The organism is Actinocorallia aurea (assembly GCF_054783995.1).
In genome coordinates this window covers 52,732-110,402 of sequence record NZ_BAAGPQ010000008.1, presented here as the reverse complement: position 1 = coordinate 110,402, position 57,671 = coordinate 52,732, and the positions used below count along the sequence as shown (strand labels likewise).

The window sequence follows — 57,671 nt, the reverse complement described above, 5'->3', positions numbered from 1 at the left end:
TGGAGGCCGTCAAGACGGTCGCCGACGCCCTCGACATGGACTTCGAACTGTCGACGGGCGGATCCAAGTCCGCCAAGCGCAAGCGCTCCCACCTGCACGTCACCGTGCTGGGCAGCCCGCTGACCCCTGCGGCGGTCTCCGGCATCTCCGGGCGGATCGCCGCGCACGGCGCCAACATCGACCGGATCGAGAAGCTCGGCAGCTACCCGGTCACCGCGATCGAGATGCTGATCTCCGGAGCCGACCCCAAGTCGCTGCGCGCCGCCCTCGCCTCGGAGGCCGCCGGCCTCGGCGTCGACGTGGCCGTCCAGCGGGCCGGGCTGCACCGCAAGGCCAAGCGCCTGATCGTCATGGACGTCGACTCCACCCTGATCCAGGGCGAGGTCATCGAACTGCTGGCCGAGCACGCCGGACAGCTCGACAAGGTCGCCGCGATCACCGAGGCCGCGATGCGCGGCGAACTCGACTTCGCGGGCTCCCTGCGCGAGCGGGTCGCCCTGCTCGCCGGCCTGGACGCCGCCGCCATCGACGAGGTCGGCGCGAAGATCCAGCTCGCCGCCGGCGCCCGCACCCTCGTGCGGACCCTCAAGCGGCTCGACTACAAGTTCGCGATCGTCAGCGGCGGCTTCACCCAGATCACCGACGGCCTCGCCGCCGACCTCGGGATCGACTACGCCTCGGCGAACACCCTGGAGATCGTCGACGGCAGGCTCACCGGCAAGGTGATCGGCCCGATCATCGACCGGGCGGGCAAGGCCGCCGCCCTGCGCGAGTTCGCCGCCAAGGCCGGGGTGCCCGTCTCCCAGACCGTCGCGATCGGCGACGGCGCCAACGACCTCGACATGCTCCAGGCCGCCGGGCTCGGCATCGCCTACAACGCCAAGCCCGTCGTGCGACGCGCCGCGCACACCGCGGTCAACGTGCCCTACCTGGACTCCATCCTGTTCCTGCTCGGGCTCTCCCGCGACGAGGTCGAGGCGGCCGACGCCGAAGACGGGGCCTGAGAAGCCCGTCCCAGGCACCGGCCTCAGGGCCGTGCGGATTCTGGGCCGTCCGGGTCTTCTGGGCTGTTCGGGTCTTCTGGGCTGTTCGGGTCTTGTGGGCCGACCGGGTCTTCTGTGCCGTCCGGACCTGTCATCGGGAGGTCTCGGCGTCGACCTCGTCCTCGTCGCGGTCGCCGAAGGACTCCGAAGCGAGCCGGCGCAGGGCCGAGCGCACCGCGGCCGCGTGCCGCAGGTCGCGGCGCAGCGGGGTGTCGCCCGGCTCGCCCGAGCGCACCTCGGCGCGGCGGGCCTTGGCCAGCTCCGACAGGTGGGCGTCGAGGCGCGCGAGCTGCGCTCCTGCGTCGCAGGGGCCGCCCTCCTCCAACGTGTCGGCCACGAGGTCGAGCAGCTCGGGGACCGGGCCCGGATCGACGCTCTCCTCCAGCAGTCCCCGCAGGGCCACCATGTCGTCCCGGACCCGCTGGGCGGTGTCCAGCACCCGTTTGAGCGCGGCGATCCGCTCGGTGTCGGGATTCGGCTCGGCCGCCAGGCGGTTGCGGGCCCTGGACAGCTCGGCCGAGGCGTCGCGGGCCTTGCGGTAGGCGGCGTCGTAGTCGGTCTCCTCCCCGTCCAGCACCGCCGCCATCTCCCGGACGAGCGCGGCGTGCGCCCGCCGGACCTCCCTGACCCGCTCGTCGATCCGCAGCCCGCCGCGCGGCCACAGCAGACGGCCCGCCGCGAGCCCGATCACGACCCCCGCGACGGTCAGCGCCACCCGCAGCGCGGCGATCTCCCAGCCCAGCGGCGCGGCGAAGTCGACGAGCGTCATCATCGTCGGCGTCACGAACAGCACCCAGGCGGTCTGGCCGAGCCCGCGGAAGCCGAAGGCCAGCAGGGCGAACCCGCACACCACCATCGCGAGGTGGAACTTGCTGTGCACGAGCTGGAGCACCAGCGCCGCCAGCACCCCGCCGATCAGCACGCCGATGATCCTGGCGCGCGCCCGCTCCAGGGTCTCCCCGTAGGTGGCCCTCGTGGTGACCATCGCCGAGATCGCCAGCCAGTTGCCGTAGGGCGGGCGCAGCGCCGCCACCACCGCGAGAGCCACGGCCGTGGTGAAGAACAGGCGCGTGGTGTACCGGAAGGTCGGCGACCTGTCTCCGATGTGCCGCAGGGCCGCCCGCCCGCCGCGCAGCGGGTGCGGGGCCTCGGGCAGCGCTGGGCGCGCCCGCTCGAAGGTCAGCTTCCCCGCGAGCCGGGCGGCCGACTCCACCGCCGCGCCGACCCTGCGCAGCAGCCTGAGGATCTGCTCCAGCACCAGCAGCCTGAGGTAGACCTCCTCCTCCCGCACCCCGGCGTCGTGCCTGGCCCGCCACTGCGTCCGCAGCTCGTCGATCCGCTCGGCGAGCCTGTCCAGCGTGTGCGTCTCGGCGGGTGGCAGGCTGAGGGAGTTCTCGATCGCATCGGCGAGCACCCGCAGCCGCGCGGCCTGGAAGACGACAGCCTCGTGGATCTCCGGCGGAGGGTCCTTCATCCCGTGCAGCAGCCCGTGCAGGGTCACCGCCGCGTGCAGCACTCGGACGAGGGCGTCGATCAGCCGCTCGCGGCGCAGGCCCCGCTCGGTCGGGCGGGTCAGCTCCAGCGCCTCGCGCGCCTCGGCGAACGACTCGGACGCCTTCAGGCGCAGGGCCTCGTCGGTACGGGGAGACTCCAGCAGCTCGGCGACCGCCCGCGCCGCCTCGGAGACCGCGTTGCGCAACTGCTTCTGCACCCTCCAGCGGAAGGGCAGCAGCATGAGCAGCAGCATCCACAGCGCGCCCCCGGCCACCGCGGGCACGAGATGGCGCAGATCGGCGGTGCTCGGCTGGGTCGCGGCCACCAGCACCGTCAGCGGACCGGTCATCCCGATCCAGGGGAGCACCGCGCCCGCGGCGGCGACCGCAGGGACCACCGGAACCGTCCACCACAGACCGCCCGCGGACACCAGCACGCCCAGCGCCGCGCAGACGACGATCACCCCGAAACTCGCCCACAGGCGGTGCGCCGGCAGCGAGTAGGGACCCTTCGGCGCGACGAGCGCGAGCAGATAGGCCCCCAGGCCCACCCAGGCGCCCTCGGCGTACGCGCCGAGCAGCGAGCCGACGATGAGCGGAAGCCCGACGCCGATCGCGCCGGTCAGCCCGTAGTCGAGCGACGCCCTGCGCCTGAGCCAGCCCCACACATGATCATTGTGTGCGAACGCGGCTCAACGGCAGGTCATCCCAGGGTCTTGGGCGTCCGGTATGCGAGCAAGGCACCGCCGTGCGACTCCCAGCCCTCCAGCTCCACCACCCCGAGCGCGCACGTCGGGAACTCCTCGACGGGCTCGTTCCCGGTGACGACGACGAGTTCGTGCACCGCGGGGTTGTGGCCGACGAGCAGCAGCGTGCCGACCTCCGCGGGGGTGATCTGCACGAGCGTGAGCAGATCGTAGCCGTCGCCGGTGTAGATGCCCCGCTCGTACGAGACCGGGGCGTCCAGGGCGAGGCCTTCGAGGGTCTGCCTGGTGCGCAGCGCGGTGGAGCACAGCACCAGGTCCGGGATGAGGCCCTCCTCCTTCAGGTGGGCGCCCATCGCGGCGGAGTCCCGCAGGCCGCGCTCGGCCAACGGCCGCTCATGATCGGCCAGGCCGAATCCGACCTCCGCCTTGGCGTGGCGAAGGACCAGCAGCCTCTTCTTCAAGGTGCGACCTGCCAGGCCAGGAACCACAGAACGGCCATGACGAGCAGCATCCCGCCGAGAATCATCGCAAACCCTTTTGCACCACTCATGGGCCCCAGATTAGACGCCCTGGCGAAACACTGGACACCGCCTGTGGAAAACCCCGATGACCTTGGTCCGATGCGGTGCGGATCCGGTTCAGACCGAGGTCCGGGCCTGGTCGGCGGGCGCGCCGCCGACCGTCCGGCGTTTGGCCACGACCACCGCCGTGACGAGCACGGCCACCGCCGCGACCGTCACGCCGAACCGCAGCAGCGGCTCTCCCGCCGCGGCGACGACGGCCGGGGCGACGAGCAGCGCGACGAGGTTCATCACCTTGATCAGCGGGTTGATCGCCGGGCCCGCCGTGTCCTTGAACGGATCGCCCACGGTGTCGCCGATGACCGTCGCGGCGTGCGCCGGAGAACCCTTCCCGCCCAGGCCGCCCGCCTCCACGACCTTCTTCGCGTTGTCCCAGGCGCCTCCGGCGTTGGCCAGGAAGACCGCCATGAGAGAACCGCAGGCGATCGCGCCCGCAAGGAAGGCCCCCAAAGGTGCATATCCAAGGGCGAACCCGACGGCGATCGGGGCGAGGATCGCCAGCAGCCCCGGGGTGGCCAGTTCCCGCTGGGCGTCGCGGGTGCACAGGTCGACGACCCTGCCGTAGTCGGGCCGCTCGGTGAAGTCCATGATCCCCGGCCGGGTCCGGAACTGCTCGCGCACCTCAAGGACGACCCTGGCGGCGGCCCTGCCCACTGCCATGATCGCCAGCCCCGCGAAGAGAAACACCACGCAGGCGCCGATGAGGAGCCCCACGAGCACGTTCGGCTGGTCCACCGACAGGGAGAAATCCGCGAAGACGGGACCTATCGCCCGGCGGGCCTCGGCCGGAGCCGTCCGCAGCGCCTCCTCGACCGTCGTGCGGAACGACCCGAACAGCGCGGTCGCGGCCAGGACCGCCGTCGCGATCGCGATCCCCTTCGTGATCGCCTTCGTGGTGTTGCCCATCGCGTCGAGGCGTTCCAGCGCCCCGGCCGCCTCCCCCCGCACGTCTCCCGACATCTCCGCGATGCCCTGGGCGTTGTCGGAGACCGGGCCGAACGCGTCCATCGAGACGATCACGCCGACCGTCGTCAGCAGGCCCGTCCCGGCGAGGGCCACCGCGAACAGCGCGAGCGTGGTGTTCCCCGCGCCGAGCAGGAAGGCCCCGTAGATCGCGCCGGCGATGAGCAGGGTCGCGTAGACGGCGGACTCAAGGCCGAGCGCCACCCCCGACAGGACGACCGTCGCCGGGCCCGTGCGCGCGCTCTCGGTGACCTCCTTGACGGGTTTGCGGCCGGTCTCGGTGAAGTACCCGGTGAGGATCTGGATCGCCGCCGCCAGCACGATCCCGATGAGGACCGCGCCGATCGCCACGAGCCGCGGATCCCCCGCCGCCCGCACCCCGCCGTCCAGCGCGCCGAAGGACGAGGGCAGGTAGAGCCAGGCGGCGATCGCGACCCCCACCGCGGAGAAGACCGCGGACACCAGAAAGCCCCGGTTGATCGCGGTCATGCCTGATCTGTCGCCCTCCCGCGGCGCCACCGCGAAGATCCCGACGACCGCCGTCAGCACCCCAACCATCGGGACGATCAGCGGGAAGACCAGGCCCTGCGCGCCGAACGCCGCGGTGCCGAGGATGAGCGCGGCGACCAGCGTCACCGCGTACGACTCGAAGATGTCGGCGGCCATGCCCGCGCAGTCGCCCACGTTGTCCCCGACGTTGTCGGCGATCACCGCAGCGTTGCGCGGGTCGTCCTCCGGGATGCCCTGCTCGACCTTGCCGACGAGGTCCGCGCCCACGTCGGCGGCCTTGGTGAAGATCCCGCCGCCGACCCGCATGAACATCGCCAGCAGCGCCGCCCCGAACCCGAACCCCTCCAGGACGCTCGGGGCCCGCCCCCGGTAGGCCAGCACCACGACTGCCGCGCCGAACAGGCCGAGCGCGACCGTCACCATCCCGGCGACGCCGCCGGCGCGGAACGCGATCCGCGTCGCGGCCCGCTCCCCGCGGTCGCGCGCGGCCGCCGCCACCCTGACGTTCCCGCGCACCGCGAGCCACATGCCGGCGAAGCCCGTGGCCGCCGAGAAGACCGCGCCGAGGACGAAGAAGACCGATCTGCCGATCCGCACCCCGGCGGTTTCGGCGGGCAGGAGCAGGAGGACGAAGGGGATGACCACGACGAACACCGCGATCGTGCGGAACTGCCGCCGCAGGTAGGCCGCCGCTCCCTCCTGGACCGCGCCCGCGATCTCCCGCATCCGGGGCGTCCCCTGCCCCTCGGCCAGCACCTGGCGGACCAGCACCGCGGCGACGGCCAGCGCCAGGAGCGCGACCACCGCCACGACGACGACCAGGAGAAGATCTCCGTCTGAGATTTCCGTCTCATCCATCGGCGCTGTCCCCGCCCGCCGTTTAGGTGATTCGCCCCGTTTTCTTGGAGTCTGATCGGAAAATTCCAAGGACAAACGCGGAAATAAGAAAAGGCCCCACGATCACGACATGGGACCTTTTCCAGGGATAAGTCAGCGGGTGGGCCAACTCATACTGATCGTCGTGCCCTCCGCGGTGGAGAGGATCTCCAGCTCGTCGGCAAGGCCCTTGATCACGGCCATGCTCAGCCCGTCGTCCTCCTGACGGGACTGCGCCCGGTCACTGACCGAGACCGAGAACCGCTCGCCCGCATCGGTCAGCGCGAGCCGCACCGGCTCCTCAGGGCAGTGCTTCTGATGCGCCTCCACCGCCCGCGAGCACGCCTCGCCGACGGCAAGCCGCACCTCGTCCAGCAGCGGCTCGGCGACGCCGGAGCGCACCGCCACGGCCTTGGTGACCATACGGGCGGTCCGCACATGGATCGGGAGCGCGCTGAACGCGACTTCGACGGTGCCCATGGCGGCTACTTCGCCCGCTTTTCCCGGGCCTCGTCGAGCGAGTTGTGGATGCCGAAGACCTTGGTCAGGCCCGTGATCCGGAAGATCTTGAGGATCCGCTCCTGCGTGCAGACCAGCTCCAGCGAACCGTCGTGGGCGCGCACCCTCTTCAACCCGCCGACCAGGACGCCGAGACCTGTGGAGTCCAGGAACTCGACCTTCTCCATGTCGACGAGGAGGTGGAACTTGCCCTTGTTGACGAGATCGATGAGCTTCTCCCGGAGCTTCGGCGCCGTGTAGACGTCGATCTCTCCCTCCACGTTGATGACGGTGATGCCGTCGTCACTCGTGTAGTCGGTCACCTTCAGGTCCACGGAACCTCCAGCGCATTTGCCGCAAAGTAAGCAATGTAATCGGACGTTGCAGCGTTCGCCCGTCGAAATTCAACCACGCTCCAGCGCCGTGTTCACACGAAATCCTCTGTTCGTGCCGTCTGACCTGCCGATCACGGGGCTTGGGGGGTGTCGGAGCGTTCTCCCCTCCCTTCCCCCGATGCCACACTGGAAACCTGTGGCAGCGCATCTTCTTCTCGACATCCTGCGGAGCGACCCCCGGCGCCGCGGGAGGCTGACGCACGTCGAGACGGTGCCCGCCCGCGCGGCCCGCACGGCGCCCTGGCCGTCCTGGGTGCCCGCCTCGGTCATCTCCGCGCTCGACCTCCCCCACCTGTGGGAACACCAGGCCAGAGCCGCCTCCCTCGCCCACGAGGGCCGCTCGGTGACCATCGCGACGGGCACCGCGTCAGGCAAGTCCCTGGCCTATCTCCTGCCCGCTCTGACCGCGGCCTTCGACGGCGACACCACCCTGTACCTCGCCCCCACCAAGGCCCTCGCGCACGACCAGCTCCGCTCGATCGACGCCCTCGGCCTCGCCTCCGTCCAGGCCGCGACCTACGACGGGGACACGCCCAGCGAGGCCCGCGACTGGATTCGGCGTTACGCGAACATCGTCCTCACCAACCCGGACATGCTTCACTACTCGGTGCTCCCCCGGCACTCACGGTGGTCGTCGTTCCTGCGCAGGCTGCGCTACGTCGTGATCGACGAGGCGCACGGCTACCGCGGCGTGTTCGGCTCCCACGTCGCCCAGATCATCCGCAGGCTCCGGCGTGTCTGCGCCCGATACGGGGCCTCGCCCACCTTCGTCCTCGCCTCCGCCACCGTCTCCGAGCCGGCCCGCTCCGGCGCCGTCCTCACCGGCGTCCCCGTCACCGCCATAGACGACGACTGCTCTCCGCGCGGCGCGATGACCTTCGCCTTGTGGGAGCCGCCCTTGGTGGACGGAGACGTGCGCCGCCCTGCGCCGTCCGAGGCCGCCGACCTCCTTGCCGACCTCGTCGCGGCGGGAGCCCAGACGCTCGCCTTCGTCCGGTCGAGACGGGGCGTCGAAACCGTCTCATTGGCCGCCAGGGCCGCCCTGTCCGAGGTCGCCCCCGAACTGGAAGACAGGGTCGCCGCCTACCGGGGCGGGTACCTGCCCTCGGAACGCCGCGCGCTGGAAGCCTCCCTGCGCTCCCGCGAACTCCTCGGCCTCGCCACCACCAACGCCCTCGAACTCGGCATCGACGTCTCCGGGCTCGACGCCGTCCTCGTCTGCGGCTGGCCCGGCACCCGCGCGTCCCTCTGGCAGCAGGCCGGACGCGCCGGGCGCGGCGGCCAGGACGCCCTGGCCGTCCTCATCGCCCGCGACGACCCCTTGGACACCTACCTCGTCCACCACCCTTCGGCGATCTTCGGGATGCCCGTCGAGGCGACCGTCCTGGACCCGGCCAACCCCTATGTCCTGGAACCTCACCTCTGCTCGGCGGCGGCCGAGCTGCCCCTCGCCGAGGACGACCTTGAGCTGTTCGGGCCTTCGGCGGCCGGGCTCGTCGACGGGCTGACCACGCGGGGCGTCCTGCGGCGGCGGCCCGCCGGATGGTTCTGGACGCACCGCGACCGTCCCGCGGTGGACCTGCGCGGCAGCGGGCCCTCGGTGATCCAGGTCGTGGAAGGCGACACCGGGCGGCTGCTCGGGACCGTCGACGAGTCCTCGGCGCACGGGACCGTGCACGAGGGGGCCGTCTACGTCCACCAGGGCGAGTCGTACGTCGTGGACGTCCTCGACCTCGACGACGCGGCCGCGCTCGTCACGCCCGCTTCGCCCGACTACTCCACCAACGCCCGGTCGGTCACCGACATCCGGGTACTGGAGGAGGAGCGCAAGACCGAGTGGTCGCCGCACGCGAGCCTCCACTTCGGGACCGTCGAGGTGCGCCGCCAGGTCGTCGCCTACCAGATGCGCCGCCGCGCCTCCGGCGAGATCATCGGCGAGAAGCCCCTCGACCTGCCCGAACGCGTCCTGCGGACCAAGGCCGTGTGGTGGACCCTGGCCCCCGAGGTCCTCGCCGCCCACGAGGACTTCGACGCCCCCGGCGCCGCCCACGCGGCCGAGCACGCCTCCATCGGCCTGCTCCCCCTGTTCGCGACCTGCGACCGGTGGGACATCGGCGGCGTCTCCACCGAACTCCACCCGGACACGTCCCGCCTGACCGTCTTCGTCTACGACGGCCACCCGGGCGGCGCCGGCTTCGCCGAACGCGCCCACGCCCAGGCCCGTCCCTGGCTCAAGGCCACCCTCGACGCCATCCGCGCCTGCCCCTGCGACCACGGCTGCCCCTCCTGCATCCAGTCCCCCAAATGCGGCAACAACAACGACCCCCTCTCCAAACCCGACGCCCAGACCCTCCTGACGCACCTCCTCGCCCCCTGACACCCCCCACCAGCACACCCCGCACACGATCCCGCTACTCCGCCCCCGCCCCAGCTCCGCGCCACCCCTACAGTCGGCACCCCCCGCCCTCAGCCCCAAGACCCGACCCCGCACCGCCCCCGCGAACCGGCCCGCTTGACCCCGACCCAGAGCCCCAGCGGCCACAAGCCCCTCCACGACCTCCCCGGCCACTGCCCGCGCAGAGCCCCGGAGGACCTCCACCGCGCCCGCCCCGTCGCCGGCAGGTACCGCACATCCCAAAAGTCCCGGCCAACGCCGAACCGCCCCCGACAGCGCGAACTCCAACATGAGAAACCCGCTGACCAAGCAGATGAAACCCCGGCGAACTCAAGAACGGCGGCACTTGGCGGCACTCAATTCCAGGGTCCCGGGAGAGCCGGTGACCGAGTCGGCGGAGCGGGCGCGGAAAGCGGAGCGAGTCGTCGGCGGGGGCGTGACGGGTCAGCGGCGGCGGAGGCGGAGGCCTTTGCGGCGGGGGCGCGGGTGCTGGAGGACCTCGGTGAGGTCGGCGGAGGAGACGACGGGGGCGGATTCTGGCTCCCGTGCGGAGGCCAGGCCGATGAAGGCGTTCAGGGCCTCGTCGTACTGGCGGGGATCACGGGTTCCGGCATCGTCCGGGTCCTCGCGGGAGGCGTCCGGGGCGTCGTCGGCGGTCTCCTCGGCGGTGTCCCAGGCGTCGGGGTCGGACGGGAACACGACGGGGGTGTACTCGAGGTTCAGTTCCTCGACGATCTCGCCGGCGGACTCCAGCACCTCGGTATCCCGTCCCGGGTCTGGATCCTCGGACCCGTCGCGCGGGGAACGGCCCGCCTCCTCGGTCTCCGCGCTCCCGCCCTTCGCGGCGGCGAGGGCCGCGGCGATGCTCTGCCGGTGCGCCTCGACCCGGGCGTGCGCCGATCCCGGCGCGACGACCGGACCCGCGTCGGGACCTCCCGCGCGGGCGGTCCGCAGCCGGCGGGTCCACGTGCCCAGGTGCGCCGCGCACAGCAGCAGCACGAGAGCGATGGCGAGGCTCTTGCCCCACTGGAGGCTCTCGGACGCCATCGTGCCCGCGGCCGTGCCGCCGCCGTCCAGGATGATCATGTCGTCGGGGGCCGCGGTGTCCGGCGTCGGGTAGACCTCGCCGACCTGCGGGGTCTCCTCGCTGAACGCCGGATCGTCCGGCACGACCTGCGGGTACTGCGGGGCGGCGGCCGGAGGCTGGTAGGTGAAACCGGGTGCGGCAGGCGCGGGCCCGCCGCCTGTCCCGCCGCCGCCCGTCTCGGGCTTGGCGGTCACCTTGACGGTCCGCGAGGCGGCACCGGACGGGTCCGCGCCCGAACGCCTGGCCACCACGCTCACGGTCGCCCGACCGCTCGCGGTGGACGGCGACGCGAACGTCACGCTGCACTTGGCCCCGCACGCCCCGATCGAGACGTTCTTGGTGCCGAGGTCGCCGGAGACGGTGTACCCGGTGAGGTCGGGCTCGCGGCCCTTGCTCCACTGGGCGGTGACCTTGTTGCCCGACGTCGAGACAGAGAGCCCGCTCGGCCGCAGCGCCGGCACCGCCATCCGGAACGTGCTGTTGGCGGTGTCCCACGGGATCACCGCGTCGACCCGCACCGTGTGGGTGCCGTTGGGCTCGTTCCGGCCGTCGATCCGGTACGTCAGCGTCTTGCTCTTGCCGGTGCCGATCCGCTTGCCGTCGACGTAGAGCGTGCCTCCGCCCGGCGCCGTCTTCACACTGATCGTCACGGTCGACGACGTGATCACGGCGCCGTTCCCCGGGGTGATCTTGGGCGCGGCGGCTTCCGAGGCCTGCACCGGAGCGGCCCCCAGGACCGCCACCAGAGGAGCCATCACCAGCAGCGCCCTAGCCCACACGCGCCGACTCCCTCCGTCACCGGTCCTGCGCGGCAGCGTATATCACCAATCAGTGGCAAATATCACAGAATGATGACGAACCTGGCATCACGCTGCCGACCCATCCGGGCCCCATGTCCGTTTCCGGCCCCTACCCTCCCTTCGGTCAACCTCTCAAATCCACACCCATCGAGATGAAAGATCCCCGACTTACACGCACTTCAGCGATAAATCTCCGCCCTTGCCCCCTATCCGCCTGTAGTTCCCGACCCCCTCACCGATGCCGCCGAGGGCCCCGCCGCCCCCGCCCGAGACGAGGCAGGCACCACCGGCTCCCACCCCACGAGCGTCCGCCCCCGCACCACGACCTCCACTTGCGCCTCCACCGGCATCCCCGGCCCGCCTTCGACCCGGCACCGGGTCAGCACCACCCCCGTTCCCGCCGCCACCCGTTCGGCCACCGCGCACCCGTCGTCGAATCCCCGCACCGCGCGTGCCGCCGCCGCCAGCGCCGCGACATCCGCCCCCATCTCCGCCTTCTTCCGCATCCCCCGCACTCCGCCCCCGACCATCACCACGACCCCGAGCCCCCACACCACCCCCAGAACCGCCATCACCCAAACCACCCCGGCCCCCTTCTCCCGCCCCTCCCCCACCCCACACCACCCCATCCCTCGGACCACCACGCCTCACCCGCCCTCGCTCTCCGCACCGCCCCGGACCCGTCTCTTCCACCTCCCGCCCCAAAGCCGCCCCACCCCTCCCTCGCCCGCCCGGCCCTCAGAGCCGGGTCAGGCGGGCGTCACGGGGTGTCCGGGGGCTCCTGCGGGGCGGGTGGGGGTGGATGGGGTTCGGTGAAGGCTTCGGCGGTGACCGTGAAGGTGAGGGGTGGGAGGGGGATTCTGGTGGCTGGCGCGTAGGTGGCGGTGAGGGTGAGACGGGTGGTGTCGGAGCTGCGGAGCAGGGTGAGGACGGAGTCGGGAGGGGCGACGCGCAGGACGCGCGCCCGGACCTCGTCGAAGGGTTCGCCGCGGGCGGCGGCGCGCGCGCCCGCGTGGACGGCGTCCACGCAGGTCAGTCGCACGGCCGCCGCCGCGATGCCCCAGAGGGCGAACGCGGCGACGGCCAGCAGGGCGGGGAGCGACATCGCCACCTCCACCGTCGCCGAGCCGCGGATCAGCCGACGAGATGGAGCGCCCGGTCGATGATCTCTAACACCAGGTTCTGCACTCTCTCGCTGGAAACGATCTTGAACAGGACTCCGGCGAAGGCCGCGGCCGCCACCGTGCCGACCGCGTACTCCGCGGTGGTCATGCCCGCGTCCGACCTTCTGCCGCGCAGCTCGCACATCTGACCTCCCTGTTTCGGGGCCGGACCTCATCCGGCGTCCCGCCAAGCATCCGCGATCCTCGCCAAGATCGTTTTCGAGCCTGTGGACAACTCCGATCAGGGCAGTGCGATGCCCTGCGCGATGCCCGCGATCGCCGGGACGACGCCGAGCAGAACGAACGCGGGCAGGAAGCACAGGCCGAGCGGCGCGACCGCCCTGACGCCCGCGGCGCGCGCCCGTTCCTCCGCGGCGGCGGACGCCGCGCTCCGCTGGTCCCCGGACAGCCGGGACAGCACGGGCGCGAGGGGCGCGCCGCCCCGGCCCGCCCGCGCCGCCGCCCGCGCGAGCGGTGCGAACGCCGGGTCGACCGCCCGAGAGGCCCAGGCGTCCGCCGGGTCCGCGCCCAGCCGGACTCGCACCGAGACCGCCTCGAACTCCTCGCCGACGGGCCCGCCGAGCGCCTCCCCGACGGCTTCGACCGCATCCGCCCAGGCCACGCCGGCACCCAGGCAGGCGGCGAGCAGTTCCACCGCGATGGGCAGATCGGACTCCAGCCTGCGCCTCCGCCGCGCCGCCTCCGGTGGCTCCCGTCGCGCCCACCACCACCGGCACCAGCCCGCCGCCGCCACGCCGGCCGCCAGTCCGCCGACCCCTCCAAAGAACACCCACACGCTCATCCCGACCGCACCGCACAGGAACACCCCCCGGGCCTCCCCCGAAGCCCGCCCCTTCCCCTCGCCGTCCCCAGCCCCGCGCACAGCCCTCTCCAGGCGCCGCGAAGCCCTCCGCTTCCGCACCATTCCACCCCTCCCCTCAACCAGCCCAAAGCACCAGAACCCGCCCAGGCCACGTACTGCGCCGCATGTTCGTTCTTGATCCGATCACCGTGTCGAACTCGTACTTCGCCCCCTCCGGAAGCCAGGCGCCCCCTGGATCCGGTGCGAACCGCGGCCAGGCGGACACGCGTGACGCCCGGCAAGTGCTCGGCTGTGTCCCGGCTCTTGGGAGGGCGTGGCTTCGGGTCGGCTGCTCACGGGTGCAGGGCGGATTCTGTGATCTTGGAGGTCCAGAGAAGGCCCAGGGCGTCCATGGTGAGGGCTGCGAGGAGGCAGCAGAGGCCGGGGAGGGTGGTGAAGAGGAACGCCAGGGGGTTCGCGCCCATGGACCAGGACATGGCGATGCCCAGGGCCGGCAGGACGGCGAGGAGGCGGGCCGTCGCCCTTGCGCCGGCGAGCTGGGCCCGGACGGCGCCGCGGTGAGCCCTGTCGGCGCGCAGAGCCGCGGCCAGGCCGTCGACGACGGGCGCGAAGGCGGCACCGCGTTCGACGCCGATGTTCCAGCAGGCGGCGAGCAGACGCAGCGCCTGCGCCCCGGGCAGGACGGACAGCTCCCGCAAGGCCTGTGGGATGTCCGGGGCCGCGGGCAGCCCGGCCAGGGACTCCCTGTGCGGTGGTGGCAGCACGTCGACCGCCGCCGCGAGAGCGTCCTCCGGAGTCCTCCCCGCGACGAGTTCCGCGCCGAGACCGTCGCACAGTTCCACCACCGCGGCCGACCACGCCTCGGCCTCCCGCCCGCGCAAATGTCGGCGCAGCGACCCCGCGCGCCATTGCCGCAGGTCGCCGACCGGACGCGCTCGGCCCGCCAACGCCGACAGCCGACGTGCGGACGCCCCCGGCCGCAGGAGCGCCCGCCCGTTCATGCCGCCCGCTCCGTGCGCGGGACCGGGTCCGCGCTTCCGCTTCCGGTCGCGGGTGGCTCCCAGCCGAGCCGCGCGAGGAGCGGGCCGGCCGCCGGGGCATAGGACAGGCCCCCGGACGTGAGCCGCACCGCGGGGTGCGCCTCCACCAGGCCGGAAGGCTCCCGGACGAGGACGGCGATCTGGCCGACCCGGCGCAGCGGCCCGTGCCGTTCCAAGTGGACGACGACGTCCAGCGCCGCCGCGAGCTGGCTGTGCAGCGCCTCACGGGTGAGTCCCGCCGCGCAGCCGAGCGCCTCCAGCCTGGCCGGGACGTCCTCGGGCGCGTTGGCGTGGAGGGTGCCGCATCCTCCCTCGTGCCCCGTGTTGAGCGCGTTGAGCAACTCCACCGCCTCGCTTCCGCGGACCTCGCCGACCACGAGCCGGTCGGGGCGCATGCGCAGCGCCTGCCGGACGAGGTCGTGCAGGGTGACGCCGCCCGCGCCCTCGAGGTTGGGCGGCCGGGTCTCCAGGCGCACGACGTGGGGATGGTCCGGCCGCAGCTCTGCGGAGTCCTCCACCAGCAGCAGCCTTTCCCTGGGCGAAGCGAGACCGAGGAGGCAGCTGAGCAGGGTCGTCTTCCCCGTTCCGGTGCCGCCCGTGATGAGGAAGGCGAGCCGCGCCTTGACGAGCGCCGCCAGCAGTTCCGCTCCGGCGCGGCACACGGTTCCGGCCTCCACGAGCTCCGGCAGGGTGAAGGCGCGTCCCCGTGGCGATCGCAGAGACAGGCAGGTGCCTCCGGGTGCCACCGGCGCGAGGACGGCATGCAGGCGCACGCCCCCCGGCAGCCTCGCGTCGACGTACGGGGCCGCGTCGTCGAGCCTTCTGCCCGCGGCGGCGGCGAGGCGCTGGGCGAGTCGGCGGACCGCCCTGTCGTCGACGAATCGGATCCCGGTGCGCAGCAGCTCGCCGCGGCTCTCCACCCAGACCTCGTCAGGTCCGTTGACCAGGACGTCCGTCACCGACGGATCGCGCAGGAGCACCTCCAGCGGCCCGGCGCCGACGAGGTCGGCGCGGACCTCGCGGGCGAGGCTGAGCACCTCGGCGTCGCCCAGCGCGCGTTCCTCCGCGCGCAGGGCCGCGGCGACCGCGCCTGGCGTGGCCGCACTCCTCGTCTCGGCGAGCCGCCCCCTGACGGCTTCGGCCCAGTTCATCGTTCCTCCAGAGCAAGTAGTGGGCCTCCGCGGGTCGCGGAGGCGGAGAGGCGGCCCATCAGGCCGCCAAGGGGCCGTCGAGCAGCCGGGCGCACAGGCGCGCGAGTCTCCCCCGCGAAGGGGGCGCCGCCCGTTCGATGGCGGCCGGGACTCCGCGTTCGAAGTCGTAGTGGCCCGAGAGCGGAAGGCACAGCGACTCGGCGATGGCGCTCGGCGCCAGACCGCCCGGCGCCGGGCCCCGGGTGATCAGGACCGGCTCGTCCGGCCCCGACGGCACGGACCGGGCCGCGAGCACCCCGCGCACCTCCGCCGGGACGAGCAGGACCGTGCGGTCCGCGGGCAGGTCGAGATCCCTCGGCCGGTCGGTGACGACGAGGTCGTAGGCCCGCCGTGCGGCCGCGAGGACCGAGGCGACGACCTCGGGCCGCAGGACGCATGGTCGGTCGTGGGCGTGGGAGAGCACGGCCACGCCCCGGGCCGAGGGAACCGCCTCCTCCAGCGCGCGAGGGGCCAGGTTTCCGCGCAGCCCCGCCAGCTCCGGCCACCGGGTGCCCGGCGTGGCTTCGAGTCCGAGAAGCGCGTCCAGGCCGCCGCCCCCGCGGTCGAGATCGACCAGGAGGACCCGGGCGCCGCCACGGGCCGCCACCAGGGCGAGGGTCGTGGCGAAGACCGACGCGCCGGATCCGCCGCGCGCCCCGGTGACGGCGATCTGCCTGCCGAAGGCACCGGGGAGGCATGCCCGGGCCATCCGCTCGGTCAGCCAGTCCTCTTCCTCCGGCAGGACGGCGACGCGTTCGGCGCCGAGGTCCATCGCCCGCCGGAACACCGGGACCGTCGCGGCTCCGGCGAGCATCACGACGCCGCCCCGGCGCGGGATCCGACCCGGTAAATCCGCTCCGATCAGGACGAGAGCCGCCTTGTGCACTGCCGCGCGCGCCTCGGCCGCGTCGCGCGCGACGAAGACCTCGACGGACGCCGCGGCCGCGAGCCGTCTGACCGCGTCGACCAATCCGGGATTCGTGGAAAGCACCAGCGCATTCATGGGAATCACACTCCCCGATGCGCGCCGATCCCGCTGAGCGGCCTGTGGATAAGTGCGACGACCCCCGCCGGGGGGGAGAGCGGGGGCCGTCGCGATGGTCCGGCTCCGGGGGGGTAGAGCCGGGCCCATCCTTTCGGGGAAAAGCCAGAGAAAGACGGGTTTGCTCGGTCCCGTCCGCCGCCGTGTCGGCAGATAGTTCATATGCTGCCCGATCACGGACGCTTCCGTCGAGGATCGGCCCTGATAACCATGAGCTTTTTTCTGGTCCTTCGGCGCGGATCACCTAGGGTGATCGAAATCGGTCGCACCGAAGATCGGTCGCGGCTCACACCGAGAACCCCTTGGGCCCCGCTCGGCGAGTCGCCATAACCGTGTCCCGCGCACCCCGTCCAAAAACAGGGACATTTCCCCATTCCCCCTTGTCAGGGGGCCGCTGAAGGCGTAGACCGGAATCACCGGACGAACAGTGTCCGGCACGGCATCTCGGTACCCACGCGCGACCAGCCACGAAAGGCTCCGCCGCGACGGGCAGGACCCGATCCGGCGACGACGAATGCACGCCTGGTAGCCGAGGGTGACGTGACGGCGGGCGACGGCGCCGCGGACGATTCCGGGCGGCGCCGCCCGTCACACTCGCCTCAGCCGCGCTCGATGGCCTCGCACAGGGTCTGGGAGTCGCGCGCGCCGTGCGTGACCGCGTCGGCGCAGTGCCTGATCCATTCCGCGACGCCCTCGGCGGTGCCGGACAGGTAGGCGTCGAACGCCTTTCGGTACTCCGCTTCCAGCTCCAGGTGCCCGACCTCCGGAGAGACCAGGGCCTTGGGGTCGAGACCGCGGTCGATGAGGGTCAAACGGGCCGCGGCGCGCGCGACGAGGCCGTCCGCCGAGCCGAAGGGCCGGAGCGCGAGGAGTTCCCCATGAACGATGGCGGCGACCACCACGGCGGGGGCCTTGGACTTCCCCGTAAGCAGATCGCTCAGCGCGTCCAAGCGGGCCGCCACCTCGGCAGGCGAAGGCGCACCCTCCTGGCGCGGCCGCCCGAGGTCCTCGGACGGGACGACGTCGCGGGCCGCCAGGACATGGAGGCGGGCGAAGACCTGGCGGGGCGCGGACTTCCACGTCGCCCCAAGGGGACCCATCTCCCCAGAGATCCGCAACGCGCCTTGGACGAGCGGGTGCGTGGCATGGCCGGAGCGCACCTCCTCGAGGTGCGCCTGGGCGCCCTCCAGGGCCGCCGAGGCGCGCGCGCCGCGCAGCAGGGACTCGGTCGAGACCTCGGTGCTCTTGCGCCGCAGCACGCGGTGCCCGCGCAGCCGGTCCACGGCCTTGCGCGCCGTGTCGCAGGCCTCCTCGACGCCGGGCAGCAATGAGACTTGAAGAAGAGCGTCGTCCACGGGGCTGAGGGTACACAGACCGGCGACGTGGCCTGCGTCACGTACTATCTGTAAGGAAACTTAGAAGTAAGTCCGTACTTGACAGCCCATACCGGCCCCCCGCTTAAGTGGAAGTCCAGGGCATCACCACGGCACGAAGGAGTACTCCGTGAGCCAGGAAGCGCTGTCGAATCTGCTGCGGGAGAACCGCAGGTTCGCGCCGCCGCCGGACCTCGCCGCCGCAGCGAACGTCAAGGAGCCGGCCTACGCGGAGGCGGACGAGGACCGCCTCGGCTTCTGGTCGCGGCAGGCCGAGCGGCTGGACTGGGCGACGCCCTGGACCCAGGTCCTCGACTGGAGCGACGCGCCCTTCGCCAAGTGGTTCGTGGGCGGCGAGCTCAACATCGCCTACAACTGCGTCGACCGCCACGTCGAGGCGGGCAACGGCGCCAAGGTCGCCTACCACTGGGAGGGCGAGCCCGGCGACACAAGGACGATCACCTACGCCGAGCTCAAGGACGAGGTCTGCAAGGCAGCCAACGCGCTCACCGAGCTCGGCGTGTCCAAGGGCGACCGCGTAGCCATCTACATGCCCATGATCCCCGAGACCGCGGTCGCGATGCTGGCCTGCGCCCGGATCGGCGCCACCCACTCCGTGGTGTTCGGCGGCTTCTCCGCCAAGGCCCTGCGCAGCCGCATCGAGGACGCCCAGGCCAAGCTCGTCATCACCGCCGACGGCGGCTACCGGCGCGGCGCCCCCAGCGCGCTCAAGCCGACCGTCGACGAGTCGGTGACCGACACCGTCGAGAAGGTCCTCGTCGTCCGCCGCACCGGCCAGGACGTCGACTGGACCGACCGCGACGTGTGGTGGCACGACATCGTCGACAGGCAGTCCGCCGAGCACACGGCGCAGCCGCACGACGCCGAGCACCCCCTCTTCATCCTCTACACCTCCGGGACGACGGGGAAGCCGAAAGGCATCCTGCACACCACCGGCGGCTACCTCACGCAGGCCGCCTACACCCACTGGGCGGTCTTCGACCTGAAGCCCGAGACCGACGTCTACTGGTGCACCGCCGACGTCGGATGGGTGACCGGCCACTCCTACCTGGTCTACGGGCCCCTCGCCAACGGCGCCACCTCCGTCATGTACGAGGGAACCCCCGACACCCCGCACAAGGGGCGCTGGTGGGAGATCGTCGAGAAGTACCGCGTCACCATCCTCTACACGGCGCCTACGGCGATCCGTACGTGCATGAAGTGGGGAGACGCGATCCCCGCGGAGTTCGACCTGTCCAGCCTGCGCGTCCTCGGCTCCGTCGGCGAGCCGATCAATCCTGAGGCCTACGTCTGGTACCGCGAGCGCATCGGCGGAGGCCGCGCCCCCGTCGTCGACACCTGGTGGCAGACCGAGACCGGCGCGATGATGATCAGCCCGCTGCCCGGCGTGACGCACGGCAAGCCCGGCGCGGCCATGCGTCCTCTGCCTGGCATCTCCGCCGACGTCGTCGACGGCGAAGCCAACCCGGTGCCTGACGGGTCGGGCGGTTTCCTCGTCCTCACCGAGCCGTGGCCGTCGATGGCCCGGACGATCTGGGGTGACCCCGATAGGTTCGTCGAGACCTACTGGTCTCGCTGGCCTGGCCTGTACTTCGCCGGAGACGGGGCGAAGAAGGACGAGGACGGCGACCTGTGGATGCTCGGCCGCGTCGACGACGTCATGCTCGTCTCCGGCCACAACATCTCCACCACCGAGGTCGAGAGCGCGCTCGTCGGGCACCCGCGGGTCGCCGAGGCCGCGGTGGTCGGCGCGAACGACCCCGTGACGGGCAAGGCGATCGCCGCGTTCGTCATCGTGCGCGGCGAGGGCGAGGTCGACGTGGAGGAACTGCGCGCCCACGTCGGCAAGACGCTCGGGCCCATCGCCAAGCCCAAGCAGGTCCTCGTCGTGCCCGAACTGCCGAAGACCCGCTCCGGAAAGATCGTCCGGCGGATCCTCCAGGACATCGCCGAAGGCCGTGAGATCGGCGACGCGACCACCCTCGCCGACACCAGCGTGATGGACTCCATCAAGAAGGCGCTCGGCATCTGAGGCCACCCCTGGGCGCCCCGGATCGGTCCGGGGCGCCCAGGGCCGGACCTCCCGGATACGATCGGTGAAAGATCGGCGGCGCCACGCGCTCCACACCGGCACCAGTAGGGGGTCCCCAAGATGGGTCGATCGAACGTCGAGGAGCAGAGCCTGGGCGAACTCGTGGCCGCGGCCACGGGCAACGTCCAGAAGATCGTCCGGGCCGAGCTCGAACTCGCCAAGATCGAGCTCAAGGACGACGCCAAGAAGGCGGGGATCGGCGGCCTCCTGTTCGCCGTGGCCGGTCTGATGGCGGGGATGATCGTCATCCTGCTCTCCATCGCCTTCGCCTATGCGCTGGTCGGCCTCGGCATGTGGCACTGGGCCGCGTTCGCCCTCGTCGCCGCGCTCTACCTGCTGCTCGCCGCGGTGCTCATCCTCATCGGCTGGCTGCGGATCAAGAAGATCGACGGCGCGCGCCGCACCCGCGAGACCCTCTCCGACGGCGTGAAGATGCTCAAGCGAACCCGTGAGCATTGACATCCCGGGCCCCTGGACCCACCGGGACGTCAGTGCCGGGGGGACCCGGTTCCACGTGGCCGAGCAGGGCGAGGGCCCGCTCGTGCTGCTCCTGCACGGCTTCCCGGAGTTCTGGTGGAGCTGGCACCACCAGCTGGAGGCCCTCGCCGCGGCCGGATACCGCGCCGTGGCCGTCGATCTGCGCGGGTACGGGGGGAGCGACAAGCCACCGCGCGGGTACGACCTCGTCACCCTCGCGAGCGACGCCGCAGGGCTGGTGCGCGCCTTGGGCGAGGCCAACGCGGCGGTCGTCGGGCACGACTGGGGCGGCCTGCTCGCCTGGACGATGGCGGTCTACCACCCGAAGGTGGTGCAGCGGCTCGTCGCGGTCTCCGCACCGCACCCGCTGCGCGTCCGGCGCGCCCCGCGCACCCCGTGGATGCTCCAGGCCCTGCTCAACCAGGCGCCGTTCCTGCCCGAGCGGCGGCTGACCGAGTACAACGGGGCCCGCGCGTCCCGGCTCCTGGAGCGCTGGTCGTCTCAGGGCTGGCCCGATCCGGCCACCGACCGGTACGTCCGGGCGGCGGTGCAGATCCCGGGCGTCGCGCACTGCTCGCAGGAATACCACCGGTGGTTCCTGCGCTCGGTGCTGCGCCCCGACGGTCTGCGTTACGCGCACCGAATGGCCGCGCCCATCCATGCGCCCACCTTGCACCTCCACGGCTCGCGGGACCCTGCGTTCCCGCCTTCGGTCGCCCAAGGATCCGGCCACTACGTCGAGGCCGACTACACCTGGAAGACGATCGACCGTGCCGGGCACTTCCCCCACCAAGAGAAGCCCGCAGCCTTCAACGCCGAACTCCTCGGCTGGCTGGGCCGCTGACATGCGCGACCGCGACACCGGCGGACGCCCCCGCAACGCCCGCCCCCGCGACGCCTACGGCAGGCCGCTCCCCTACGGCGCCGAGGGCGTGCCGACCATGCCGGACGACCTCGGCCTCGACGCCGCGGGCACCCTCGCCGAGGCCCGTCGGCTGCTCGCCGCCGACCGCCCGTTCCACGCGCACGAGGTCCTGGAATCGCGCTGGAAGTCCTGCCCTCCCGAGGAACGGCCCCTGTGGCGCGCTCTGGCCCAGTTCGCCGTCGGCCTGACCCATGTGCGGCGCGGCAACGCCCGGGGCGCCGACGCCCTTTTCACGCGCGCGGCGAGGGATCTGGCGGGCTACTCCGGCCCCGCCTACGGACTCGATCTCCCGGCCGTCATACGGACCGCCGAGACAGAGCACGACCTGCGCCTGTGAGGGGCGGGGTCAGTCGGCGCACTGACGGGTGTCGGCGGGCACTGTGGCGTTCCGCCCCGCGTCCGCGTCCGGCATGACCTCGGCGGCGGTGAGGGCGTATCCGGTGTCCCGGTCGGACATCGCGGCCGCGAAGATCACGCCGAAGACCGCGCCGTCCTCGGTGAGCAGCGGCCCGCCCGAGTTGCCCGGCTCGACCGTGCCGCGCAGGGCGTAGATCTCCCGCGTGACGTCGCCGCTGCGGTAGATGTCCGGGCCCTTGGCGTTCTGCCGGGAGCTGATCTTCGCGGCGCGCACCGTGTAGGGCCGGTTCTTGGGGAATCCCGCGACGACCGCCGGGTCTCCCCGCTCGGCCTCGGTGTCCCATTTCAGGGCCTTGGCGCGCAGACCGGGCACGTGGATGATGGCGACGTCCCGGGAGTAGTCGTAGAGCACGACCTCGCCCTCGTACTCGCGGGAGCCGACCTGGATCGACAGCGGCCCCTCGGTGCCCGCGACGACGTGCGCGTTCGTCATCAGCCGTTCCGGCGCGAACACGAAGCCGGTGCCCTCGATCCGGCGCTGGCGCGGTTCCGTCGTGCAGTCCGGCGCGGTGCCGACGATCTTGGCGATGCTGCGGCGGGCCTTGGTCAGGGCGGGCGAGGACTCGACGGACTTGTCGGGCGGTCCCACGTCGACCAGCGGTTCGCCGCCGAGCCCGTTGAAGACCTTCGGGAAGTCGGTGTTGCCGACGAACCTGTCGAACGACTCGGCCCACTTGTCGGCGGCCAGCGGCATGGCCTGGTCGACCCCGCGCAGCACCGCCGAGCTGTGGACCTGCCTGGACAGCGCGCGGATCGGCGACTGGTCGAGCAGCACGACTCCGATGAACCAGGCGACCAGCATGAGCGACAGCACGCTCACCACGGCGCCGCCCGCCGCGTCCAGGGCGCGGGCGCTGTCTCCGGTGACCCGGTTGCGCAGCACCGCGCCCGCCGAGGAGGCGATGAGCTGCCCGAAAGTGGCCGCCAGGAAGGCGATGACGATGGCCAGCAGCGCCTGCTGCGCCTCGCCCTCGACGACCCAGGTGACGAGCGGAGGGGCGATGAGCACGCCGAGGACGCCTCCGCCGACGAAGCCGACGAAGCTGAGCAGCCCGACGATGAAACCCTGCCGGTAGCCCGAAATGGCGAAGAGCACGATCAGAACGATCAGGATGACATCGAGGAGGTGGTCGCCCAGCACCGCTTCAACGTACCGGGAGATCCACGTTTTGAGAGTCCCCTGGCGGGACGAGATGGTGACCGGGCGTGTCACCGTACAGAGTGATTCATCCCCTTGCGGCGAGGTTGAGCACCTCCGGGGGGAGATCCTCCACGCGCGTCTCGTCCCAAGGCACCGCCCAGCCTCCGGCGTCCAGCACGTTGGTCAGCAGGCCCGCCGTGAAACCCCAGACGAGCATGTCCCGCACCTTGAACGCCGGTCCTACGAATCCGCCCGGGGCGCGCAGAGCGATCCGGTTCGCCGGATCGGCCAGTTCGGCGAGCGGCACCCGCGTGACGGAGGCGACCTCGCCCGGGTGGCCTGGAGACACCGCGCAAGGGGTGTGCCACCAGCCGGCGACGGGGGTCACCCGGAAATCACTGCGCGAAAGGTAGAGCTCGGGAAGCGTCGCCAGAACCTCCACGCCCGCGGGGTCCACCCCCGTCTCCTCCTGCGCCTCGCGCAGCGCCGCCGCCACCGGGCCGCCGTCCTCGGGGTCGACCGAGCCGCCGGGGAAGGCGGGCTGGCCCGCGTGCTTCTTCAGCGTCGCGGCCCTCTCCAGCAGCAGCACGTCAGGACCGTCCGGGCCTTCGCCGAAGAGGATCAGGACGGCGGCGGGCCGCGCCGACGGAGCGGGGCGCATGAACGGGGGCACGGGGATCTGCGGCGCCCGTTCACGGAAGAGGTCAAGCCAAGAGGGAATCACGTTCGGGCCAACACCCCTGAAGATGAGAATATTCACGTGGAGAACAGCGAGCGGCCCGCCAGGGCAGGCCTTCACCCCCCGCGAGCCTACCCGCCGGTACTGTCCGTGCGCTCCTATTCGCGGACGGCGAGCGCGTCCACCGGCCGCGGACGCAGCGCCGCCCGGCCCGCGAGCAGCGTCGCGGCGAGGGCCGGCAGGATCCCTCCGGCGAGGACCGCCCCGTACAGCGGCGCCGGGACCATGAGCGCTCCGCCCGCCATCGCCGACGCATAGGAGCTCAGCGTCACCAGGGCGATCGCCGTGCCCAGCGCCGACGCCAGCAGCACGAGGGGCAGCGTCTCAGCCGCCAGCGACCTCATCACCTGCGCCCTCGTCGCGCCCACCAGGCGCAGCAGAGCCAGCTCCCGGCCCCGGCCCAGGGTCGCCATGGCGAGGGTGTTCACCAGCGAGATGGCGGCGAACCCGATGATCAGGCCCAGCGCGACGTAGTTGGCGGACGAGTCGCCGGCCCGCGGCGCGGACGCGGGCGGGACCGCTCCGACCTCGCCGCCGAGCACGTCGGAGACCTCCTGGGCGGACATACCGGGTGCGGCGACGAGGAGGAGGTCGCTCACCGCGTCGTCCACGTGACCGGAAAGAGTCGTGATGGGCACGGTCACCTGGGCGAAGCCGAGGCCGCGCTCATAGGTGGCCACCACTTCCAGCGTCATGGGGCTGCCATCGCCCAAGGCGACTTCGACGCGGTCGCCCACCTCCATGCCCAGACGCTCCTGTACGGCCATCGTGCCATCGCGCAGATCACGGAGCGAGCCTTCGACCGGCTTCAGGTCCATGGTCCTCTCCAGCCCCTCCAGGGTGACCCCTTGGGTGCTGTAAGGCGAGGAGACCGTCCGGATGGTCGTCCTCAGCACCTCCGTGACCGCTTCCACGCCGGGCGTCCGCCGGAGCCGCGAAGCGTCCGGGGCGGGCACCTCGGGCCCGACGACGAGATCGGCGAGGGTCCCCGCGCGCGTCTGGTCCTCGGCGGCGGCGCCGAGCGTCGTCCCGGCCGCCAGGAGCGTGCAGCCCAAGGCGATCATCAGGGTCAGCGGCGCGACCACCGCAGCGGCCCGCTCCGCACCCGTGCGCAGCTGCTCTGCCGCGAGCCGCCCCGCCGGTCCCGTCAGCCGCAGCAGGGGCGCGAGGACCGCGGCGGCGCACCTGACGAGCAGCGGGCCGAGCAGGGCCACCGCCAGCGTCCAGACCAGCGCGGTGAGCGGCGTGAGCGGGCCGGCGCCTCGGTCGGTGGAGACCGTGGACAGCACCGCGGTGAGGACCGCGGCCGCCGCGATCGCCACGACGCCCGCCGCGATCCGGAGCGGGGCGACGCGGGAGCCTCCGGGGGCCGCCTCGCCCAAGGCCTCCACGGGCCTTACCCGGCCGGTCCTACGCGCCGACAGCCGAGCCGCCGACCACGCCGCGAGCAGGCTTCCGGCGACGGCGGCGAGCACGGGCAGCGGGCCCCTGACCAGCGGCAGATTCGGCGGGATCGCACCGAGATCGACGAAGGTCCGGTGCAGTGCCCACCCGAGCGGCAGCCCGGCGAAGGCGCCCGGCACCGCGGCGAGCGCCCCGATCACCAGCGCCTCCCGCCCGAGCATCCGGCGCATCTGGCGGGGGGTCGCCGCGATGGCCCGCAGCAGGGCGACTTCGCGGCGGCGCTGGAGCCCGGCGAGCGCGAAGACCCCCGAGACCGCCATGATCGCCACGATCAATGACGTACCGCCCAGCGCCGCGCCCATGCTGGTCAGCCGGGTCCCTGCCGCGTCCGCGCCGGGGAACTCCGCGCGCCCCCGGTCCGCGCCGGTGTGGACGGCGGCCCCCGTACCGGCCAGGGCGGCCCGAAGGTCGGCCGGAGACGGGGTGCCGAAGATCCCGAAGGCGGCGACCTCTCCTTGACGGGCGAGGCCACGCGCCTCCTCCGCGGTGAAGTACACCGACGGACGCGTCATCGTCCCCTGCGCGGTCACGCCGACCACGGTGTAGGGGCGCGTCCCCGTCGGCGTGCGCGCGGTGACGACGTCACCGGGATCGGCGCCGCCGTCGACCACGATCTCCCCGGCCTTCTCGGGCGCGCGCCCCTCGCCGATCGTGAGCGGCGTCAGCACGGCGGACTCCCAGGAGTGGCCCCAATGGCGCTCGCCCGAACCCCGCCCCAGGTAGACCGGGATCTCCAGGTCCGGCACGACCGACGCGACGCCCGGGACGGCCCGCAGCCGTCCGGCCAGGTCGGCGGGCAGCCACGGCCGCTCCACTACGGGCTTGTGCTTGACCTTCGCCTTGTCCTTCTTCTTCTTGACGAAGTCCATGGTGAGGTCGCCGGTGACCACATAAGGCACCCCGGCGTAGTGCTCAGGCGCAACGGATCCGCGCAGTCCGGTGTCGAGAAGCGTCCCGCAGGCGGAGACCAAGGCTGCGGCGCAGAACAGAGCGGTGAACGCACCGGCGAAGGCGGCTTTGCGATACCGCAGCGAAGACAGGATGAGGAACTTCACGACCACGCCCCCAGCTTCGTCATGCGGTCGGCCACCCGGCCCGCGCTCGGCGCGTCGAGGGTGTCCGCGATGCGCCCGTCCGCCAGGAACAGCACACGGTCGGCGTAGGAGGCCGCCACCGGGTCGTGGGTGACCATGACGACGGTCTGGCCGAGGTCGTCGACGGTCGAGCGGAGAAGGGTCAGCACCTCCCGCGCCGTCATGGTGTCCAGCGCGCCGGTCGGCTCGTCCCCGAACACCACCTCGGGGCGGGTGATCAGGGCCCGGGCGATCGCCACACGCTGCTGCTGGCCGCCGGACAGCTCCGCCGGACGGTGCCCGGCCCGCCCGCCGAGGCCGACCCCGGCGAGGATCCCGTCCACCCGGTCGCGGTCGATCCGCGCCCCGGCGAGGCGGAGCGGAAGGACGACGTTGTCCTGGACGGTGAGCGACGGCACGAGGTTGAAGGCCTGAAAGACGAACCCGATCCGCTCCCTGCGCAGCACCGTCAGCTCCGTCTCGTTCATCCGCGTCAGGTCGGCGGCGCCGAGCCGCACCCTGCCGGAGCTGACCCTGTCCAGGCCCGCCGCACAGTGCAGGAAGGTGCTCTTGCCCGAGCCCGAGGGCCCCATCACCGCGGTGAAGCGGCCCCGCTCCAGCCCGACCGTCACCCCGCGCAGCGCCGCGACGGCCCCGCGGCCCCTGCCGTAGACCTTGCTCACGTCGTCGAGCGCCACCGCGTCCAGGGCGGCCACCGTGTTCTCTCTCATGCCTTCCATGCTGGTCAGCCCGGGCTCACGGCGACAGAGACGCGGTCATCGGCCGCCCATGACCTCGTCATGGGTAGGGTCGTGAGGTGATCAGGTTGCTCCTCGCCGAAGACCAGCACGTGATCCGCGGCGCCCTCGTGGCACTGCTCGGTCTCGAACCGGACCTGGAGGTCGTCGCCGAGGCGGGGACGGGCGAGGAGGCCGTGGCCGAGGCGCTCGTCGCCCGGCCCGACGTGGCCGTGCTCGACATCGACATGCCCGTCATGGACGGGTTGACGGCGAGCGAGCGGCTCGCCGAGCGGCTTCCCGAGTGCCGCGTGCTCCTGCTCACCGCGCACGGCAAGCCCGGGCACCTCAAGCGGGCTTTGTCGGCGAAGGTGGCGGGCTTCCTGCTCAAGACGGCTCCTCCCGACCGTCTGGTGGCCGCCATCCGCGACGTCGCGCAGGGCCGCCGGGTGCTGGACCCCGAGCTCGCGGTCGCCGCCTGGGACCTCGCCGACGACCCCCTGACGCCCCGGGAGAAGGACGTCCTGCGTCTGACCGCGGAAGGCGCCGACGCCAAGGACATCGCCGTGGCCCTGTTCCTGTCTCCCGGCACCGTGCGCAACCACCTCACCGCGATCGTGGCCAAGCTCGGCGCGCGCAACCGCACCGACGCCGTCCGGATGGCCGCGGAGGCGGGCTGGCTGTGATCAGGCGGCGGCCGGCAGCTCGGCCGCCAGCCGGAACCACCGGCCGTCCCGGCGGACGGTGAGCGTCCCGCCATGGGCCGAGAGCCGGGTGGCGAGGTTGCCCAGCCCCGAGCCTGGAGGAGTCGGCCGGGCGGCCGGATCGAGCCCGTCGGTGGCGAAGTCCAGCCGGAGGGGTCCGTGCCCCGCCGACAGGGTGATCTCGCACCGCTCGGCCGCACCGTGCTTGAGGGCGTTCGTCACCGCTTCGCGCAGCACCGGGCCCAGGACGGCCGCCTGGGGTCCGGGCACGCTCCCGCGCGCCGTGACCGCGACCTCGAGCCCTGCCGCCTCCAGAATCGACCGCGCCGACTCCAGTTCCTCACCGAACGCGGCGGCCCGCGCCTCGGCGACCGGGCCCGGGACGTCCGCGCGCGCCCGCTCCGCCAGACGCGCGGCGTGGGCGAGTTCGGCGCGGGCCTTCACCGGGTCCGCCTCCAGGAGCCTGCGGGCGAGTTCGCACTTGAGCAGGACGGCGGCGAGGTTGTGGCCGAGCAGGTCGTGCAGGTCCCGTGCGGCCTTCAGGCGCTCCTCGACGACCGCGGCGCGGGCCAGTCCCACGCCCGCCTCCCTCAGCTCGCGAACCTGCTGGGCCAGCAGGATGAGCCCGCGCACCACCACGCCCGTGACCAGCACGCTCACGGCGAGGTTCACCACCACCGGCGGCCCCTGGCCCCACCATGCGGCGGCGAAGGCGACGAGCGCCGCGGTCAGCGCGGTGAGCGGCCAGGCGGCCGCGGCGGGCAGCGCGACGAGCAGTGACCCCGCGAAGAAACCCGACACCCCCGTCCAGGGCACCCCGAACCAGGGCAGGGGCAGGAAGCTCAAGGCGCCCTGGACCGCGAGGACGAGGACCGGCCTGCGGTAGCCGCGGCCCCAGCCGAGCTGCACCGCGCAGACGACCGCGAGCAGAGCCGCCGCCCAGGGCAGGAGCGGCGGAGGCGTCTGGAGCAGGCCCTTGAGGCTGAACCCGGCCAGGACCGCGGCCAGCAGGGCGAAAGACAGCCTCTCCGCAGAACCGTCGGACGGCGGAGGCGCTCCGGGCGTCGCCGGAACGGAGGCCTCCACCGTGAAACGGCCGTCGGGCCCGAGCTCGTAAACCAGGCTTCCGCCGACGGCGTCCAGGCGATCGGCCAGCCCTTGGAAGGCGTCGGCGGGTCTGTCGGCGGTGCGGGTTCCGTCGTCGCTCACCCGCAGCAGCACCCGGCCGGACCGCTGCTCCGTCTCCACCGCGCAGACCGTCGCGGTCCCCTCGGCGACCACTCGGGTCACCGCCTCGCGCAGGGAGGCCGCCAGGAGCGCGCCTGCCGGGCCGAGCGGCTCGGCATGTCCGATCCTGACCTCCGCCTCGACGCCGGCCGCGGCGAGGAGGGTGCGCGCCGCCGAGGCCTCCGGTGCCAGCGAGAGCGTGCGGAACTCCGCGGCCGCGGCGCGGACGGCCGCCAGCGCGGCGCGGGCCCTCACGAGCAGCGCGGCGATCGACGCCGCGGTCGGATCCGGCCGGACCGCCTCCCGCGCGAGCGCGGCGAGACCCGCGTCGAGGCCGTCGCGCAGCTCCGCGCCTATCCGCAGCCGCTCCTCGGCAGCGGCGTTCTCCGCGGCCGTCAGCCGTGCCGCGGCGACGGCCTCCACCTGGTCGGCGAGCCTGGTGAGGCCGTAGATGACGAGGGCCGTCAGCCCCGCGGTGATCGCGGTGTCGAGCGCCCCCGCGCCGAAACCGCTCCGTGCGGCCGCCGCCGGAAACGCCGCGGCGACCACGAGCACCGCGCCGACCTTCGCCGCCCGGCCCCGGAGGAGCAGCAGCGAACCGGCGAGAAGGCCCAGAACGCCCGCCGACACGTCCAGCGCGAAGACCGCGACGAACGCGAGAACGGCCTGGAGCAGAAGGGGCAGGAGCCCCGTCCACCGATAAAGCACATGCCGCAGTTGCAGGGCGAAGAGCGCGGCCACGAACCCCACCGCGAGCAGCGCCGCAGTGGGGTTCGGCGCTCTGCTCGGGGCCGCGAGCACGTACACCGAGCAGAAGGTCGCGAGGATGAAGACCACGGTCGCCCGAGCGGCGGTCGAGGAGCCTCCGAACCGCTCCCAGGACATCGCCCTCATCCTCACCCTCCGCACGAGGAGTTCGAGCAAGGGCCGATCACGCGAAGGAGCGGTCCCGGATGAGCTTGCGGGCCACCTCCGGGTCGGTGGGGCCGAGGCCGAAGGAGGGGCAGTCCGGCGCGAGCGGGCAGGCCCCGCAGGCGGGACGGCGCGCGTGGCAGCGGCGCCGCCCATGCCAGATCAGCCTGTGCGACAGAAGCGTCCAGTCCTTCTTCGGGAACAGCGCGGCGATCTCCGCCTCGACCTTGACCGGGTCGTCCTCGTGCGTCCAACCGAACCGCCGCGCCACCCGCCCGAAATGGGTGTCCACCGTCAGCCCGGGCACCCCGAACGCGTCGCCGAGGACCACGTTCGCGGTCTTGCGGCCGACGCCGGGGAGGGTGACGAGATCGGCCAGTCTGCCGGGGACCTCACCACCGAACCTGTCGCGGATGGCCACCGAGAGACCCATGATCGACTTCGTCTTGGCGCGGAAGAAGCCGGTCGGCTTGATGATCGCCTCGACGTCCTCGGGGTCGGCCGCCGCGAGATCGTCCGGGGTCGGGTACTTGGCGAACAGGGCGGGCGTCGTCAGGTTCACCCGCGAATCCGTCGTCTGGGCCGACATCACCGTCGCCACCAGGAGCTGGAACGGGTTCGTGAAGTTCAACTCGCAGTGCGCGTCCGGGTAGGTCTCGCCCAAGGTCCGGTTCATCCTGCGCACCCGTCGCACGAGTCCGAGCCGGGTCTCCTCTTGAAACCGCTTCGTCCTCTGCTTCGCGGTCGCCTGCGTCGCCATAGCGCCAAGAGTAGGACGTCGGGTCGACTACCGCGATCGCGGTAGTCGACACAGCCATGTTCGCGGCGAAACGCCTGTTCAACGGCGAAGTCGATCACCTGTCGGCGGTACCCGAGGTGACCGCGGACGGGTGATGTGCGGGACCGGGTCGGCGATCTAGCGTCGAGGTGGAGGGAAGAGGGGGCGGAAAATGTTCGGGAAATCGCGGGCAGGATGTCGAGGAAGCCGGGGCGGCTCCGACCAGTGGGTGAAAGCGTGCCGGAAGGGCACCGGGGAGAGGAGCGGATATGAAGTACCTGCTGATGATCTACGGCAACCAGGAGAAGTGGGATTCGCTGCCGGCGGAGGAGTGGCCGAAGGTCATCGCCGCGCAGGACGCCTTCAACAGGCGCTTCATGGAATCCGGCGAACTGCTGGGCGCCTACGGCCTCGCCGACGCGGTGAACTCCCGGCTCGTGCGCCGGGTGGACGGCGCGCCCGCGATCACCGACGGCCCCTACCTGGAGACCAAGGAGTACATGGCCAGCTTCTACCTGCTCGACGTCGAGTCCGAGGAGCGGGCACTGCAGATCGCCGCCGAGATGCCGAGCGCCGATCAGCACCCCGTCGAGGTCTGGCCGGTGCCGCACGAGGCCCCGAGCCCGTGACGCTGAGCCGTGCCACCGAGGACCTGCTGCGCGATCTCACGCCGCGGGTCCTCGGGGCGCTCACGCACCGGCACGGCCGGTTCGAGGCATGCGAGGACGCCGTACAGGAGGCCCTCTCCGCAGCCGCCGCGCAGTGGCCGAAGGAAGGGGTCCCCGAGAATCCGTACGGCTGGCTGCTCACCGTGGCCTCCCGCAGGCTGCTCGACGCCTTCCGTTCGGAGAGCGCCCGGCGCGCGCGGGAGACGGCGCTGGCCGTCGCGACACCGCAGTCGGAGATGCTGGGCGCCGCGGCCGACGCCCCGCCGGAACGCGACGACTCGCTGACGCTCCTGCTGCTGTGCTGCCACCCGTCGGTGTCGATGCCGAGCCGGATAGCGCTCACCCTGCGTGCGGTCGGCGGGCTCACCACCGCGCAGATCGCCGCGGCTTTCCTCGTGCCGGAGGCGACGATGGCCCAGCGGATCAGCCGGGCCAAGCAGGCGATCCGCGAAGCCGGCGCCTCCTTCGCGCTGCCGGAGGAGGCCGAGCTCACCGAGCGGGTGCGCGCGGCCGCGCATGTGCTCTACCTCGTCTTCAACGAGGGGTACACCAGCACTTCCGGCAGCGATCTCACCGCGCCGCAGCTCGCGGACGAGGCGATCCGGCTCACCCGGATGCTGCGGGCGGCACGTCCCGGCGATCCCGAGGTCGCCGGGCTGCTGGCCCTCATGCTGCTCACCGACGCCCGCAGACCGGCCCGCACCATGCCGGACGGCGATCTGGTGCCGCTCGGCGAACAGGACCGTTCGCTCTGGGATCCCCGCCTCCTCGCCGAAGGGCTCGCTCTCATCGAGGAGACGCTGGGCGGCGGCGGCCTGCTCGGGCCCTACCAGCTCCAAGCCGCGATCGCCGCGGTGCACTGCGAGGCGCCCTCGGTGGCGGAGACGGACTGGCCGCAGATCCTCGGCCTCTTCGATCTCCTGCTCAGGTACGACCCCAGTCCCGTGGTCCCCCTCAACCGGAGCGTGGCCCTCGCCATGGTGGCCGGCCCGGCCGTCGCCTTGGAGGCCCTCACCGCCCTCTCCGAGGACAAGCGCATCGCCCGCCACCACCGCTACTTCGCCACCCGCGCCCACATCCTCGAACTCCTCGGCGACACCTCCGCCGCCGCGACCGCCTACCGCGAGGCCGCCCGCCGCACCCTCAGCCGCGCCGAACACCGCCACCTCACCCTCCGCGCCGCCCACCTGTCCCCACCTGATTCCTCCACCCGCCCATTACCGCACCGACCGTGCGCGTGCCGCGGAGAGGGAAGCCCGGCTGGCGCAGGCGCGCGATCGGGTGAGGGTCTGAACGGGAGGCACGGGTGAGGGATGCGGGCCGCTCGGTTGGCTCTTGGAGGCGGGCCATCAGGTGGGCGTCGAGGAAGCCGCGCTCGGAGGCCGGGTCGTGGACGAGCCGGGCGAACGGGACGAGGCCCGATCCTGCGAGCAGGTCGGCGAACCGATCTACGGGCCAGCTGTAGGCGGGTGCCACCTTGTGGTCGAAGCGGACGGGTTCGGGGGCGTCCGTAGCGAAGAACGAGACCAGGAGCAGGCCGCCCGGAGCCAGGACACGGGCCTGCTCATCGAGCAGCGCGGGCAGTTCCGCAGGAGGGGTGTGGATCATCGAGTAGTAGGCCAGCAGACCGCCGAGCGCGCCGTCCCCGACCGGAAGGGATTCCATCCGCGCCTCGTCGAACCGCAGCTCCGGGTAGGCCCGGCGAGCGTACTCGACCATGCCCCGGGACAGGTCGAGGCCGAAGGCTTCCAGCCCCAGGTCGTGCAGCATCGCGGACAGATGCCCCGGCCCGCATCCGACGTCGGCGACCCGAAGGTTCCCCGTCTCTCGCACCAGTTCGGCGAAGCCGGCGAGCATGGCCCGCGCGAACGGCCGAGTCTCCAGCCGGTCGGCGAACATCGACGCGTACAACTCGACGACGGCGTCGTACGCGGCCCCGGTCCCCTCGTGATGCCCCACCACAACCGAGGACGCTAACACGCACCAGCCGCCCTCATCCCGAACACGGGTGAGGCACGGGAACGGAGCGGGCGCGGGACGGGAAGGGGCGGGGTGGCATAGGCGGGACGGGGCGGAGCAGGCGTGGACGGGACAGGACGGGCACAGGGCGGGGCTGGCGCGGGACCGAACGGGTGAGGCAGGCGGGGCGGTTGGGTGGCGCGGCGTCAGGGGGCGCGGTAGGGGTGGGTGCGGTGTGGTGTGGGGGATGGTGGCCGGCGGGGAGACGGCCATGGTGGGTGTGGGGGTGGAGTGGGGGCTAGATGTTGAGGTTGTTAGGGGGTGGGGGTACTAGATGTAGAGTTCTCTTGTGCTGGTCCGCCCTTTGGGGTGGGGAAAGAGGGAACCCGGTGGGAATCCGGGACTGCCCCGCAGCGGTGAAGGGGAACGGAAGCCGTCAGAGAGCACTGGTCCGCGAGGGCTGGGAAGCGACGGCCGGTAGGCGAGTGGTGGGCGCCCCTGAGTCCGAAGACCTGCCTGCACGTGTTTCGTCCATAGGTCCCGAGGGAGGGCCGGCGGACGCGTGTGCGGGCATGGCCGTGCGCCGTCCTCGTGCGCCCTCGGGCAGTGCTGCACGAGGGAGAGCAGATGACGGTGACCGAGACGGCTGCCGATCGCGAACAGGCGATCCGGGAGGCGGCCGCACGGGTCGCGGCCGATCCGGACCAGTCGCGGGTCGCGGCCGGGCTGCTGGCGGAGCTGATCGCCGACGAGGCGGCGGCGGAGGGCGCGGTGGCGTTCTCGGCGTCGATCGCGCTGGCGCGGGAGCAGGGGCTGCTGAACGAGCGGACCGCGGTGTTCGTCGCGCGGAACGCGGCCGCGCTGGACGCGCTCGTCGACCACGGGGCCGACGCGCGGCTGGAGTACTTCGGGATGCGCACGGTCTACGACAGGTACCTGCTGCGCCACCCCGTCACCCGCAAGGTGATCGAACGGCCGCAGTACTTCTTCCTGCGGGTCGCGTGCGGCCTCGCCGACACCGTCGAAGAGGCAGGGCGGCTGTACGGGCTGATGTCGCGGCTGGAGTACCTGCCGTCGTCGCCGACGCTCTTCAACTCGGGGGCGGCGCGGCCCCAACTGTCGTCGTGCTTCCTGCTGGACTCGCCGCGCGACGAGCTGGAGTCGATCTACACCCGGTACGGGCAGGTCGCGCGGCTGTCGAAGTACGCGGGCGGCATCGGGATCTCCTGGTCGCGGATCCGTTCGCGCGGATCCCTGATCCGCGGCACCAACGGGCACTCGAACGGGATCGTGCCTTGGCTGCGGACCCTCGACGCGTCCGTCGCCGCGGTCAACCAGGGCGGGCGCCGCAAGGGCGCGGCGTGCGTCTACCTGGAGCCGTGGCACGCCGACGTCGAGGAGTTCCTCGAGCTGCGCGACAACACCGGCGAGGACGCGCGGCGCACCCACAACCTCAACCTCGCGCACTGGATCCCCGACGAGTTCATGCGGCGGGTCGACGCCGACGCCGACTGGTCGCTGTTCGACCCGAAGGACGTGCCCGAGTTCGTCGACCTGTGGGGCGAGGAGTTCGACGCCGCGTACCGGGCCGCGGAGGCGGCCGGAAAGCACGTGAAGCGGGTGCCGGCGCGCGCGCTCTACGGCCGGATGATGCGGACGCTCGCGCAGACCGGCAACGGCTGGATGACGTTCAAGGACGCCGCGAACCGGGCCTGCAACCAGACGGCCGAGCCCGGCAACGTGGTGCACCTGTCGAACCTGTGCACCGAGATCATCGAGGTGACGAGCGACGGCGAGACCGCGGTGTGCAACCTCGGTTCGGTGAACCTCGCCCGGCATGTCGGCGCGGACGGGTTCGACTTCGCGCGGTTGCGCGAGACCGTCCGGACTGCGGTGCGGTTCCTGGACCGGACGATCGACCGCGGCTTCTACCCGACGGATGAGGCGCGCCGCGCGAACCTGCGGTGGCGTCCGGTGGGGCTCGGGGTGATGGGCCTCGCCGATGTGTTCTTCACGCTGCGGCTGCCGTTCGACTCGGCCGCGGCGCGGGAGCTGTCGACCGCGATCGCCGAGGAGATCGCGCTGGCCGCGTACGGGACGTCGGCGGACCTGGCGGAGGAGCTCGGCGCGCACCCGTCGTACGGGGCGACGCGGGCGGCCCGGGGCGTGCTGCACCCCGACCACTTCCCCGGGGCGGCGCACAGCGGTGAGTGGGCGGCCGTGCGGGAGCGGGTCGCGCGGACGGGCCTGCGCAACTCGCTGCTGGTGGCGATCGCGCCGACGGCGACGATCGCCTCGATCGCGGGCGCTTACGAGTGCGTCGAGCCGCAGGTCAGCAATGTGTTCAAGCGGGAGACTCTGTCGGGCGAGTTCCTCCAGGTGAACCGCTACCTGGTGCGCGACCTGCGCGAGCGGGGGCTGTGGATCCCCGAGATCCGTGACGCGATCAAACGGGCCGAAGGGTCAATCCAGGACATCTCGGTCATTGACGACGACCTGAAGGCGCTCTACCGGACGGCGTGGGAGCTGCCGCAGCGCGCGCTCATCGACCTCGCGGCGGCCCGGACCCCGTTCATCGACCAGGCGCAGTCGCTCAACCTGTTCATGGCGACGCCGACGATCGGCAAGCTCTCCTCGATGTACTCCTACGCGTGGAAGTCGGGGCTGAAGACCACCTACTACCTGCGCTCCCGCCCCGCGACGCGGATCGCGCAGACCACGGTGGCGGCGCCGGGCACCGCGCTCGACGGCACGCCGGGCCAGGCCGCCGACGACGCCGCGTCCGCGCCGCGAGCCGGCCGCCCGCCGACGGGACCCGGCTCGCCGGAAAGCGGCCCCGCGTTCGGCGGAGGCGCAAGCGCACCGCTCGCTTTCGTCGACGCGGACGCGGTCGCGTGCTCCCTGGAGAACCCCGAGATCTGCGAGGCGTGCCAGTGATGACCCTGCTCGATCCCGGCATGGACCTGACGCTCCGGCCCATGCGCTATCCCGACTTCTACGAGCGCTACCGGGCGGCGATCCGCAACACCTGGACGGTCGAGGAGGTGGACCTCGCGTCCGACCTCGCCGACCTGGGGCGGCTGACGCCCGAGGAACTGCACCTGGTGAAGCGGCTCGTGGCGTTCTTCGCCACAGGCGATTCGATCGTCGCCAACAACCTGGTGCTGAACCTGTACAAGCACGTCAACAGCCCGGAGGCGCGGCTGTACCTTTCGCGGCAGCTCTTCGAGGAGGCCGTGCACGTCCAGTTCTATCTGACGCTGCTCGACACCTACCTCCAGGACGACGAGGAGCGCAGGCAGGCGTTCGCGGCGATCGAGCACATTCCGTCGATCCGGGCGAAGGGCGAGTTCTGCTTCAGGTGGATCGACTCGATCTCCGGCCTTGAGGAGCTGCGGACGGCCGAGGAGCGCCGCGGCTTCCTGCTGAACCTCATCTGCTTCGCCGCGTGCATCGAGGGCCTGTTCTTCTACGGCGCCTTCGCCTACGTCTACTGGCTGCGCTCGCGGGGCCTCCTGAACGGCCTGGCGAGCGGGACGAACTGGGTGTTCCGCGACGAGTCCCTGCACATGGACTTCGCGTTCGCGGTCGTCGACACGGTCCGGGCCGAGGAGCCCGGACTGTTCGACGACAAGCTGACGGCGCAGGTGACCGAGATGCTGGAGGAGGCGGTGGCCGCCGAGCTGGCGTTCGCCCGCGACCTCTGCGGTGACGGCCTGCCCGGGATGTCGGCGGCCGACATGCGCTCCTACCTGGAGTACGTCGCCGACCAGCGGCTCGCCCGGCTCGGCATGCCCGCGCGTTTCGGGACGGCCAACCCGTTCGGGTTCATGGAGCTCCAGGACGTGCAGGAGCTGTCGAACTTCTTCGAGCGGCGGGTATCGGCCTACCAGGTCGCGGTCGAAGGATCGGTCGCGTTCGACGAGGATTTCTGACGGCACCTTCGGGGCGGGCGGCGCGTCCGCACAGCCCGCCCCGGCATGGCGGATGCGGCAGTCCACAGCTGAATCACCCGCAGGTGCAAGGTATATGACCGTTTGATCCTTGTATTTGCGAAAGATAGGGTGAAGAGTTGTGACGACGTTCCGGATCAGCGAGGCGGCGGAACTGCTCGGCGTCAGCTCGGACACCGTCCGGCGCTGGGTCGACGGGGGCAGGCTCGCCGCCGAACGCGACGACCACGGGCACCGCATGGTCACCGGCGCCGCGCTCGCGGCCTTCGCCCGCGCGCAGGCCGAGACGGGCGGCGCCGGCGACAGGTCGTCGGCCCGCAACCGGTTCCGCGGCATCGTGACCGAGGTCCGCAGGGACACGGTCATGGCGCAGGTGGAACTTGCCGCGGGGCCTTTCCGGGTCGTCTCGCTGATGAGCCGGCAGTCCGCCGACGACCTGGGGCTGGAGCCCGGGGTGGTCGCGGTCGCCGTCATCAAGTCCACGAACGTCGTGGTGGAGCTGCCGTGACGACCCCCTAAGGAGACCCCGTGTTCAAACGCGCGCTCGCCCTCGCGCTGCCCGTCCTGCTCGCCTTCACCGCGGCGTGCGGCGGAGGCGACGACAAGGGCGGCGACGCCGCCGAGGCCAGGACGCTGACGGTGTTCGCGGCCGCGTCCCTCACCGAGACCTTCACCGAGCTCGGCAAGTCCTTCGAGGCCGCGCACGACGGCGTGACCGTCAAGTTCAACTTCGGCTCCAGCGCGACCCTCGCCCAGCAGATCGCCCAGGGCGCGCCCGCCGACGTGTTCGCCTCCGCGAGCCCCGCGACGATGCAGATCGTCACCGACGCCTCCCTGGCCGGCGCGCCGACGACGTTCGTCGGCAACAAGCTGGAGATCGTGGTGCCCGCGGGCAACCCGGCCGGGATCGACGACTTCACCGACCTGGCGAACAGGGACGTCAAGGTCGCGCTGTGCGCCGAGCAGGTCCCGTGCGGGGCCGCCGCGCTGAAGGCGATCGAGGCCGCCGGGCTGAAGATCACCCCCGTCACCCTCGAACAGGACGTCAAGGCCACCCTCACCAAGGTCACCCTCGGCGAGGTCGACGCGGCGCTCGTCTACCGCACGGACGTGCTCGCCGCGGGCGACAAGGTCGAGGGCATCGCGTTCCCCGAGGCCGACGAGGCGATCAACGACTACCCCGTCGCCGCCCTGAACGACGCCCCCGAGGCCGGCCTCGCCGCCGAGTTCGTCACCCTGGTCCTCTCCCAGCCGGCCAGGGACCTTTTCACGAAGGCGGGCTTCACGACCCCGTAACGGCGCTCCGGAACAAGCCGATCCGACACAAGGCACGCAAGTACGGAAAGACTCAGGGAGCGGAAAGCCCCCGGGATGAAGACCAAGGGAGGTGACAGCCCATGAAGACCCGTAGAAATCGCACCCCTTGGATGCTCGCCCTACCCGCCGCCGTCGGCCTCGCCTTCCTGGTCCTGCCCCTCGTCGGCCTCCTCGTCCGCGCCCCCTGGCGGACCCTTCCGCAGCGCCTCACCGAACCCGCCGTGCTGGAGGCGCTCCGGCTCTCCCTGTTCACCGCGACCCTCGCCACCGCGATCTGCCTGGTCCTGGGCGTCCCGCTGGCGTGGGTGCTCGCCAGGACGCGGTTTCGCGCGAGGGGCCTCGTGCGGGCGCTGGTGACGGTGCCGATGGTGCTGCCGCCCGTCGTCGGCGGTGTGGCGCTGCTGCTGGTGCTGGGCCGCAACGGCCTCGTCGGCAGGTATCTGGACGAGGCGTTCGGGATCACCCTCCCGTTCACCACAGCGGCGGTGGTGATCGCCGAGGCGTTCGTCGCGCTGCCGTTCCTGGTGATCACGGTGGAGGGCGCGCTGCGCGCCGCCGATCCGCGGTTCGAGGAGGCCGCGGCGACGCTGGGCGCGTCGCGCTGGACGGTGTTCCGGCGGGTGACGCTGCCGCTGATCGCGCCGGGCGTGCTCGCGGGCGGGGTGCTGTGCTGGTCGCGCGCGCTGGGCGAGTTCGGGGCGACCATCACCTTCGCCGGGAACTTCCCCGGTGAGACCCAGACGATGCCGCTCGCCGTCTATCTGGCGCTGGAGACCGACCCGGAGGCCGCGATCGTCCTCAGCCTCGTCCTGCTCGCCGTCTCCGTGGCGATCCTCAGCGCGCTGCGAGAGAAGTGGATCCCGTGAGCGGGCTGCGCGCCCGGCTCGGGGTGCGGCGCGGCGGGTTCCGACTCGACCTGTCCCTGGACGTCCCGGCAGGCGAAGTCGTCGCCCTTCTCGGCCCCAACGGCGCTGGTAAGACGACGGCGCTGCGCGCGCTGGCGGGCCTGGTGGACCTTGACGAAGGGGAGGTCCGCCTCGGCGGCGTCCGGCTCGACCCGCTGCCCGTGGAGCGGCGCCCCGTCGGGATGGTCTTCCAGGACTACCTGCTGTTCCCGCACCTGTCGGTGCTGGAGAACGTCGCGTTCGGGCCGCGCAGCCGGGGCGTCCGGCCGGCCGCCGCCCGCGAGCGCGCCCGCGGGCTGATCGCCCGGGTGGGCCTCACGGGGTATGAGAAGGCCAAGCCCCGGGAGCTGTCCGGCGGCCAGGCGCAAAGGGTCGCGCTGGCCCGCGCGCTGGCGGTCGAGCCCGAGCTGCTCCTCCTCGACGAGCCGCTCGCCGCGCTCGACGCGCACACGCGGTTGGAGATCCGCGCGGACCTGCGCGCCCGGCTCGCCGACTTCGGCGGGGTCGCGGTCCTGGTCACCCACGACGCCCTGGACGCGATGGTCCTGGCCGACCGGATCGTCGTCATCGAAGGCGGCCGGCTCGTCCAGGAGGGGCCGCCCGCGGAGGTCGCGCGCCGCCCCCGGACGGACTACGTGGCCCGGCTCGTCGGCCTGAACCTCTACCGGGGGACGGCCCGGGAAGGCCAGGTGGACGTGGACGGGCTGCTCCTGTCCGTGGCCGAGCCGCTGGAGGGCCCCGTGTTCGTGGCCTTCGCGCCGAGCGCCGTGGCCCTCTACCGGACCCGTCCGGACGGCAGCCCCCGCAACCTCTGGGAGGCCGTGATCGACGGTGTGGAGCGGCAGGGCGGGACGGTCCGCGTGCACCTCACCGGCTCCCTCTCCGCCGCCACCGGCTCTCTCTCCGCCGCCGCGGACGTCACCCCCGCCGCCGTCGCCGACCTCGACCTCCGCCCGGGCGCGACGGTGTGGGCCGCGGTGAAGGCGACGGAGACGCACGCCTATCCGGCATGACCTCACCATGGCCGAGAGGCGGCGGTGTGCCGGACGTAACCCCGCGTTACAGGGTCATGTGACATTACGGTAACGAGGACTTCCTACCGTTCACGGGTGAGTACCAGTGTGAAGACGGTCTGCGCCTACTGCGGTGTCGGCTGCGGCATGGTCCTGGAGATCGCCGACGGCAAGGTCGTCAAGGCGTCCGGGGACAGGTCGCACCCGGCCAACTTCGGCCGCCTGTGCACCAAGGGGGCCACCACCGCGGACATGCTCGCCGCCCCCGGCAGGCTCACCACCGCGCTGCGGCACACCGACGGCGGTCCACGCCCGGCGGACGCCGACGCGGCTATCACCGAGACCGCCGGACGGCTCCGCGCGATCCTCGACGAGCACGGCCCGGACGCCCTGTCGTTCTATGTCTCGGGCCAGATGTCCCTGGAAGCCCAGTACCTGGCCAACAAGCTGGCGAAGGGCTTCGTGCGGACCAACCAGATCGAGTCGAACTCACGGCTGTGCATGGCCAGCGCGGGCACCGGCTACAAGCTGTCGCTCGGCGCGGACGGCCCGCCCGGCTCCTACACCGACTTCGAGCACGCCGACCTGTTCCTGGTGATCGGCTCGAACATGGCCGACTGCCACCCGGTCCTGTACCTGCGCATGATGGAGCGGGTGAAGCAGGGCGCGAAGCTGATCGTGGTGGACCCCCGGCGCACGGCGACGGCCGCCAAGGCCGATCTGTACCTGCAGATCAAGCCGGGCACCGATCTCGCGTTCCTCAACTGCCTGCTGCACCTGCTGGTCGAGGCGGGCGCGACCGACGAGGCGTTCATCGCCGCGCACACCGAGGGCTGGGACGCGATGCCCGCCTTCCTCGCCGACTACCCGCCCGCGAAGGTCGCGGCGCTCACCGGGCTCGCCGAGGCCGACCTGCGCGCGGCGGCGGCCCTGATCGCGACCGCGCCGAACTGGATGTCGTGCTGGACGATGGGCCTGAACCAGTCGACGCACGGCACCTGGAACACCAACGCGCTGGTGAACCTGCACCTGGCGACGGGCGCGCTGCTGCGCCCCGGCAGCGGCCCGTTCTCCCTCACCGGCCAGCCGAACGCCATGGGCGGCCGTGAGATGGGCTACATGGGCCCCGGGCTGCCCGGCCAGCGCTCAGTGGTCTCCCCCGCCGACCGGGCCTTCACCGAGGACGTGTGGGGGCTGCCCGAGGGCACGCTGCGCACCGACGTCGGCAAGGGCACCGTGGAGATGTTCGAGCGGATGGCCGAGGGCGCGATCAAGGCCTGCTGGATCATCTGCACCAATCCCGTCGCCTCGGTGGCCAACCGCAGGACGGTGATCGCCGGGCTGGAGGCCGCCGAGTTCGTCGTCGCGCAGGACGCGTTCGCCGAGACCGAGACCAACGCCTACGCCGACGTCGTCCTGCCCGCGGCCCTGTGGACCGAGGGAGACGGGGTCATGGTCAACTCCGAGCGGAACCTCACGCTCGCCGCCAAGGCCGTCGAGCCGCCCGGCCAGGCCCTTCCCGACTGGCAGATCATCGCCCGCGTCGCGTGCGAGATGGGCTTCACCGACTCCTTCTCCTACGGCAGCGCCGAAGAGGTCTTCGAGGAGCTGAAGCGCTTCCACAACCCCGTGACCGAGTGGGACCTGCGCGGCGTCACCTACGAGCGGCTGAGGCGGACCCCCGTGCAGTGGCCCGCCGCCGACGCCGAAGGCGGCGACCGCAACCCCGTCCGCTATGTCTCCACCGGAACCCCCGTCTTCCCCACGCAGAGCGGGAAGGCGGTCTTCTACGCCCGCCCGCACCTCGACCCCGCCGAACTCCCCGACGACGACTACCCGTTCACGCTCAACACCGGCCGCCTCCAGCACCAGTGGCACACCCTCACCAAGACCGGGAAGGTGGCCAAGCTGAACAAGCTCGACCCCGGCCCGTTCGTCGAGATCCACCCCGAGGACGCCGCCGCCCTGGGCGTCGCCGACGGAGACGAGATCGAGGTCGCCTCCCGGCGCGGGCGCGCGGTGCTGCCCGCCGTGGTGACCGACCGGGTGCTGCCCGGCTGCTGCTTCGCCCCCTTCCACTGGAACGACCTGTTCGGCGAGTACCTCAGCGTCAACGCCGTCACCAGCGACGCCGTGGACCCGCTCTCCTTCCAGCCCGAGTTCAAGGCCTGCGCCGTCGCGCTGACCAAGGTCGCCGCCCCCGCCCGCCCCGAAGCCCCCGCGCGACCCGCCGAACTCGCACCACGACAGACCGTAGCGAGCGCCTCCGACATTCTCGGGACCGAGCTCCCGCCGCCCCCCGTCCTGGACGTGGCGGGCCGCCGCTACCTCGCCGGTTTCCTCGCCGCGCTGAAGACCTCCCCGCCAGCGCCCGGCGAGGTGCCCGTGCTGCCCGCCGGGGCTCCCCTCACGGCCGACGAGGCCCTGTGGATCAACGGGATGCTCGCGGGCCTGTACAGCCGGGGGACGCCGTCCCCCGCGGCGGCTCCGGCCAGGACCGTCCTGGTGCTGTGGGCGTCGCAGACGGGCAACGCCGAGGACTTCGCGGCGGGCGTCGCGCGGCGGCTCGCCGACGCCGGGCTCAGCGCGCCCCTGGTGAACATGGACGACACGACGCCAGACGCGCTGCGGGAGGCTTCGGAGATCCTCGTGATCACCAGCACCTTCGGCGACGGAGACGCCCCGGACAACGGCGCGGGCTTCTGGGACTCCCTCGCCTCGGCCGAGGCGCCCCGGCTGGACGGGGTCCGCTACTCCGTCCTGGCCTTCGGCGACTCGTCCTACGACGACTTCTGCGGCCACGGACGCCGGGTGGACGCCCGGCTGGGCGAGCTGGGCGCGGTCCGGCTGGCTCCGCGCGTCGACTGCGAGCCGGACTTCGAGCCGACCGCCGCGCAGTGGCTGGACGGCGTCATCACGGCCCTGTCCCCAGGAGCCGCAGCCGCGGCCTCCCCTGCCTCGCCGGCGGCTTCGGCCCCCGCAGCGCCGCGCAAGGCGGCGCCCACGACCGCCCCCTTGACGGGGAACCGGCTATTGAGCCTCCCGGGCACCGCCAAGGAGGTCCGCGAGTTCGCCTTCGACATCTCCGGCACCGGCCTGACGTACGAGGCGGGCGACGCCCTCACCGTCCGCCCGCGCAACTGCCCCGACCTCGTCGAGGAGTGGCGCAAGGCGGCCAAGCTGCCCGACGACCTGGATCTGGCCTCCAGGGACCTCACGAAGCTCACTCCCGGGCTCCTGAGGTTCCTGTGCGACCGCACGGGCGACAGGCTCCTGAAGAAGCTCCTGCGCCCCGGCAACGAGCACGAGCTGGCCCAGTGGTCGTGGGGCCGCCAGGCCGTCGACGTGGTCGCCGAGTTCCCCGTGGACGCCGCGCCGGAGGAATGGGCCGAGGTCCTGCGCCCGCTCGCCCCGCGCAGCTACTCGATCTCCTCCAGTCCGGCCGCCAGCCCCGACGAGATCCGCCTGACGGTCTCGGTGGTCCGCTTCGAGAACCTGTTCGGCCGGATCCGGAAGGGCGTCGCGTCCACCTTCCTCGCCGACTCCCCCGCGGGCACCGAGGTCCCGATCGCGGTGCAGCGCTCGCCGCACTTCCGCCCGCCCGCCGACCCCTCCACGCCGATGATCATGGTCGGTCCGGGCACCGGCGTCGCGCCTTTCCTCGGCTTCCTCGACGAGCGGGCCGCGCGCGGCGCGACCGGCCGGAACTGGCTGTTCTTCGGGGAGCAGCGCGCGGCGACGGACTTCTACCACCGCGAGACCCTGGAGGCCTGGCACGGCAACGGCTTCCTCACCCGCCTCGACCTCGCCTTCTCCCGCGACCAACGGGCCAAGGTCTACGTCCAGGACAGGATGCGCGAGCACGGCGCGAAGCTGTGGGAGTGGCTGGAGGAGGGCGCCCACTTCTACGTCTGCGGGGACGCCCGGCGCATGGCCAAGGACGTCGACGCGACCCTGCGCGGCATCGCGGTCCTGCACGGCGGACTCGGCAAAGAGGCCGCTGATCGCTATGTAAAGAAACTTGCCAGCGACAAAAGGTACGTACGAGACGTGTACTGAAGTTACCTGAGAGTAAGCTGTTGCCAAGGACACTGGCTGATGCACGAGGCCGGTGGATCGGTAAAGTCAGGACTCGGACGCGCCAAGACCCCACGTTCACTCGCTCGGTGCGAGGTGCGTCACACTGGGCATACAAGTGCGTGTTCCGGGAGGAGAAGGCGTGTCGGACCGCGATATCGAAGTACTCAGCAAGGCCCCGCTGTTCCAGGCACTGGACGACGCGGGCGCCAAGGCGCTGCGCCAGCATGTGAGCGAGGTGCGCCTGGCCAGGGGCCAGAGCCTCTTCCACGAGGGCGACACCGGCGACCGGCTCTACGTCGTGCTGGACGGCAAGATCAAGCTCACCAGGATGGCCCCGGACGGCCGCGAGAACCTGCTCAGCGTCCTCGGCCCGGGCGAGATGTTCGGCGAGCTGTCGCTGTTCGATCCCCGGCCCCGCACGGCCGGCGCGATCGCGGTGACCGAATGCCGCCTGGCCGGGCTCGGCCACGACGAGCTGCGCCCGTTCCTGACCGCCCACCCGGAGGTCGGGATCGCCCTGCTCCAGGCCCTCTCGGAGCGGCTGCGGCGCACCAACGAGGTGATGGCCGACCTGGTCTTCACCGACGTGCCCGGCCGCGTCGCCAAGGCCCTGCTGGACCTCGCCGAGCGCTTCGGCCAGCCCACGGACAACGGCCTGCACGTGCACCACGACCTCACCCAGGAGGAGCTGGCCCAGCTGGTGGGCGCCTCCCGGGAGACCGTCAACAAGGCGCTCGCCGACTTCGCGGCGCGCGGCTGGCTGCGGATCGAGGCCCGCGCCGTGGTCATCCTCGACATCGAGAGGCTGCGCAAGCGGTCGAAGTGAGCCTCCGGCCGCCCTCCTCCCACCCCCTAGGGGGTCAGCGGCCGGAAGCCAGGTAGTCCATCTGCGCCTGGACGGACCACTCCGCCGCGGGCCAGAGCTTCCTGTCCACGTCCGCGTAGACCGTCTCCACGACCTCGCGGGCGGTGCCCGCGCCCGCCTCCAGCGCGGCGCGCACCTGCTCCAGCCGTGCCCTGCGGTGCCCCAGATAGGCCTGGACGGCCTTGGCGGGCTCTTCCAGGACGGGTCCGTGCCCCGGCAGGATCCGGTCGATGCCGTGCTCGTCGGCGTGGTCGCTCATGCGCTGGAGCGAGTCCATGTAGTCGCCCAGGTCGGTGACGATCGTCGTCCCGTAGCCGAGGACCGTGTCCCCGGTCAGGACGGACCGTTCGGCGGGGAGCCAGAACGACAGGGAGTCCTCGGTGTGCCCGGGGGTGCCCCAGACGCGCAACTCCAGGCCGTCCACTTCTAGGACGTCGCCTTCGGCGAGACCCTCCGAGCCGTGCCTGTGCCTGGGGTCCAGCGCGCGCACGGGTGCCCCGGTCATGCGGGAGAAGCGCTTGGCCCCCGCCGCGTGGTCGTGGTGGCCGTGCGTCAGCAGGATCTCCCCGACCTCTAGGCCGCGGCCGCGCAGCTCGGCGAGGACCGCGCGCAGGTGCCGCCCGTCGTTCGGCCCCGGATCGACGACGACGGCCCGCTTCGCCCCGGGTTCGGCGAGGATCCAGGTGTTCGTCCCGGTGAGCGTCATCGGGGACGGGTTGACCGCGAGGACCGCCGCAGCCCGGTCCGTCCCGCCGATGACCGCCTCGGGCAGCCCCCGGGCCGCCAGGCGGCCGAAGAGTCCTCCGCGGGACCCCAGCATCGCCAGGGCCGCCGAGGGTTCGGCGAGGAACTTCTTCGCCGCCTGGATCTCACTCCACGAAATACCCATCACGCCCCATATTGGTGCGAAGCCTCGTCTGGAAGGACAAGATACGGAACCCCGTCGATGATCTTCGCGTCGGGCTGGTGCACGGCGAACGTGCGCTCGGCCGCGAGCACCTCCGCGACGCTCCCGTAGGGGATCAGGCTCTTCAGCATCGCGATCGTCGGCGGCAGCATGAACCACGCGCCCGAGGCCGCCTGCTCCAGCGCCGCAGCCGGCCGCACCCAGGCGACCCGGTCGGCCTCGGTGCTGACGTCCAGGGCCCGCTGGCCCTCGGGCAGCGCCGCCACGAAGAAGCGGGTGTCGTACCTGCGGCGCTCGATGATCGGGGTGATCCAGTGCCCCCACGGGCGCAGCAGATCGGCCCGCAGGACGAGGCCGTTCGCGTCGAGGAAGCCCGCGAGGGAGTGGGACCGGTCCAGCAGGGCGAGGCGGTCGGCCTCGAACGGCGCGGTGTCCTCCACGATCTTTTCCGGGGACGGCCCGGCGAGCAGGACGTGCGCCTCCTCGAACGTCTCCCGGACCGCGGCGCAGACCAGGGCGCGGGCCGTGCCCTCGTCCGCGCCGAACACCTCGCCCCAGGCCGTGAAGTCGGTGCCGGGCTGGTGGTACTCGGCGTCGCGGGCGTCGACGCCCCCGCCCGGGAAGACGTACGCGCCCGGCGCGAACGCCATCGAGGAGACCCGCCGGAGCAGGAAGACCTCAACGCCGTCCGCCCGGTCCCGCAGCAGCAGCACGGTGGCCGCGTGCTTCAGGACCGGGGGCTGGACGCGCCCGGCCTCCAGATCCCGGATGCGCTCCAGGAACTCGGCGGGAAGTTCAAGTCCGTTCATGCCGGACAATCTGTGCGCTCTGCAACCGATAAGTCAAGCGTTACCTGACTTCGGCGATCAGCTCCACCTCGACCGGCGCGTCCAGCGGCAGCACCGCGACGCCGACCGCGCTGCGGGCGTGCACGCCGGCCTCGCCGAACAGCTTGCCCAGCAGCTCACTGGCCCCGTTGACGACCGCGGGCTGGCCGGTGAAGTCCGGCGCGCTCGCCACGAACCCGACGACCTTGACGATCCGCACGACGTCGTCGAGATTCACCTTGGAGGCCAGAGCCGCGACCGCGTTGAGCGCGCAGGTCGCCGCGAGCTCCGCCGCCCGCTCGGGCGTGACGGACGCGCCGACCTTCCCGGTCTCGGGCAGCTCGCCCTTGACCAGGGGGAGCTGCCCCGAGGTGTAGACGTAGGAGCCCGACCGGACGGCCGGGACGTAGGCCGCCAGCGGCTTGGCGACCTCGGGCAGTTCCAGGCCCAGCTCGTGCAGCCGCTCCGCGACCGCGCTCACGGCAGCGGCCGCTTGAAGTAGGCCACCAGGGTGTCTCCGCCCTGCGGGCCGGGGATGACCTGGACGAGCTCCCACCCGTCGGCGCCCCAGTTGTCGAGAATCTGCTTCGTCGCGTGGATCAGCAGAGGTGCTGTCGCGTACTCCCACTTGGTCATGGGACCAGCGTAGAGGTCACTCCCGTTCCTCCGGGCGCGCGGCCTCGCCGACCTCCGCGCCCGGCAGCCCGGCGACCTTGGGCAGCTCGTCGATCGCCCTCTCCAGCGCCGGAGGCTCCTCGATCGGCTCGGCAGGGGCCGCGGCGGGCTCGGCGACGCCCCCGGGGGCCATCTTGTCGAAGAACCGCAGCAGCTCGACCGGCAGCGGCATGATCAGCGTGCTGTTCTTCTCGGCGGCCACGTCGGTGACGGTCTGGAGCAGGCGGAGCTGGAGGGAGGCGGGGTCCTTGGACAGCTCGTGCGCTGCGGCGGCGAGCCGCTTGGACGCCTGGTACTCGCCGTCCGCGGTGATGATCCGGGCGCGGCGCTCGCGCTCGGCCTCGGCCTGGCGGGCCATCGACCGCTTCATGCCCTCGGGCAGCGACACGTCCTTGATCTCGACGCGCTCGATCCGGACGCCCCACGGCCCTTCGGTCATCTCCTCGATGATCGCCCGCAGCTCGGTGTTGATCTTGTCCCGCTCGGAGAGCAGCTCCTGCATCTCGGCCTTGCCGATGACCGACCGCAGCGAGGTCTGCGCGACCTGGGAGACCGCGTAGACGTAGTTCTGGACGTTCACGATCGCCTTGCTCGGGTCGATGACCCGGAAGTACACGACCGCGTTCACCTGGACCGTGACGTTGTCCTGGGTGATGCCGTCCTGGCTGGGCACCCCCATCGCCACGGTCTGCATGTTGACCTTCTGCAGCCGGTCGGCGAGCGGGATGATGAGCGTCAGGCCGGGGCCCCGCACGCTGGTGCTCAGCAGCCGGCCGAACCGGAAGACGATGCCCAGCTCGTACTGCTGGACCACGCGTACCCCCGTGGCCGCGGCGACCAGCAGAAGGAAGATCAGAACACCGAGGACAAGGATGAGAGCTGACATCGCGCACCTCCGCGAAGATCTGGTGCAGATCAGACGGGGGCCGGGGGCCCCGGGTTCCAGCCTAAGCGGCGCGCGGCATATCAGGGATTACTTACCGACGCACTGATGATCTTCAGGGGCCGGACGATAACCTCGAAGACGTGAGTGTTGAAGACACTGATTGGGACGGCGTCCGGCTGCACATCGTCACGGGCAAGGGCGGCACGGGCAAGACGACCGTGGCCGCGGCCCTGGCGCTCGCCCTGGCGTCCGGCGGCAAGAAGGTGCTGATCGTCGAGGTCGAGGGCAGACAGGGCATCGCCCAGCTCTTCGACGTCCCCCCACTGCCCTACGAGGAGCGCAAGGTCGCGGTGGCCCATGGCGGAGGAGAGGTCTTCGCCCTGGCCATCGACACCGAGGAGGCGCTCATCGAATACCTGGAGATGTTCTACAACCTCCGCCGCGCCGGGAAGGCCCTCACCAAGCTGGGCGTCATCGACTTCGTCACGACCATCGCCCCCGGCCTGCGCGACGTCATCCTCACCGGCAAGGTCACCGAGTCCGTCAGACGACGGGAGGGCCGGAAGTTCAAGTACGACGCCGTCGTCATGGACGCCCCGCCCACCGGGCGCATCACCCAGTTCCTCAACATCTCCGACGAGGTCTCGAACCTGGCCAAGGTCGGCCCGGTGCGCAACCACGGCGACCTCGTCATGGGCGTCATCCGCTCCCCGCAGACCCGCGTCCACTTCGTCACGCTCCTTGAGGAGATGCCCGTCCAGGAGACGCTGGACGGCATCCACGACCTGGGCGCGTCCGGAATCGGGATCGGCGGCGTCGTCGTCAACATGGAGCGCCCGGCGATCCTCGCGCCCGAGGCCCTGGACGCCGCGGGCGAAGGCGGCCTCGACATCGAGGAGGTCACGAGCGGCCTCAAGGCGTCCGGGCTGGAGCAGCACGCCGCTGGGCTCGCCGCGGCCCTCGCCGCGGAGGCCGCCGAGCACTCCCGGCGCACCGCGCTGGAGCAGCGCGAGAAGGCTCGGATCACCCACCGGCCGCGCTACGACCTGCCCTTCCTGCCCGACGGCATGGACCTCGCGGGCCTCTACGAGCTCGCCCAAGCCCTGCGCGACCAAGGAGCGGCGTGAAGAACCTCGACATCGACGCGCTGATCGACGACCGGCGCACCCGCATCATCGTGTGCTGCGGCGCCGGCGGCGTCGGCAAGACCACCACCGCGGCCGCGCTCGGGGTGCGCGCGGCCGAACGCGGCCGCGACGTCGTGGTGCTCACCGTGGACCCCGCGCGCCGCCTCGCGCAGTCGCTCGGGCTGTCGGAACTCGACAACAGCCCGCGCAAGATCCAGGGCGTCCAGGGCGACGGCGAGCTGCACGCGATGATGCTCGACATGAAGCGCACCTTCGACGAGATCATCGAGGCGCACTCCGACCCGGACAGGGCCAAGCTGATCCTGGCCAACCCCTTCTACCAGTCCCTGTCGTCGTCGTTCTCCGGCACGCAGGAGTACATGGCGATGGAGAAGCTGGGCCAGCTGCACCGCAGCGGCGCCTGGGACCTCATCATCGTCGACACCCCTCCGTCCCGGAACGCGCTGGACTTCCTCGACGCCCCCGAGCGGATGGGCCGCTTCCTCGACGGCAGGTTCATCAAACTGCTGCTCGCCCCCGCCAAGGCCGGTGGGCGGATCGGCATGAAGGTGTTCACCGCCGGATTCAGCATGGTCACCGGCGCCGTCACCAAGGTCCTCGGCGGCCAGCTCCTCAAGGACGTCTCGACGTTCGTCACCGCCTTCGACACGGTCTTCGGCGGCTTCCGGGAGCGCGCGGAGAAGACGTACGAGCTGCTGAAGTCGCCCGGCACCGCGTTCCTCGTCGTCGCCGCGCCCGAACCCGACGCGCTGCGCGAGGCGACCTACTTCGTCGAGCGGCTGAGTTCCGAGCGGATGCCGCTGGCCGGGCTCGTGGTGAACCGGATGGCGATGTCTGCGGCGCACTCGCTGTCGTCGGCGCGCAGCGCCGCGGCCGCCGAGACGCTGTCGGAGCGCGGCGACCACGCGCTGACCGCGTCGCTGCTGCGGCTGCACGCCGAGCGGATGCAGCTCGCCGCCCGCCAGGAGCGACTGCGCGACCACTTCGCCGCCGCCAATCCGACGGTCCCGGTGACGACGGTCCCGGCTCAGGCGGAGGACGTGCACGACCTCGACGGGCTGCGTGTCATCGGCGAGGCGATGGCCACATCCGGCCAGGGATCGATCTGACATTTAGGACGAAGAAGACCCGGGTACCTACGTAGGTACCCGGGTCTTCTTGTCAGGTCAGCTCGCGACGAGCTCGTCCGAATCGTCGGAGGTTCGCTCGTACTCTTCCTTCGCCGTCTCCAACAGCTCGCGCCATGAGGTGACGCCGGGTTTGCGCCGCAGCAGCGCGCGGCGTTCCCGCTCTGTCATCCCGCCCCACACGCCGAACTCGATCTTGTTGTCCAGCGCGTCGGCCAGGCACTCGGTTCGCACCGGGCAGCCCCGGCAGATGAGCTTGGCTCGATTCTGAGCCGCGCCCTGAACGAACAGGGCGTCCGGGTCCGCGTTACGGCAGGCGGCACGGGCGGTCCAATCCGTGATCCACATCTTGGCCCCACTCCCCTAGGGTCTTGTGTAGTTGTGGGCTCCTTGGCCAGACGGGCGCGGACGTCAGGCCGCCAAAACAAAAGCCGTGGGGAGAAACTTACGGAAGCGAGGGGCGATTCAACAGACCCCAGAGGGCCCATTCTCGATATAGCCCGCTGGGGCCATCACCCGCCAGATGACTAGTCACTGCTACAGTGCACGGTTCACCGCGCAGCACCCGAGTAGCGCGGTACTCCTTGGGTACCTTGATCGACATGCTCGAATCGGGGGATCGGGAAAGCAGGACCGGCGTGCTGGGCAGGCTCGTCGCGGCGAGCGCCACCGCGGGCGGCCTCGTGGCGCTGCTGCTGGTGCCGGCGGTCGGCGCGGCGGGACTCGGGGTGCGCAAGGCGGCCGACGACTTCAAGAACATGAACGTCGAGCGGATCACCCGCTTCCCGTCGGAGAAGTCCGTCGTGTACGCCGCGGACGGCACACCGATCGCCACCTTCTTCGACGAGTTCCGCGACCCGGTACGGCTCGACCAGGTGGCCCCCGTGATGCGGCAGGCCATGGTCGCCATCGAAGACTCCCGCTTCTACGAGCACGGAGCGCTCGACACCAAGGCGGTGCTCCGAGCCGTCACCCGCAACGCCGAGGCCGGCGAGACGCGGGAAGGCGGCTCCACCCTCACCCAGCAGTACGCCAAGAACCTGCTGCTCTCCAACGCGCGCAGCAAGCGCGACCGCCAGCGCGTCACCGCCGCCACGTTCATGCGCAAGGTGCGCGAACTGCGCTACGCCCTTCAACTCGAACAGACGATGTCGAAGGACTCCATCCTCGAGGGATACCTGAACATCGCCTACTTCGGCGCGGGCGCTTACGGGGTCCAAGCCGCCGCGCAGAGGTACTTCAGCAAGCCTGCCTCGGAATTGACGCTGCCCGAAGCGGCACTCCTCGCCGGCATCACGAAGAACCCGTTCGCTTACGACCCCTTGCTGCATCCGAAGGCCGCCAAGGACCGGCGCGACCTCGTCCTCGCGCGCATGGCCGAACTCGGCGTCATCGGCCAGCCGGTGCGGTGGCGCGAGACCGTGCGGAAGATCCGGCTCTCCCCCACCCAGCCCAAGGGAGGCTGCGCGACGAGCCGGGCGCCCTTCTACTGCATGTACGTGCGCGCGGAGATGATCCGCGTCCTTTCCAAGGGCAGGCCGGAGCGGCTCAAGGAGGCCGCGGACCGCCTCCAGCGCGGCGGCTTCACCATCCGCACCGGCTTCGACGCGCCTACCCAGGAGGCCGTGCAGGAGGCCGTCGACGCGCGGACGTCGGCGTCGTCCGACCGGGTCGCGGCCGAGGCCCTGGTCGAGGTGGGCACCGGCCGGCTCAGGGCGCTCGTCACGTCCAAGGAGTTCGGCACCGCCAAGCCCAAGACGACGCTCAGCCTCGCCGCCGACGCGGCGCACGGAGGCGGCATCGGGGTCTCCGCCGGCTCCACCTTCAAGATCTTCACCCTGCTCGCCGCGCTCGACGCGGGGCTGCCGGTGCGCACCTCGTTCCCGTCCCCGGGCGGCATGACGATCGGCGGGTTCACGAACTGCAAGGGCCGCGAGCTGCCCGCCTGGCACGTCGGCAACTCCCACGAGAGCCAGTCCGGCAAGTTCACCATGCGCACCGGCACATGGGGCTCGGTGAACACCTACTTCGCACAGCTCCAGAAAGCGGTCGGCCTCTGCAAGGCGGTGAAGATGGCGCAGCGCTTCGGGATGACGCGCGGCGACGGCACACCGCTGCAGGAGGTCCCGCCGCAGGTGCTCGGCAGCAACGAGATCGACATGGTCCACCTGTCGGCCGCCTACGCGGGCATCGCCAACCACGGCGTGTACTGCCCGCCCGTGGCCATCACCGAGGCGACCGGCCCCGGCGGCAGGCCCGTGCGGCTCGACACTCCCGACCGGAGCTGCCGCAAGGCGGTCTCGCCATGGGTCGCCGACACCACCTACGACATCATGCGCGGCGTGCTCGGCCCGCGCGGCACGGCGCACGGCATCGACAAGCCGTCCAAGGACGCGGCGGGAAAGACCGGCACCTGCGAGAACTTCTCCTGCGCGGTCTTCGCCGGCATCTCCCGCGACGTCGCCTCGGCCGTCGCCTACTGGGACTACCGCGGCGGCTTCCGCCACCCCGTCAGCGGCGTGTACGGCGCGGGCATCCCCGCGGAGATCTGGTCGGCGAGCCTCAGCGCCGCGCACCGCGCCCATCGGCCCGTCGTCCCGCTGCCCGACACGCGCGGCATGTCCCTCGGCACCGCGCTCACGACACTCGACAGGGCAGGGTTTCGCACCACGGTCTCGCGCGGCCCAGTAACGTCGCACCTGCCCAAGGGGGCCGTCGCGTTCACGTCCCCTTCGGCCCGGATCACCCGGGGCGGAACCGTCACCGTCTTCCTGAGTAATGGACGCGCGAGATGAGGTGTAAGCCCCTTATGGGACGGCATGGTCGATCGTTCCGGGTACCGTAGCCCCGTGCTGCCTTCGACCAACGCCCGGAAATCGACCGTAGTGACGCTGTTCAAGCTCCTCGCGGCGAGCATCGCGGCGGGCGTGCTCGTCGCGCTCGTGGCGCTCCCGGGCATCGGCGGCACCGGAGTCGCGGCCCGCGAGGCCAGCGACGGCTTCATGGACATGGACTTCCCGGAGATCACCCGGGCGCCCGCCGAGAAGACCGTCGTCTACGACGCCAAGGGCAAGGTCCTCGCGACCTTCTTCGACGAGTACCGCGAGAACGTCCAGCTCGACCAGATCTCCGACAACGTCAAGAAGGCGATCGTCGCGGTCGAGGACGGCCGCTTCTACGAGCACGGCGCACTGGACCTCAAGGGGACCATCCGGGCGCTCTCCCGCAACGCCGCGGGCGGCGGCGCCGTCGAGGGCGGCTCGACGCTGACGCAGCAGCTCGCCAAGAACATGCTGCTCAACAACGCCGACACCGAAGAGGGCTACCAGGCCGCGACGGAGGCCACGGTCAACCGCAAGCTCCGCGAGCTGCGCCTGGCCCTCCACCTCGAGCAGACGATGTCCAAGGACGACATCCTGCGCGACTACCTGAACATCGCCAACTTCGGCGCGGGCGCCTACGGCATCCAGGCCGCCGCCAAGCGCTACTTCAACACCACCGCCGCGAAACTCACGCTCATCCAGGCCGCGACCCTCGTCGGCATCACCAAGAACCCGTACGGATACGACCCGACCCTGCACCCCCAGGCCGCACTGGAACGGCGCAACACCGTCCTGGTCCGGATGCGGGAGCTCGGCGACATCACCCCCGCCGAGGCGGCCGAGGCCGCCGAGCAGCCTCTGAAGCTGAACGAGTTCGTGCCCAAGGGCGGCTGCGAGGCGAGCTCCAGCCCCTACTTCTGCTCCTACGTCTACAACGAGATGATCAACATCTTCATGGGCGACGCCAAGCCCAAGGACGACAAGGAGAAGGCGGAGCTCCGCGAGAAGGCGCGCAAGCAGCTCCTGCGCGGCGGCTACCAGATCCACACCACGCTCGACACCAAGGTCCAGAAGGCCGCCGACGAGGCCGTCAAGTACGCCACCGAGCCGAACGGGTGGAAGGTCAACGTCGAAGCCGTCGTCCAGCCCGGCACCGGCAAGGTCCTCGCGATCGCCAACAGCAAGAAGTACGGCCCGGGCAAGGGCCAGACGACGATCAACCTCGCCGCCGACGAGGCCCACGGCGGCACGGTCTTCGGCGTCGACGCCGGATCGACCTTCAAGGTGTTCACCCTGATGGAGGCCCTCGCCCAGGGCCTGCCCATCCGGACGTCCTACTCCTCGCCCGCCACCACCACGATCAACGGCTACGCGGACTGCCCCTACGCCCCGTCCGAGACCGGGCGCAGCGGCGGCGGCTCCTGGACCGTCAGCAACGCCAGCGACTCCGAGTCCGGCACGTTCAACATGAAGAACGGCACCTGGCACTCGGTCAACACCTTCTACGCCCACCTGGAGAAGGAGGTCGGCGTCTGCGAGGCGACCGAGATGGCCTCCAAGTTCGGCATGGTCCGCACCAACGGGCAGCCGCTGGAGCCCATCCCTTCGCAGGTCCTCGGCGTCAACCCGATCGACATGGTCCACCTCGCCGCCGCCTACGCCGGGATCGCCGCGCGCGGCAAGTACTGCGCGCCGAACGTGGTCACCAGCGCCGTCGACGCCGACGGCAAGGCGGTGCAGCTGCCCGAGGTGAAGTGCGACCAGGTCGTCGACCAGCAGGTCGCCGACGCGACCACGATGATCCTCGAAGGCGTCCTCACCCAGGGCACCGGCAAGGGCCTCGGCATCGGCCGGCCCGCCGCCGCGAAGACCGGCACCTGCGAGAACTACTCCTGCGCCGTCTTCGCCGGATACACCCCGAACCTCGCCGCCGCCACCGCCTACTGGGACTTCCGCGGCGGCCACGCCCACCCCGTCACCGGCATCTACGGCGCGACGATCCCCGGCCCGGTCTGGCGCAACACCATGACCGCGGCGCTCTCCGGCGTCGAGGTGATCGACTTCAAGGCGCCCGTCAAGGACTTCGGCGACGTCAAGGAGATCCCCGTCCCCAACGTCGTCGGCAAGCCCGTCGGGGAGGCCCAGGCGATCCTGCGCGACGCCGGGTTCAACGTGCGGGTCGCGAAGAAGGAAGTGCGCTCCAACGCGCCGCGCGGCACCGTCGCCCGCGTCTCCCCCGGCCGCGCCGAGACCGGAGCCACGATCACGATCTACGTCAGCTCGGGCAAGGGCCGAGGCGGCGGGCACGGCGGAGGCCACTGAGAAGTCCGCTGAGACGCCGAACGGCCGCTCCCCCGCCCAGGGGAAGCGGCCGTCCGCGTTCCGGCGTCAGGAGGCGAGCTGGCGCTTCACCTCGGCGGCGACCCGGCCGCCGTCGGCCCGGCCCGCCACCTTCGGGTTCACGACCTTCATGACGGCGCCCATCGCGCGCGGCCCTTCGGCGCCCGACTCGGTGATCGCCTCGCGCACGAGCGCGGCGATCTCGTCATCGGAGAGCTGCTTCGGCAGGTACTCCTCCAGGACGGCGCTCTCATCGCGCTCGGCCTGCGCCTGCTCGGCGCGGCCCCCGTTCGCGAAGGCCTCCGCGGCCTCCTTGCGCTTCTTGAGCTCCTTCGCCAGCACCTTGACGATCTCGTCGTCGCTCAGCGTCCGCTCGGACTTGCCGGCCTTCTCCTCGTTCGTCACGGCGGCCAGCACCATCCGCAGCGTCCGCTTGCGCACTTCGTCATGGGCCTTCAGCGCGGTCGTGAGATCGGCTTCCAGCTGTTCCTTCAACATGTGGACCATCATGCCCTGCCGACCTGGGCGGATCACTCCCTTTATCCCGCCGATGCCCGTCGTCTGGCAGCATTGACGGATGCGGAAGCTTCTCGCGGCCCCTCTGGGCCTCCTCGGCGCCGGCGCGGCGACCTTCGCCTATGCGTCGCTGATCGAACGCAACTGGTTCGTGTTGCGGCGGCACGAGGTCCCCGTCCTCAAGCCCGGAGCCCGCCCCGTCAAGGTCCTCCACCTTTCGGACGCGCACCTGACGCCGGGCCGCACCCGCATGATCCGCTGGGTCCGCGCCCTCGACGCGCTGGAGCCCGACCTCGTCGTCAACACCGGCGACTCGATCTCCCACCCGGACGCGATCGGCCCGTTCCTCGAACTCCTCGGGCCGCTCCTGGACCGTCCCGGGGTCTTCGTCTACGGCTCGAACGACATGTTCGCGCCGACGTTCAAGAACCCGACCCGCTATCTGTGGCGCACCTCACAGAGGGACTACAAGAAGCGCGGCGGCACACCCAACCTCCCGTACCGGGAGCTCGGCGCGGCCCTGAAGGCGTCCGGCTGGCTCGACCTGAACAACCACATGGGCCGTCTCAAGGTCGCCGACCTCGACATCGAGTTCGCGGGCATCAACGACTCCCACATCGGGCTCGACCGCTACGACGACATCGCCGGCCCCGTCGACCCTCGCGCCGACCTCACGATCGGCGTCACGCACAGCCCCGAGCCGCGCAACCTCGACCGTTTCGCCGCCGACGGCTACCGTCTCCTCCTCGCGGGCCACACCCACGGCGGCCAGGTCTGCGTCCCCTTCTACGGCGCCCTCGCCACCAACTGCGGCATCGACCGCCCCCGCGTCAAGGGCCTCCACCGCTGGAACGCCTCCTGGCTCAACGTCTCCGCGGGCCTCGGCACCTCCCCCACGGCCCCCTTCCGCTTCTGCTGCCCCCCCGAAGCCACCCTCCTCACCCTCACCCCACCCCCCCCCCCCCCCCCCCCCCCCC

The 57,671-nt window shown here is 71.8% G+C and carries 49 protein-coding genes, 1 pseudogene and 1 riboswitch (1 of these 51 running past the window's edge); of the genes and pseudogenes, 22 read left to right on the top strand and 28 right to left on the bottom strand.

Features of this window, described 5'->3' with window-relative positions; translation table 11 throughout:
- Positions 1-1,004: the 3' portion of a phosphoserine phosphatase SerB gene (gene serB, locus ACYVOM_RS10675; protein WP_460303114.1), read on the top strand. Its footprint begins 184 nt before the window's first position; the window shows 1,004 of its 1,188 coding nt (coding positions 185-1,188); the start codon falls outside the window, past its left edge; its stop codon occupies positions 1,002-1,004.
- Between the two features lie 130 nt (positions 1,005-1,134).
- Here serB and ACYVOM_RS10670 read toward each other — a convergent pair whose 3' ends face one another.
- The 5 genes from ACYVOM_RS10670 to ACYVOM_RS10650 all read right to left on the bottom strand — a co-directional run bounded on the left by ACYVOM_RS10670 (position 1,135) and on the right by ACYVOM_RS10650 (position 7,006).
- On the bottom strand, positions 1,135-3,204 hold the full coding sequence (locus ACYVOM_RS10670; protein WP_460303113.1) for an FUSC family protein: 2,070 nt from the start codon (positions 3,202-3,204) through the stop codon (positions 1,135-1,137).
- Between the two features lie 35 nt (positions 3,205-3,239).
- Complete coding sequence (locus ACYVOM_RS10665; RefSeq protein ID WP_460303112.1) at positions 3,240-3,704, bottom strand: SixA phosphatase family protein; 465 nt, start codon at positions 3,702-3,704, stop codon at positions 3,240-3,242.
- A gap of 177 nt (positions 3,705-3,881) precedes the next feature.
- A complete protein-coding gene (locus tag ACYVOM_RS10660; RefSeq protein ID WP_460303111.1) occupies positions 3,882-6,155 on the bottom strand; it encodes a sodium-translocating pyrophosphatase in 2,274 nt (757 codons plus the stop codon).
- A gap of 132 nt (positions 6,156-6,287) precedes the next feature.
- Entirely contained in the window at positions 6,288-6,653 is a 366-nt protein-coding gene (locus tag ACYVOM_RS10655; RefSeq protein ID WP_460303110.1) for an ATP-binding protein, read from the bottom strand.
- A gap of 5 nt (positions 6,654-6,658) precedes the next feature.
- Entirely contained in the window at positions 6,659-7,006 is a 348-nt protein-coding gene (locus ACYVOM_RS10650; protein WP_460303109.1) for an STAS domain-containing protein, read from the bottom strand.
- 178 nt (positions 7,007-7,184) lie between these two features.
- Here ACYVOM_RS10650 and ACYVOM_RS10645 point away from each other — a divergent pair, with 178 nt between their 5' ends.
- The gene (locus ACYVOM_RS10645; protein WP_460303108.1) at positions 7,185-9,443 is read left to right on the top strand and encodes a DEAD/DEAH box helicase; all 2,259 of its coding nucleotides are present in this window, start codon (positions 7,185-7,187) and stop codon (positions 9,441-9,443) included.
- Between the two features lie 462 nt (positions 9,444-9,905).
- Here ACYVOM_RS10645 and ACYVOM_RS10640 read toward each other — a convergent pair whose 3' ends face one another.
- The 9 genes from ACYVOM_RS10640 to ACYVOM_RS10600 form a co-directional block, all read right to left on the bottom strand.
- On the bottom strand, positions 9,906-11,327 hold the full coding sequence (locus ACYVOM_RS10640; RefSeq protein WP_460303107.1) for a hypothetical protein: 1,422 nt from the start codon (positions 11,325-11,327) through the stop codon (positions 9,906-9,908).
- Positions 11,328-11,554: 227 nt separating this feature from the next.
- Positions 11,555-11,977, bottom strand: coding sequence for an Rv3654c family TadE-like protein (locus tag ACYVOM_RS10635; RefSeq protein ID WP_460303106.1), 423 nt, complete (start codon positions 11,975-11,977; stop codon positions 11,555-11,557).
- A gap of 131 nt (positions 11,978-12,108) precedes the next feature.
- On the bottom strand, positions 12,109-12,453 hold the full coding sequence (locus tag ACYVOM_RS10630; protein ID WP_460303105.1) for a TadE family type IV pilus minor pilin: 345 nt from the start codon (positions 12,451-12,453) through the stop codon (positions 12,109-12,111).
- Between the two features lie 29 nt (positions 12,454-12,482).
- Positions 12,483-12,656, bottom strand: coding sequence for a DUF4244 domain-containing protein (locus ACYVOM_RS10625; protein WP_460303104.1), 174 nt, complete (start codon positions 12,654-12,656; stop codon positions 12,483-12,485).
- A 96-nt stretch (positions 12,657-12,752) separates the two neighbouring features.
- Positions 12,753-13,313: a type II secretion system F family protein gene (locus tag ACYVOM_RS10620; RefSeq protein WP_460303103.1), complete on the bottom strand. Its 561-nt coding sequence runs from the start codon at positions 13,311-13,313 to the stop codon at positions 12,753-12,755.
- Between the two features lie 353 nt (positions 13,314-13,666).
- Positions 13,667-14,335, bottom strand: a complete 669-nt coding sequence (locus tag ACYVOM_RS10615) for a type II secretion system F family protein (protein WP_460303102.1) — start codon at positions 14,333-14,335, stop codon at positions 13,667-13,669.
- Positions 14,332-15,525, bottom strand: coding sequence for a TadA family conjugal transfer-associated ATPase (locus ACYVOM_RS10610; RefSeq protein ID WP_460303101.1), 1,194 nt, complete (start codon positions 15,523-15,525; stop codon positions 14,332-14,334). Before ACYVOM_RS10610 ends, ACYVOM_RS10615 begins: the two co-directional genes overlap by 4 nt.
- Before the next feature lie 58 nt (positions 15,526-15,583).
- Positions 15,584-16,567 carry a septum site-determining protein Ssd gene (gene ssd, locus ACYVOM_RS10605; RefSeq protein ID WP_460303100.1) on the bottom strand — a complete coding sequence of 328 codons (984 nt, stop codon included), beginning with the start codon at positions 16,565-16,567 and terminating at the stop codon, positions 15,584-15,586.
- A gap of 638 nt (positions 16,568-17,205) precedes the next feature.
- Positions 17,206-17,961 (bottom strand): Fic family protein, encoded by a 756-nt coding sequence (locus ACYVOM_RS10600; protein WP_460303099.1) that lies wholly within the window; start codon positions 17,959-17,961, stop codon positions 17,206-17,208.
- A 148-nt stretch (positions 17,962-18,109) separates the two neighbouring features.
- Here ACYVOM_RS10600 and acs point away from each other — a divergent pair, with 148 nt between their 5' ends.
- The 4 genes from acs to ACYVOM_RS10580 all read left to right on the top strand — a co-directional run bounded on the left by acs (position 18,110) and on the right by ACYVOM_RS10580 (position 21,831).
- Positions 18,110-20,032 carry an acetate--CoA ligase gene (gene acs, locus ACYVOM_RS10595; RefSeq protein WP_460303098.1) on the top strand — a complete coding sequence of 641 codons (1,923 nt, stop codon included), beginning with the start codon at positions 18,110-18,112 and terminating at the stop codon, positions 20,030-20,032.
- A 120-nt stretch (positions 20,033-20,152) separates the two neighbouring features.
- Entirely contained in the window at positions 20,153-20,551 is a 399-nt protein-coding gene (locus ACYVOM_RS10590) for a phage holin family protein (protein WP_460303097.1), read from the top strand.
- Positions 20,541-21,413: an alpha/beta fold hydrolase gene (locus ACYVOM_RS10585; RefSeq protein WP_460303096.1), complete on the top strand. Its 873-nt coding sequence runs from the start codon at positions 20,541-20,543 to the stop codon at positions 21,411-21,413. Before ACYVOM_RS10590 ends, ACYVOM_RS10585 begins: the two co-directional genes overlap by 11 nt.
- 1 nt (position 21,414) lies before the next feature.
- Positions 21,415-21,831 carry a DUF309 domain-containing protein gene (locus tag ACYVOM_RS10580; protein WP_460303095.1) on the top strand — a complete coding sequence of 139 codons (417 nt, stop codon included), beginning with the start codon at positions 21,415-21,417 and terminating at the stop codon, positions 21,829-21,831.
- 9 nt (positions 21,832-21,840) lie between these two features.
- Here the strand turns inward: ACYVOM_RS10580 and ACYVOM_RS10575 are convergent, their stop codons facing one another.
- The 4 genes from ACYVOM_RS10575 to ACYVOM_RS10560 all read right to left on the bottom strand — a co-directional run bounded on the left by ACYVOM_RS10575 (position 21,841) and on the right by ACYVOM_RS10560 (position 27,059).
- The gene (locus ACYVOM_RS10575) at positions 21,841-23,052 is read right to left on the bottom strand and encodes a MarP family serine protease (protein WP_460303094.1); all 1,212 of its coding nucleotides are present in this window, start codon (positions 23,050-23,052) and stop codon (positions 21,841-21,843) included.
- A gap of 85 nt (positions 23,053-23,137) precedes the next feature.
- The gene (locus ACYVOM_RS10570; protein WP_460303093.1) at positions 23,138-23,713 is read right to left on the bottom strand and encodes an NUDIX hydrolase; all 576 of its coding nucleotides are present in this window, start codon (positions 23,711-23,713) and stop codon (positions 23,138-23,140) included.
- 176 nt (positions 23,714-23,889) lie between these two features.
- Positions 23,890-26,316, bottom strand: coding sequence for an ABC transporter permease (locus ACYVOM_RS10565; RefSeq protein ID WP_460303092.1), 2,427 nt, complete (start codon positions 26,314-26,316; stop codon positions 23,890-23,892).
- On the bottom strand, positions 26,307-27,059 hold the full coding sequence (locus tag ACYVOM_RS10560) for an ABC transporter ATP-binding protein (protein ID WP_460303091.1): 753 nt from the start codon (positions 27,057-27,059) through the stop codon (positions 26,307-26,309). The genes ACYVOM_RS10565 and ACYVOM_RS10560 overlap by 10 nt, the downstream gene beginning before the upstream one ends.
- An 86-nt stretch (positions 27,060-27,145) precedes the next feature.
- Between ACYVOM_RS10560 and ACYVOM_RS10555 the strand changes: the two genes are divergently transcribed.
- Positions 27,146-27,751: a response regulator transcription factor gene (locus ACYVOM_RS10555; protein WP_460303090.1), complete on the top strand. Its 606-nt coding sequence runs from the start codon at positions 27,146-27,148 to the stop codon at positions 27,749-27,751.
- On the opposite strand, the gene ACYVOM_RS10550 is transcribed toward ACYVOM_RS10555, so the two are convergent.
- Both ACYVOM_RS10550 and nth read right to left on the bottom strand, forming a co-directional pair.
- Positions 27,752-29,881 carry a sensor histidine kinase gene (locus ACYVOM_RS10550; protein WP_460303089.1) on the bottom strand — a complete coding sequence of 710 codons (2,130 nt, stop codon included), beginning with the start codon at positions 29,879-29,881 and terminating at the stop codon, positions 27,752-27,754.
- A gap of 46 nt (positions 29,882-29,927) precedes the next feature.
- Positions 29,928-30,668 (bottom strand): endonuclease III, encoded by a 741-nt coding sequence (nth, locus tag ACYVOM_RS10545; protein WP_460303088.1) that lies wholly within the window; start codon positions 30,666-30,668, stop codon positions 29,928-29,930.
- A 287-nt stretch (positions 30,669-30,955) separates the two neighbouring features.
- Here nth and ACYVOM_RS10540 point away from each other — a divergent pair, with 287 nt between their 5' ends.
- A complete protein-coding gene (locus ACYVOM_RS10540) occupies positions 30,956-31,315 on the top strand; it encodes a YciI family protein (RefSeq protein WP_460303087.1) in 360 nt (119 codons plus the stop codon).
- Positions 31,312-32,664 (top strand): RNA polymerase sigma factor, encoded by a 1,353-nt coding sequence (locus ACYVOM_RS10535; protein ID WP_460303086.1) that lies wholly within the window; start codon positions 31,312-31,314, stop codon positions 32,662-32,664. The genes ACYVOM_RS10540 and ACYVOM_RS10535 overlap by 4 nt, the downstream gene beginning before the upstream one ends.
- A 154-nt stretch (positions 32,665-32,818) precedes the next feature.
- On the opposite strand, the pseudogene ACYVOM_RS10530 reads toward ACYVOM_RS10535, so the two are convergent.
- Positions 32,819-33,211 (bottom strand): annotated as a pseudogene (locus ACYVOM_RS10530) (class I SAM-dependent methyltransferase); the annotation flags it as partial.
- A 438-nt stretch (positions 33,212-33,649) separates the two neighbouring features.
- Positions 33,650-33,847, top strand: a riboswitch (cobalamin riboswitch).
- A 93-nt stretch (positions 33,848-33,940) separates the two neighbouring features.
- Here ACYVOM_RS10530 and ACYVOM_RS10525 point away from each other — a divergent pair.
- From ACYVOM_RS10525 to ACYVOM_RS10490, 8 genes are all read left to right on the top strand, one after another.
- Positions 33,941-36,250 (top strand): ribonucleoside-diphosphate reductase subunit alpha, encoded by a 2,310-nt coding sequence (locus tag ACYVOM_RS10525; protein ID WP_460303085.1) that lies wholly within the window; start codon positions 33,941-33,943, stop codon positions 36,248-36,250.
- Positions 36,250-37,248: a ribonucleotide-diphosphate reductase subunit beta gene (locus tag ACYVOM_RS10520; RefSeq protein ID WP_460303084.1), complete on the top strand. Its 999-nt coding sequence runs from the start codon at positions 36,250-36,252 to the stop codon at positions 37,246-37,248. The genes ACYVOM_RS10525 and ACYVOM_RS10520 overlap by 1 nt, the downstream gene beginning before the upstream one ends.
- A gap of 139 nt (positions 37,249-37,387) precedes the next feature.
- On the top strand, positions 37,388-37,774 hold the full coding sequence (locus ACYVOM_RS10515; RefSeq protein ID WP_460303083.1) for a TOBE domain-containing protein: 387 nt from the start codon (positions 37,388-37,390) through the stop codon (positions 37,772-37,774).
- Between the two features lie 20 nt (positions 37,775-37,794).
- Positions 37,795-38,562, top strand: coding sequence for a molybdate ABC transporter substrate-binding protein (modA, locus tag ACYVOM_RS10510; protein WP_460303082.1), 768 nt, complete (start codon positions 37,795-37,797; stop codon positions 38,560-38,562).
- Between the two features lie 101 nt (positions 38,563-38,663).
- On the top strand, positions 38,664-39,449 hold the full coding sequence (gene modB / locus ACYVOM_RS10505; RefSeq protein WP_460303081.1) for a molybdate ABC transporter permease subunit: 786 nt from the start codon (positions 38,664-38,666) through the stop codon (positions 39,447-39,449).
- Entirely contained in the window at positions 39,446-40,501 is a 1,056-nt protein-coding gene (locus ACYVOM_RS10500) for an ABC transporter ATP-binding protein (protein ID WP_460303080.1), read from the top strand. Before modB ends, ACYVOM_RS10500 begins: the two co-directional genes overlap by 4 nt.
- 96 nt (positions 40,502-40,597) lie before the next feature.
- The gene (locus tag ACYVOM_RS10495; RefSeq protein ID WP_460303079.1) at positions 40,598-44,560 is read left to right on the top strand and encodes a molybdopterin-dependent oxidoreductase; all 3,963 of its coding nucleotides are present in this window, start codon (positions 40,598-40,600) and stop codon (positions 44,558-44,560) included.
- Positions 44,561-44,720: 160 nt separating this feature from the next.
- On the top strand, positions 44,721-45,407 hold the full coding sequence (locus ACYVOM_RS10490) for a Crp/Fnr family transcriptional regulator (protein ID WP_123669805.1): 687 nt from the start codon (positions 44,721-44,723) through the stop codon (positions 45,405-45,407).
- A 34-nt stretch (positions 45,408-45,441) separates the two neighbouring features.
- On the opposite strand, the gene ACYVOM_RS10485 is transcribed toward ACYVOM_RS10490, so the two are convergent.
- From ACYVOM_RS10485 to ACYVOM_RS10465, 5 genes are read right to left on the bottom strand one after another with little or no spacing between them, the layout of a single operon-like run.
- Positions 45,442-46,335: an MBL fold metallo-hydrolase gene (locus ACYVOM_RS10485; RefSeq protein ID WP_460303078.1), complete on the bottom strand. Its 894-nt coding sequence runs from the start codon at positions 46,333-46,335 to the stop codon at positions 45,442-45,444.
- Positions 46,335-47,162 carry an NUDIX hydrolase gene (locus tag ACYVOM_RS10480; RefSeq protein WP_460303077.1) on the bottom strand — a complete coding sequence of 276 codons (828 nt, stop codon included), beginning with the start codon at positions 47,160-47,162 and terminating at the stop codon, positions 46,335-46,337. Before ACYVOM_RS10480 ends, ACYVOM_RS10485 begins: the two co-directional genes overlap by 1 nt.
- A gap of 40 nt (positions 47,163-47,202) precedes the next feature.
- The gene (locus ACYVOM_RS10475; RefSeq protein WP_460303076.1) at positions 47,203-47,661 is read right to left on the bottom strand and encodes a RidA family protein; all 459 of its coding nucleotides are present in this window, start codon (positions 47,659-47,661) and stop codon (positions 47,203-47,205) included.
- Positions 47,658-47,816 (bottom strand): DUF4177 domain-containing protein, encoded by a 159-nt coding sequence (locus ACYVOM_RS10470; protein WP_123669802.1) that lies wholly within the window; start codon positions 47,814-47,816, stop codon positions 47,658-47,660. Before ACYVOM_RS10470 ends, ACYVOM_RS10475 begins: the two co-directional genes overlap by 4 nt.
- A 16-nt stretch (positions 47,817-47,832) precedes the next feature.
- Positions 47,833-48,741: a slipin family protein gene (locus tag ACYVOM_RS10465; RefSeq protein ID WP_460303075.1), complete on the bottom strand. Its 909-nt coding sequence runs from the start codon at positions 48,739-48,741 to the stop codon at positions 47,833-47,835.
- A 140-nt stretch (positions 48,742-48,881) separates the two neighbouring features.
- On the opposite strand from ACYVOM_RS10465, the gene ACYVOM_RS10460 reads away from it, so the two are divergent.
- Both ACYVOM_RS10460 and ACYVOM_RS10455 read left to right on the top strand, forming a co-directional pair.
- Positions 48,882-49,868 (top strand): ArsA-related P-loop ATPase, encoded by a 987-nt coding sequence (locus ACYVOM_RS10460; protein ID WP_460303074.1) that lies wholly within the window; start codon positions 48,882-48,884, stop codon positions 49,866-49,868.
- Positions 49,865-50,998 carry an ArsA family ATPase gene (locus tag ACYVOM_RS10455; RefSeq protein ID WP_460303073.1) on the top strand — a complete coding sequence of 378 codons (1,134 nt, stop codon included), beginning with the start codon at positions 49,865-49,867 and terminating at the stop codon, positions 50,996-50,998. Before ACYVOM_RS10460 ends, ACYVOM_RS10455 begins: the two co-directional genes overlap by 4 nt.
- A 57-nt stretch (positions 50,999-51,055) precedes the next feature.
- Here the strand turns inward: ACYVOM_RS10455 and ACYVOM_RS10450 are convergent, their stop codons facing one another.
- The gene (locus ACYVOM_RS10450) at positions 51,056-51,364 is read right to left on the bottom strand and encodes a WhiB family transcriptional regulator (protein WP_123669798.1); all 309 of its coding nucleotides are present in this window, start codon (positions 51,362-51,364) and stop codon (positions 51,056-51,058) included.
- Between the two features lie 254 nt (positions 51,365-51,618).
- Here ACYVOM_RS10450 and ACYVOM_RS10445 point away from each other — a divergent pair, with 254 nt between their 5' ends.
- Both ACYVOM_RS10445 and ACYVOM_RS10440 read left to right on the top strand, forming a co-directional pair.
- Positions 51,619-53,811, top strand: a complete 2,193-nt coding sequence (locus tag ACYVOM_RS10445) for a transglycosylase domain-containing protein (RefSeq protein ID WP_460303072.1) — start codon at positions 51,619-51,621, stop codon at positions 53,809-53,811.
- Positions 53,812-53,865: 54 nt separating this feature from the next.
- Positions 53,866-56,160 carry a penicillin-binding protein gene (locus ACYVOM_RS10440; RefSeq protein WP_460303071.1) on the top strand — a complete coding sequence of 765 codons (2,295 nt, stop codon included), beginning with the start codon at positions 53,866-53,868 and terminating at the stop codon, positions 56,158-56,160.
- A gap of 66 nt (positions 56,161-56,226) precedes the next feature.
- On the opposite strand, the gene ACYVOM_RS10435 is transcribed toward ACYVOM_RS10440, so the two are convergent.
- A complete protein-coding gene (locus ACYVOM_RS10435) occupies positions 56,227-56,676 on the bottom strand; it encodes a GatB/YqeY domain-containing protein (RefSeq protein ID WP_460303070.1) in 450 nt (149 codons plus the stop codon).
- 79 nt (positions 56,677-56,755) lie between these two features.
- Between ACYVOM_RS10435 and ACYVOM_RS10430 the strand changes: the two genes are divergently transcribed.
- On the top strand, positions 56,756-57,671 hold a 916-nt coding region (locus ACYVOM_RS10430; RefSeq protein ID WP_460303069.1), incomplete at its 3' end, for a metallophosphoesterase.

Bases quoted from the DNA above. Each gene is read 5' to 3' on its own strand.
- ACYVOM_RS10660 (WP_460303111.1), bottom strand. From the start codon at position 6,155: ATGGATGAGACGGAAATCTCAGACGGAGATCTTCTCCTGGTCGTCGTC.
- ACYVOM_RS10655 (WP_460303110.1), bottom strand. From the start codon at position 6,653: ATGGGCACCGTCGAAGTCGCGTTCAGCGCGCTCCCGATCCATGTGCGG.
- ACYVOM_RS10645 (WP_460303108.1), top strand. From the start codon at position 7,185: ATGCCACACTGGAAACCTGTGGCAGCGCATCTTCTTCTCGACATCCTG.
- ACYVOM_RS10635 (WP_460303106.1), bottom strand. From the start codon at position 11,977: ATGGGGTGGTGTGGGGTGGGGGAGGGGCGGGAGAAGGGGGCCGGGGTG.
- ACYVOM_RS10630 (WP_460303105.1), bottom strand. From the start codon at position 12,453: ATGTCGCTCCCCGCCCTGCTGGCCGTCGCCGCGTTCGCCCTCTGGGGC.
- ACYVOM_RS10625 (WP_460303104.1), bottom strand. From the start codon at position 12,656: ATGTGCGAGCTGCGCGGCAGAAGGTCGGACGCGGGCATGACCACCGCG.
- ACYVOM_RS10620 (WP_460303103.1), bottom strand. From the start codon at position 13,313: ATGAGCGTGTGGGTGTTCTTTGGAGGGGTCGGCGGACTGGCGGCCGGC.
- ACYVOM_RS10615 (WP_460303102.1), bottom strand. From the start codon at position 14,335: ATGAACGGGCGGGCGCTCCTGCGGCCGGGGGCGTCCGCACGTCGGCTG.
- ACYVOM_RS10610 (WP_460303101.1), bottom strand. From the start codon at position 15,525: ATGAACTGGGCCGAAGCCGTCAGGGGGCGGCTCGCCGAGACGAGGAGT.
- ssd (WP_460303100.1), bottom strand. From the start codon at position 16,567: ATGAATGCGCTGGTGCTTTCCACGAATCCCGGATTGGTCGACGCGGTC.
- ACYVOM_RS10590 (WP_460303097.1), top strand. From the start codon at position 20,153: ATGGGTCGATCGAACGTCGAGGAGCAGAGCCTGGGCGAACTCGTGGCC.
- ACYVOM_RS10580 (WP_460303095.1), top strand. From the start codon at position 21,415: ATGCGCGACCGCGACACCGGCGGACGCCCCCGCAACGCCCGCCCCCGC.
- ACYVOM_RS10570 (WP_460303093.1), bottom strand. From the start codon at position 23,713: ATGCGCCCCGCTCCGTCGGCGCGGCCCGCCGCCGTCCTGATCCTCTTC.
- ACYVOM_RS10560 (WP_460303091.1), bottom strand. From the start codon at position 27,059: ATGAGAGAGAACACGGTGGCCGCCCTGGACGCGGTGGCGCTCGACGAC.
- ACYVOM_RS10550 (WP_460303089.1), bottom strand. From the start codon at position 29,881: ATGTCCTGGGAGCGGTTCGGAGGCTCCTCGACCGCCGCTCGGGCGACC.
- nth (WP_460303088.1), bottom strand. From the start codon at position 30,668: ATGGCGACGCAGGCGACCGCGAAGCAGAGGACGAAGCGGTTTCAAGAG.
- ACYVOM_RS10540 (WP_460303087.1), top strand. From the start codon at position 30,956: ATGAAGTACCTGCTGATGATCTACGGCAACCAGGAGAAGTGGGATTCG.
- ACYVOM_RS10525 (WP_460303085.1), top strand. From the start codon at position 33,941: ATGACGGTGACCGAGACGGCTGCCGATCGCGAACAGGCGATCCGGGAG.
- ACYVOM_RS10520 (WP_460303084.1), top strand. From the start codon at position 36,250: ATGACCCTGCTCGATCCCGGCATGGACCTGACGCTCCGGCCCATGCGC.
- modB (WP_460303081.1), top strand. From the start codon at position 38,664: ATGAAGACCCGTAGAAATCGCACCCCTTGGATGCTCGCCCTACCCGCC.
- ACYVOM_RS10485 (WP_460303078.1), bottom strand. From the start codon at position 46,335: ATGGGTATTTCGTGGAGTGAGATCCAGGCGGCGAAGAAGTTCCTCGCC.
- ACYVOM_RS10480 (WP_460303077.1), bottom strand. From the start codon at position 47,162: ATGAACGGACTTGAACTTCCCGCCGAGTTCCTGGAGCGCATCCGGGAT.
- ACYVOM_RS10470 (WP_123669802.1), bottom strand. From the start codon at position 47,816: ATGACCAAGTGGGAGTACGCGACAGCACCTCTGCTGATCCACGCGACG.
- ACYVOM_RS10465 (WP_460303075.1), bottom strand. From the start codon at position 48,741: ATGTCAGCTCTCATCCTTGTCCTCGGTGTTCTGATCTTCCTTCTGCTG.
- ACYVOM_RS10450 (WP_123669798.1), bottom strand. From the start codon at position 51,364: ATGTGGATCACGGATTGGACCGCCCGTGCCGCCTGCCGTAACGCGGAC.
- ACYVOM_RS10445 (WP_460303072.1), top strand. From the start codon at position 51,619: ATGCTCGAATCGGGGGATCGGGAAAGCAGGACCGGCGTGCTGGGCAGG.
- ACYVOM_RS10435 (WP_460303070.1), bottom strand. From the start codon at position 56,676: ATGTTGAAGGAACAGCTGGAAGCCGATCTCACGACCGCGCTGAAGGCC.